Below are 55,176 nucleotides of genomic sequence, written 5' to 3'. Positions count from 1 at the left end.
AGTTCATCCGCACCGCGCAGGGCTGGCGGATGAGCCGGCGCAACGAGATCAAGTGCTTCGAGAAGCTGCCCTGAGGCGATTTCAGCTGACCGGCTCGGTTCTGGCACAATAGGCGGCTGTCCGCCGCGCGACTACGGCTGCGCGGCCGTGGCGCAACACGCGAGGCAAAACCGGATGGGAGCAAACCCGCCCCCGTCGCTGAATTGCAGCGTGCTACCTCAGGAGTAATTCATGGCTGTCAAGATCAAGCTCACCCGCCTCGGTAAGATCCGCAATCCGCAGTACCGCATCGCGATTGCCGACGCGCGCTCCCGCCGGGACGGCCGCGCCATCGAGGTCATCGGTCGCTACCACCCGAAGGAAGAGCCCAGCCTGATCGAGATCGACTCGGAGCGCGCCCAGTACTGGCTGTCGGTCGGTGCCCAGCCCACCGAGCCGGTGCTCAAGCTGCTGAAGATCACCGGTGACTGGCAGAAGTTCAAGGGCCTGCCCGGCGCCGAGGGCCGCCTGAAGGTCAAGCCGGCCAAGCCGAGCAAGCTGGAGCTGTTCAACGCCGCGCTGGCCGAGGCCGAGGGTGGCCCGACCACCGAGGCCACCACCGCCAAGAAGAAGAAGGCGCCGGCCAAGAAGACCGAAAAGGCCGACGACAAGGCTGACGCTGCCGCCGAGGACGCTGCCGCCGAGGCTCCCGCTGCTGAGGCCGCCGAGTCGGCCAGCGAGAGCTGACCGCGGCCATGAGTGCCGTGGTGGCGGACGCCGTCGAGCACTTGGTGCGCGGCATCGTCGACAACCCGGATGACGTACGAGTCGACATGGTGACCAACCGCCGTGGCCGCACCGTCGAGGTGCACGTGCACCCCGACGACCTGGGCAAGGTAATCGGTCGCGGCGGTCGCACCGCCACTGCGTTGCGCACCCTCGTCGCCGGTATCGGTGGACGTGGCATCCGCGTGGACGTGGTGGACACCGACCGGTAGTCGGCCGGCTCATGGAGCTGACGGTCGGGCGTGTGGTCAAGGCCCACGGCATCCGCGGCGAACTCGTCGTCGATGTCCGTACCGACGATCCCGAACTTCGGTTCGCGCCGGGTGCAACGCTGCACGCCCGTAAGTCCGGTGCGCCGCAACGCGACTACGTCGTCGAGGCGGCGCGCCCTCATGGGGCCCGGCTGTTGGTGCGGTTGGTCGGGGTGGTCGACCGTGACGGCGCCGACGCGGTCCGTGGCAGCGTTTTCGTCGTCGACTCCGCGGAGTTGCCCCCGATCACCGAACCGGACACCTACTACGACCATCAACTCGAGGGTCTGCGGGTGCGCACCGTGGCGGGGGAGGAGATCGGCTCCGTGACCGAGGTGCTGCACACCGCTGCCGGTGAGCTGCTGGCGATCAAGCGGACCGATGGCCGAGAACTGTTGGTGCCGTTCATCGCTGCGTTCGTGCCGTCGGTGTCGCTGGCCGAGGGCACCGTGCTGATCGAACCACCCGACGGGCTGCTGGAGCTGGACGGATAAAGCGCGGCATGCGAATCGATGTCGTCACGATCTTCCCCGACTATCTGGCCCCGATCCGGCAATCGCTGCCCGGCAAGGCGATCGAATCCGGGATGGTCGCGTTCGAGGTTCACGACCTACGGCGCTGGACCCACGATGTGCATCGCTCGGTGGACGATTCGCCCTACGGGGGAGGCCCCGGAATGGTGATGAAGGCGCCGGTCTGGGGTGAAGCGCTGGACGAAATCTGTTCGGAGCAGACCGTTCTCATCGTCCCGACCCCGGCGGGGACACTGTTCGACCAGGCCACCGCGCAGCGCTGGAGCCACGAAGAGCATCTGGTGTTCGCCTGCGGCCGTTACGAGGGCATCGATCAGCGGGTCGCCGACGACGCCGCTCGGCGGATGCGGGTCGAAGAGGTTTCGATCGGTGACTATGTGCTGGCCGGCGGGGAGCCTGCAGTTCTGGTGATGTTGGAGGCGGTGCTGCGGCTCATGCCCGGCGTGCTCGGCAATCCGGCGTCCCAACGTGACGATTCGCATTCCCCGGACCGTGACGGGCTGCTGGAGGGGCCGAGCTACACCCGTCCGCCGAGCTGGCGCGGCCTGGACGTGCCTGACGTGCTGCTCTCCGGTGACCACGCCCGGATCAACGCCTGGCGCCACGAGGCCGCCCTAGCGCGGACCCGCGAACGCCGCCCGGATCTGCTGGCCGAGTAAGCCGACAGGTTTCGGCCGCGAGTGTGCGGAATTATCGGGAGTTTCGAGGTTTTTGCCCACCAAACCGCACGCTCGGCGCCGGCTGCGAATCGCCCAGTGCCGACGATGACACTGGGCTAGATCCGGCCGCCGGGGAAGATGGTCTTCACGGCTTCGGTGATGGTGGTGCGCGCCGTGGCGTCATCGCTGGGCTGCAGCGACTCGATCACCACGATGTAGCGACGATCCGCCCCGACCACGCCGGTCGACAGGTGCATCCAGTTGTTACCGATGCAGCACATCCAGCCCTGCTTCACCGCCACCGGCTCGTCGTAGAGGCCTTCCGGGATCCCGAAGCGCTGCGGGTAGCCGTCGAGGCCGCTCGGGGTGGACTGCGCGAGGTTGTTGATGATGATGTTGGCCTGCGCCGGTGGCAGACCGCCGGAACCGTTGAGCAGCATGTCGTAGTAGCGCGCCAGGTCCGGTGCGGTGCTGATGGTGTTCCACCAGGCGCCGTTCGACGGCGGTGAGGTGTTGGCCAGGCCATAGCGGCCGGCCACCCGGGTGATGATCGCGTTGCCGCCGTTCTGGTTCCAGAACGTCTCGGCCGCCCCGTCGTCGGACGCACGCAGCATGGAATCGAGGGCAGCCCGGTCGTCAGCAGACAGGCCGCCTTCGGGCTTGCGGAGCAGCAGGTCGTCGGCGATGAACAGCTTGACGACCGATGCAGTGGCGATGGGCCGGGTGTTGCCGTTGGTGATCAGCTGGTGCGAGATCCGGTCCAGCACCGCCACCGAGATGTTGGCACCGACCTTGGCGGCATCGTCGGTGGCTTCCTGCATGCGCGCCGAGAGGCCGTCGACCACCGCGGCCGGCTGAATCGCCGGCGCGCGGGGAGCTTCGATCGCCGTGGCCACCGGTGTCACCTCGGGTGCGCGATACGGCGTCGGCCGTACCGCGTCGGCGCCATAGACCTTCTCGTCGCAGCCGAACACCACCGTGGAAATCACCATGACGATGGTCAACAGAAGCATCGATGGCCGCACGGCGGGTGGCCTCCTCAACAGGTATCAGGCGCGTGATTGCACCGACATGGGGTTCACGGGCTCGCCACAACTGCTGCCATCGGCCCGCCGGATAGGTTACCGCGTGGGCATGCGGATCGCTCAGTTCGGTCGCCTCCAGAATTATCACGGCTGCGGGGTTCGGCGTGGAACGACCAGCGGCGATTTGCGCGATTTCACTGGTTGGGCTGCGTCTGGCACAATTGAGCAGTTGTCGCCTGCGGTTGATGCTGCAGCGGAGTCCTGGCGTCCCGGTCACCGCACAGTGCGACAACATGCCCGAACCCATCGGCTCGGTAACCGTCTGCATGCTCACAACGCGTGTCGGCCGGTCCGAAGCCGCGACCCGCGAGGAAGTGTTTCCGCAATGAACACGCTGGACATCGTCGACAAGGCGTCGCTGCGCGACGACATCCCGGCCTTCGCCCCCGGCGACACGGTCAACGTGCACGTGAAGGTGATCGAGGGCTCCAAGGAGCGCATCCAGGTGTTCAAGGGTGTGGTCATCCGTCGGCAGGGTGGCGGCGTGCGCGAGACCTTCACCGTCCGCAAGGAGAGCTACGGCGTCGGCGTGGAGCGCACCTTCCCGGTGCACTCGCCCAACGTCGACCACATCGACGTCGTGGTCCGCGGTGACGTTCGGCGCGCCAAGCTGTACTACCTGCGTGAGCTGCGCGGCAAGAAGGCCAAGATCAAGGAAAAGCGCTGATCTTGCCCGCGCCGGGCTTTTTCCGATCGGTTTCCGGTGCCGCTGACGCGGTCACTACCCTGATCTCGTGACCGAAACCACGGGCTCATCACCCGAAAGTTCCCCCGAGGCGGCTGAGGCTGCCGAGGTGCCCGAGGACGGCAAGCACAGCACGCTGCGCGAGTCGGTCGTGCTGATCACGATCGCGTTGGTGCTGTACTACCTGATGCTGACGTTCGTGGCACGTCCGTACCTCATTCCGTCGGAATCGATGGAGCCGACACTGCACGGCTGCCACGGCTGCGTGGGCGACCGCATCATGGTGGATAAGGTCACCTACCGCTTCGGCACACCGCAGCCCGGTGACGTCGTGGTCTTCCGCGGCCCGCCGTCGTGGAACGTCGGCTACAAGTCGATCCGGTCGACGAACACGCCGGTGCGCTGGGTGCAAAACGCGCTGTCGTTCATCGGGTTCGTCCCGCCCGACGAGAACGACTTGGTCAAGCGGGTCATCGCGGTAGGCGGCCAGACGGTCCAGTGCCGCAACGACACCGGCCTGACCGTCGACGGCAAGTTGCTCCATGAGCCCTACCTGAACCCGGCCACCCTGATGGTCGACCCGTTGGTCTATCCCTGCCTCGGCAACGAGTTCGGTCCGGTGACCGTGCCCGAGGGGCGGCTGTGGGTGATGGGTGACAACCGCACCCATTCGTCGGACTCGCGGGCGCACTGCGACTCGGTGCAGGTCCAACCCGACCTGCAGCGCCGGATACTGTGCACCGGAGAAGATCTGGACGCCGGCACCGTGCCGGTGGCCAACGTGATCGGCAAGACGCGGTTCATCGCCTGGCCGCCGTCGCGCTGGGGGCCGGTAAAATCGGTAAATCCCCAGAAGATGGCCGAGCAGGGCCCGTAGCGATGGCTCCGGCCTGGCCGCCGCGCCCGGTGATCCGTCGTTCACCGGGGCTGCGCACTCTGGAGTCGGCGCTGTACCGCAGTGGGCTCGGCCCGGTCGCCGGTGTCGACGAGGTCGGCCGCGGCGCCTGCGCCGGACCGCTGGTGGTGGCCGCCTGTGTGCTCGGGCCGGGCAAGCCCGCGGCCCTGGCCGCGCTCGACGACTCTAAGAAGCTCACCGAGAAGATCCGCGAGGAGCTGTTTCCGCTGATCTGCCGGTACGCGCTGGCCTACCACGTGGTGTTCATCGAACCCGCCGACGTTGACGCGCGCGGCGTGCACGTGGCCAACATCGAGGGCATGCGGCGCGCGGTGGCGGGCCTGCCGCTGCGGCCGGGCTATGTGCTCTCCGACGGGTTCCGGGTCCCAGGGCTGCCGATGCCCTCGCTTCCGGTGATCGGCGGCGACGGGGCGGCGGCGTGTATTGCTGCGGCGAGCGTGCTGGCCAAGGTCAGTCGGGATCGCTACATGGCGACCCTGGACGCCGATCACCCCGGTTATGGCTTCGCGGTACACAAGGGCTACGCCACCGCGGCACACACCGCGGCCCTGTCTGCGTTAGGACCGTGCAGCCAGCATCGCTTCTCGTTTATCAACGTGCGCACCGTGGCACTGGCCTTGGCCGGGACCGGAGCGGTCGCCCCGGTTGCGGGGACAATGGGATCGACGAACCGAGCAGAAGGACGGCTGAGCAGATGAGTGCCGAAGATCTCGAGAAGTACGAAACCGAGATGGAACTCTCGCTGTACCGCGAATACAAGGACATCGTGGGGCAGTTCAGTTACGTGGTGGAGACCGAACGGCGCTTCTACCTGGCCAACAGTGTCGAGATGGTGCCCCGCAACGCCGACGGCGAGGTGTATTTCGAGCTACGGCTGGCCGATGCCTGGGTGTGGGACATGTACCGCCCGGCCCGGTTCGTCAAGCAGGTTCGGGTGGTCACCTTCAAAGACGTCAACATCGAAGAGGTCGAGAAGCCCGAGCTGCGGCTTCCGGAGTAACGCCACAGGCGCCTAGGTGCACCCACTGACCTGACACTCGCGCGGCGTCTTGGAGAACCACCGGCGACACGATCGGTTCAGCGCGCTTTGTTCGGTATAGCCGAGCAGGACCACGATCTGCCGTACCGGCAACCCGGGCTCGGCGAAGTAGCGCATCGCCTGGATGCGGCGCTGCTCGTCGATGATGTCTCGGCCGCTGACTCCTTCGGTCGCCAGTCGTCTTTGCAGGGTCCGGGGATGCAGCGCCAGCTCGGCGGCGATGACGTCGATGCTGCACTGCCCGGTCGGCAACAGTCGGCGGGCCAGCTCCGCCACGCGTGCCGCCAGTGGCGAGGTCTTCGGCAGGTAGGTCGATTCCAGGTACTGGGTGGCAATGCGACTGGTGTGGGGATCGGCGTTCTCGATGCGCCGTTCGGCCAGATGCGTGGGCAGCTCGAACCCGCACCAGCTCTGCTCGAAGCGCACCGGGCACCCCAGCGCCTCGCGGTAGGCGCTGTCGGAGGCCTGTTGCCGGTGGATGAACGAGACCGACTCCGGTCGTGCACCCGGGCCGCCGAGCAACCGCAGGATACGTACGGCGATGCCCATGCTGAGCTCATAGGACTGCAGCGGGTAGGGGATTCCTCGCTCGGTCACCTCGTAGGTGAAAGCGATGCCCCGTGGCGTTCGCCTATCGGTCAGTTCCAAAGCGGGGGAGTGGATATACAGAAACCGCGCGATCGCACCCAGGCCACTGAGCACGGTGTGGGCGTTGCGCGCGATCACCGCGATCGGCCCGAGGATATGCAGGCCCTGCAGGTGCGCGAGGCGAAGCCCGAACTCCGGGCACGAAAGCTCATCGGCGGTGGCCTCCAGCATTCGGGCAAAGGCGTCGACCGGAACGAACGCGTCCTCCTGCTGCTCCACCTCTGTCGGGATATGAAAGCGGGTCAGGAATGCCGCCGGGTCGCCGCCGAGTTCGCGAACCAGCTCGGTGTAACCCGACGTGGCCGGGGCGCGGATGAAACTGCCCGACGACATCTCGCTCACCACCTCCACCGCCCGGTTGTCGGAAAATGATAAAAAAACGTCGGAAAATGTCAAGACCGAAGCCGCTGGCGGCGGACAAGATCGGGGCATGATTTCGCAACGCTTACCCCGTTGGGCGCTAGTACTGGGCTCTTCGGGGATCCTCATCGCCCTGGCCGCAGTGCGCGGCCGCCGCCCGGTTGAACCCGACGCCCGATTCGCAGGCAAGGTCGTCGTCATCACCGGTGCGGGTTCCGGGATCGGTAAAGCGTTGGCGCTCAACCTCGCCGCCCACGGCGCCAAGCTCGCGCTGTCAGACATCGACACCGACGGGCTCGCCGACACCGTGCGCAAGGCGCAAGCGCTGGGGGCACAGGTGAAGGCCGACCAGCTCAATGTGGTCGAACGCGCGGAGGTGCTCGCGTACGCCGCCGAGGTGGCCGATCACTTCGGCGAGGTGCACCAGGTCTACAACAACGCGGGAATCGCCTACAACGGCGACGTCGAGAAGGCGTCGTTCAAGGACATCGAGCGCGTCATGGACGTCGACTTCTGGGGCGTCGTCAACGGCACCAAAGCCTTTCTGCCGCATCTCATCGCATCCGGCGACGGGCACATCATCAATGTCTCCAGCCTGTTCGGGCTGATCGCAGTGCCGGGTCAAAGTGCTTACAACGCCGCTAAATTCGCTGTTCGCGGCTTCACCGAGGCACTGCGTCAAGAGATGCTGATCAACGGTCATCCGGTCAAGGTGACGGGTGTACACCCGGGCGGGATCAAGACCGGGGTCGCCCGCAACGCGACCGTCTGCGACGGCGAAGACGCCCAGCCGCTGGCCGAGTTCTATGACCGCTACCTCCTGCTGCATTCCCCGGAGATGGCTGCACAGACCATTCTCGACGGTGTCCGCGCCGGCCGTGCCCGGGTATTGATCGGGTGGGAGGCGCACGCCCTCGACGTACTCGTGCGGGTCATCGGACCGGGATATCAACGGCTCACCGCAGCCGCAGCAGGCCGCTTCTTCCCGTGGGCGAAGGCGGGGAGCTCCCGATGAATCCCTCGTTTGATCTGTTCAAGTTGCCCGAGGAGCATGATGAGTTGCGGGCGGCGATTCGGGCGTTGGCGGAGAAGGAGATCGCTCCGTACGCCAAGGATGTCGATGGGCAGGCCCGGTTCCCTGAAGAGGCTTTGGCGGCGCTGAACGCCTCGGGTTTTAACGCGGTGCACGTCCCGGAGGAGTATGGCGGTCAGGGTGCGGATTCGGTTGCCGCCTGCATTGTGATCGAAGAGGTCGCGCGGGTGTGTGCGTCGTCGTCGTTGATTCCGGCGGTGAACAAGTTGGGCACGATGGGGTTGATCTTGTCGGGTTCTGATGAGCTCAAGGCGCAGGTGCTGCCGGGCTTGGCGGCCGGTGAGGTGATGGCCTCGTATGCGTTGAGTGAGCGGGAGGCCGGCAGTGACGCTGCGGCGATGCGCACTCGCGCTAAGGCTGATGGGGATGACTGGATTCTCAATGGCTCCAAGTGCTGGATCACCAACGGTGGCAAGTCGAGTTGGTACACGGTGATGGCGGTGACTGACCCCGACTTGGATGCCAACGGGATTTCGGCGTTCATGGTCCACATCGACGACGAGGGTTTTTCGATCGGGCCTAAGGAGCACAAGCTCGGGATTAAGGGTTCGCCGACTACTGAGTTGTATTTCGAGAATTGCCGTATTCCGGGGGATCGGATCATTGGTGAGCCCGGTACGGGGTTTAAGACGGCGTTGCGGACGTTGGATCACACGCGTCCGACGATTGGTGCGCAGGCGGTTGGTATTGCGCAGGGTGCGTTGGATGCGGCGATTGAGTACACCAAGGATCGTAAGCAGTTTGGGAAGAACATCGCCACGTTCCAGGGTGTGCAGTTCATGCTTGCCGATATGGCGATGAAGCTGGAGGCTGCGCGGTTGATGGTGTATTCGGCGGCGGCGCGTGCCGAGCGTGGGGAGACCGGGTTGGGTTTCATCTCCGCGGCCAGCAAGTGTTTTGCCTCGGATGTGGCGATGGAGGTCACCACTGATGCGGTGCAGTTGTTCGGTGGGGCGGGCTACACCACGGATTTCCCGGTGGAGCGGATGATGCGTGATGCCAAGATCACCCAGATCTATGAGGGCACCAACCAGATCCAGCGCGTCGTCATGAGCCGACACCTCCTGCGCTGACGCGGGCGCAAGGGAACACCCCCGCGTCGGCGCTTGCTTCATGCGCCCGTCCCGGCTTCGGTCTAGGCTGACACCTATGACCGCTGTAGACCGTGCAGTCTCCCGCCGTGAAATCACAAATGCCCTGCTCAAGGCCATGGAACGCCGCCACGAGGTGCTCGACGTGATCGTCGATTCCAACGACCGCGCGTCGGCCGTACAGGCGATCGCGGACCTGCTGGGCGTCTCGCCGCTGGGCTGCGAAGCGGTGATCGGAATGTCGCTGGATCAGCTCACCAAAGAGTCGCGCGACAAGATCGCCGACGAGCTCAACGACCTCAACAACGAGCTGACATTCACCCTCGGTGATCGGCCGGCCAGTTCCGGCGAGACCTTGGCGCTGCGGGTGTTCTCCGGTGAGCAGGACCGAGACATTCTGGCGGACCGGACCACGGACGTCGGCGCCAGCGCCGACGGAACCGGGCGACCGGCCGACGACATCGGTGACGAGATCCGCTCGGCGTTGGCACGCGTCGAGGACGAGGACGCGGCGCTGTTCGTCGCGATCGACGGCGGGCAGAAGGTCGGGATGGTCTTTGGCGACCTCAACCACGGTGAGGTCAATGTGCGGATCTGGATTCATCCCGCACACCGCAAGAAGGGCTATGGCACCGCCGCGTTGCGCCGTGCCCGCGCCGAGATGGCGGCCTATTTCCCCGGTGTGCCGTTGATCGTTCGCGCACCGGGTGCGCACGCCGGCTAAACGACGGATCGTCGCCCGGGACCCCCGGGTTTTCGGCTCGCCCCCTACGGGTATCCCGGCCACACAGCTGATCGCTGTTGTGCGTGGTGACGGGAGAGCAATGGTCCTCGGCGAGGCGCGCGCGGCCCCCGCAGAGGTCGTTGCATCTAGACCATTCCCGCCGCGCGGCAAGTCCCGCGGCGAGACGGTCGTCAAGCTGCTGACCATTACCGACCACAAGATGATCGGCCAGATGTATGTGGTGACGGCCTTCGGCTTCTTCCTGACCGCGGGGCTGATGGCGTTGCTGATGCGCGCCGAACTGGCTGCACCGGGCCTGCAGTTTCTGTCCAACGAGCAGTACAACCAGTTGTTCACCATCCACGGCACGATCATGTTGCTGCTGTATGCCACGCCGATCGCCTTCGGTTTCGCAAACCTGGTGTTGCCGCTGCAGATCGGTGCCCCCGATGTCGCCTTCCCGCGCCTCAACGCACTCTCGTACTGGCTGTTCCTGTTCGGTGGGCTTCTGGTCCTGTCGGGATTCATCACCCCTGGCGGCGCAGCGGAATTCGGCTGGACGGGCTACACACCGCTCAGTGACAGCGTCCACTCACCGGGCCCCGGCGCTGACCTGTGGATTGTCGGGCTCATCGTGTCGGGGCTCGGAACCATCTTGGCCGCAGTCAATATGGTCACCACGGTGGTCTGCCTGCGCGCACCCGGCATGACGATGTTCCGAATGCCGAATTTCACCTGGAACATCGTGGCGACCAGCGTATTGATCTTCTTGGCGTTTCCCGTCCTGACCGCCGCGTTGTTCGGCTTGGCCGCCGAGCGCCACTTGGGCGCCCACGTCTATGACCCGGCCAACGGCGGGCCGATCCTGTGGCAACACCTGTTCTGGTTCTTCGGCCACCCCGAGGTCTACATCGTGGCGCTACCGTTCTGGGGCATCATCGGCGAGGTCCTTCCGATTTTCAGTCGCAAGCCACTGTTCGGCTACACCACGTTGATCTACGCCTCGTGGGCCATCGTCTTTCTGTCCGCCTCGGTCTGGGCGCACCACATGTTCGCGACCGGGGCAGTTCTGCTGCCCTTCTTCTCGTTGATGTCGCTTCTGATCGCGGTGCCGACCGGCATCAAGTACGTCAATTGGATCGGCACGATGTGGCGGGGGCAGCTAACGTTTGAGACCCCGATGCTGTTCGCGATCGGCTTTATGGTGACGTTCCTGCTGGGCGGCCTGACCGGCGTGATGCTGGCCAGCCCGTCTCTGGATTTCCACGTCCACGACACGTACTTCGTGGTCGCCCACTTCCATTACGTGTTGTTCGGCACCATCGTGTTTGCCACCTTCGCGGGCATCTATCTGTGGTTTCCGAAGATGACGGGCCGACTGCTCGACGAGCGGTTGGGCAAGCTGCACTTCTGGCTGACGCTGATCGGGTTTCACACCACATTTTTGGTGCAGCATTGGCTCGGGGCGGCCGGCATGCCGCGGCGTTACGCCGACTACCTGGCCACCGACGGATTCCAAACGCTGAACATCGTGGCGACGGTCGGCGCATTCGTGCTGGGCGTCTCCATGCTCCCGTTCATCTGGAACGTCTTCCGCAGCTACCGCTACGGAGAGCCGGTCACCGTTGACGACCCGTGGGGCCATGGCAACTCGTTGGAATGGGCCACCAGCTGCCCACCGCCGCGGCACAACTTCACCGAACTGCCCCGGATCCGCTCGAACCGCCCAGCCTTCGAACTGCACTATCCCCACATGACGGAACGGTTGCATGCCGAAGCCCACGTGGGGCAGCGCCGACGGGTCCGTAGTCGCGGCGAGTGAGCCGGACCGCTCGAATCTGCGGCTGTGGACGAATGCCGGACTGGGGATAACTTCCTGCCCGGCAGCTGGTTTCGGATCTTCTCGGCTCGACGCTGTCGGAGGGTTGACCGACGCTGACGGGCATGACAACCATGTCCCGTACCGAGCTGGGCGCGCTCGGAGAACAACTGGCCGTCGACCATCTGATCGGACAGGGATGGGCCATTCTGGCTCGCAACTGGCGCTGCCGTTACGGCGAACTGGATGTGATTGCCGCGGACCTGGCGGCGCGCACCGTGGTGTTCGTCGAGGTGAAGACCCGAAGCGGTGAGGGTTTCGGCGGGCTGGCGTACGCGGTGCCACCCGAGAAGGTGCGCAGGTTGCGCCGGCTGGCCGGTACCTGGCTTGTGGGTCAGCAGGCGCACTGGGAGCAGGTACGTCTCGACGTGATCAGGGTGCGCATCGGCCGCAGCCGAACCCCGGAGATCACGCACCTACAGGGGGTGGGCTGAATGTCGCTGGGGCGGGCGTTCTCGGTGGCAGTACGCGGCCTCGACGGCTTGATCGTGGAGATCGAGGCCGACATCACCTCGGGGCTTCCCGGGGTGCATCTGGTGGGGCTGCCCGACGCCGCACTGCAGGAGTCGCGGGATCGCGTGCGCGCGGCGATCACCAACAGCGGGCAGCGTTGGCCCGCGGCCCGGCTGACCCTGGCGCTGTCACCGGCGACGCTGCCGAAGATGGGCTCGGTCTATGACATCGCGCTGGCCGCCGCGGTGCTCTCCGCCGACCGCAAAGCGCCGTGGTCTCGGTTGGAGAAGACGGTGCTGCTCGGCGAACTCGCACTCGACGGGCGGGTGCGGCCGGTCCACGGGGTGCTGCCCGCGGTGTTGGTCGCCAAGAACGGCGGATGGGCTGGCGCGGTGGTTCCCGTGGACAACCTTGCCGAGGCCAGTCTGGTGGACGGTATCGACGTGTACGGGGTGGCGACACTGGGCCAGTTGCACGGCTGGCTGGAGGGGGCCGCACGGCTGCACGACCGGATCACGACAGCGGCCCCGGTGACCGAGCCGGTCGCGGACCTGGCCGAAGTGGTCGGCCAGGCCCAGGCCCGGTTCGCCGTCGAGGTGGCTGCCGCCGGCTCCCATCATCTGATGCTGACCGGCCCGCCGGGAATCGGTAAAACCATGCTGGCCCAACGCCTTCCCGGGCTGCTACCGGCGCTCACCGAAAGCGAATCGCTGGAGGTCACCGCCATCCACTCGGTCGCGGGACTGCTGTCGGGCAGCGCGCCGTTGATCACCCGGCCGCCCTTCATCGCGCCGCATCACAGCTCGAGTGTCGCGGCTCTGGTCGGCGGCGGCTCCGGGATGGCCCGCCCCGGTGCGGTGAGCCGCGCGCACCGAGGTGTGCTGTTCCTCGATGAGTGCGCCGAGATCCGGGTCAGCGCGCTAGAGGCGCTGCGTACACCACTGGAAGACGGGGAGATCCGGCTGGCCCGGCGCGACGGGGTGGCCTGCTATCCGGCCCGCTTCCAACTGGTCATGGCGGCCAACCCGTGCCCGTGCGCGCCGGCCGATCCCCGGGACTGCACCTGTAAATCATTGGAGAAGCGGCGTTACCTGGGCCGGCTGTCCGGACCGCTGCTGGACCGGGTGGACCTGCGAGTGGAGATGCATCCCGTCCGCGCGGGTGCGTTCTCGGCGGCGGACGGGGAGTCGACTGCCGCGGTGCGCAGCCGGGTCGCGCAGGCGCGTGCCGCCGCAGCACACCGGTGGGCACCGCACGGGTTCCACACCAATGCCGAGGTCAGCGGGGCGTTGCTGCGCCGCAGGTTTCGGCTCAGTACCGCGGCGATGGCTCCGCTGCGCACTGCGCTGGATCGCGGTCTGCTATCGATTCGGGGAGCCAACCGCACCCTGCGAGTCGCGTGGACCCTTAGCGACCTGGCCGGGCGGACGTCACCGGGACTGGACGAGGTCTCCGCGGCCCTGAGCTTCCGCCAAGCCGGTGCGGCCCGATGACCGCCACAGACACCACCACGAGGCGGGCCTGGGCCTACCTGTCCCGGGTTACCGAGCCGCCGCGCCCGGAGCTGGCCGTGCTGGTCGATCGGGTCGGCCCGGTAGAGGCGGCGGAACGGATTCGGTGTGGTGCAGTCGGTCCGGAGCTGGCTCGCCACACCGAGGCCCGCCGCGAGATCGATGTCGCTGCTGACGATCTGGAGATCCTCGACCGCCGCGGAGGCCGCCTGCTCACGCCCGATGATGGCGAGTGGCCGGTGTTGGCGTTCGCCGGCTTCGGAGGCGCCGACGCCGTGGACAAACCGGACTGCCGGCCTCCACTCGTGCTCTGGGCGGTGGGTCCGGCACGACTCGACGAAATCGCCGAGCGGGCCACCGCGATCGTCGGAACCCGCGCAGCAACCACCTACGGTGAGCTGGTCGCCGCGGATCTGGCCGCCGGACTGGCCGAACGCGACGTGGCGGTGGTCTCCGGCGGCGCCTACGGAATCGACGGTGCGGCGCACCGTGCGGCACTGGCCGCCGACGGCACCACCGTGGCGGTACTGGCCGGGGGCATCGACAACGCCTACCCGGCAGGCCATTCCGCGCTGCTGCATCGCATCGGCGCCAGCGGCTTGCTGGTCACCGAGTATCCGCCCGGGATACGTCCGGCCCGCTATCGGTTCCTGACCCGCAACCGGCTGGTGGCGGCGCTGGCAGGGGTGACGGTGGTGGTCGAGGCGGGACTGCGCAGCGGAGCGGCCAACACCGCCGCCTGGGCCCGGCTGCTGGGCCGACCGGTGGCGGCGGTCCCCGGTCCCGTCACGAGCGCGGCCTCGGCAGGCTGTCACGTGCTGCTGCGCGGCGGCGCCGAGTTGGTGACCCGGGTCGAGGAAGTGATAGAGCTGGCGGGTCGAGTCGGGGAACTGGCGGACGATCCGCCGCGGCCGGCCACACCGCTGGACGGGCTCAGCGTCGCCGAGAGTCAGGTCTACGAGGCGCTGCCCGGGCGTGGCATGGTCACCGTCGATCAGATCGCGGTGGCCTCCGGGCTGGCGCCGGCGCAGGTGTTCGGGCCGCTGGCGATGTTGGAGGTCGCCGGCTTGGTGGCGCGACGCGACGGATGCTGGGGGATAGCTCGCCCGAATCGGTAGCTCGTATAGTCGGCTGGGCAGGGCGAAGAGGGGAGACAGCGTGGCGGGACGACCGGTTCACACCTTCGAAGTTGTCCGGACCGAGCAGGCTTCGGCACACATGATTCGAGTGGTGTTGGGCGGCAAAGGTTTCGACACATTCAAGCCCAGCGATTTCACCGATTCGTACGTCAAAGTGATCTTTGTGCGCTATGACGTCGATGTCGCGGCGCTCCCGCAGCCGTTGACCCTGGACAGCTTCGCAGGCCTGCCCGACGAGCAGCGTCCGGTGGTCCGCACCCTGACGGTGCGCCGCGCTGATCCGCTTGCGCGGCAGATCGCTATCGACGTCTCGGTGCACGGTGACCACGGCGTTGTCGGTCCGTGGGCGGCCAGCGCTGCGCCCGGGGATCCGGTCTACTTGATGGGTCCCGCCGGGGCATACGCGCCGGACCCCGACGCCGACTGGCACCTGCTGGCCGGTGACGAGAGCGCGTTGCCGGCGATCGCTGCGGCGCTCGAGGCCCTGCCGGATGACGCAGTGGGCAGGGCGTTCATCGAAGTCGCCGGGCCTGAAGACGAGATCGCGCTGGAGGCGCCGGACGGAATCGAGCTGAGCTGGCTGCACCGCGGGGGACGTGCGGACCTGGTGGGGCAGGAGCAGGCCGGGGACAACGCGCCGCTGATCGACGCGGTCACCACCGCCGCGTGGCTGCCAGGCCAGGTTCAGGTCTTCATCCACGGCGAGGCCCAGGCCGTCATGCACAATCTTCGGCCCTATGTCCGCAAGGAGCGCGGCGTCGACGCCAAGTGGGCGTCGATCTCGGGGTACTGGCGGCGCGGGCGCACCGAGGAAACTTTTCGGCAGTGGAAGAAAGAGCTCGCCGCCAAAGAATCAGCCGAAGAACAGGCAGGCTGAAGCCATGGCATTCGGGGATTATCAGTTCGAGATCTACCTGCAGGGCCTGGCCGGAGTGGTACCCGCGTTTCCGATGACCTACAACGAGTTGGAGGCCAAAGCCGCTGCGGCGCTTTCCCCCTCGGTGTGGTCGTATGTGGCTGGCGGTGCCGGCGACGAGCGCACTCAGCGGGCCAACGTCACCGCCTTCGACGGGTGGGGGCTCATACCGAGGATGTTCGTCGGCGCCGCCGAGCGCGACTTGTCGATCGAGATGTTCGGATTGCGGCTGCCCTCGCCGGTCTTCATGGCGCCGATCGGTGTCATCGGTATCTGCGCCCAGGACGGTCACGGCGACTTGGCCAGCGCGCGGGCTGCGGCGGCCACCGGGGTTCCGATGATGGTGTCGACCCTCACCGCCGACCCTCTCGAGGACGTCGCTGCCGAATTCGGTGACACGCCAGGGTTTTTCCAGCTGTATACGCCCAAGGACCGGGAGCTGGCCGCCAGCTTGGTACGTCGCGCGGAGGCCGCCGGTTACAAGGCGATCGTCGTCACCCTCGACACCTGGGTCCCGGGCTGGCGTCCCCGCGATCTGTCCACGTCGAACTTCCCGCAGCTGCGCGGGCACTGCCTGTCCAACTACTGGTCGGATCCGGTGTTCAGGGCGGGGCTGGCCCAGCCGCCCGAGGAGAATCCGCAAGCCGCGATCCTGTCTTGGATCCAGACCTTCGGCAATCCGCTGACCTGGGACGATCTGCCGTGGCTGCGGTCATTGACCGACCTGCCGTTGATCGTCAAGGGCATCTGTCACCCCGACGACGTGCGGCGCGCCCGCGACGGCGGGGTTGACGGCATCTACTGCTCCACGCACGGCGGCCGCCAGGCCAACGGCGGCCTGCCGGCCCTGGACTGCCTGCCGGACGTGGTGGCGGCCGCCGACGGGATGCCGGTGCTGTTCGACTCGGGCATCCGCACCGGGGCCGACATCATCAAGGCTCTTGCGTTGGGCGCCACCGCGGTGGGCATCGGCCGGCCGTATGCCTACGGCCTGGCTTTGGGCGGAACCGCCGGGATCGTGCACGTGCTGCGCTCACTGCTTGCCGAAGCCGATCTGATCATGGCCGTGGACGGCTATCCGTCACGGCTTGATCTCACCCCGGAAACGCTGCGGCGCGTCACCTGAGCGCCCCCGGGCGCCGTCTGAGACCGTGGTCGACGTGGACGCGATTCTCGACGAGTTCGACGAGTACCTCGCTTTGGAGCGGGGCCGTTCCGACCACACCCGGCGCGCCTACCTCGGTGATCTGCGATCACTGTTCGGATTCCTCGCCGATCAGGGACACACCGGCATCGAAGGCCTGAGCCTTCCGTTGCTGCGCAGCTGGCTGGCCGCGCAGGCCGGCGCCGGCGCCGCGCGCAGCACCCTGGCGCGCCGCACCTCGACGGTCAAGACCTTCACCGCGTGGGCGGCGCGGCGTGGGCTGCTGTCGTCGGATCCCGGCGCGCGCCTGCAACTGCCGAAGTCGCGCCGGACGCTGCCGGCGGTATTGCGCCGAGACCAAGCGCATGACGCGATGATTGCCGCCAAATCCGGTGCGCAGCAGAACGATCCGCTGGCGTTGCGGGACAGACTGATCGCCGAGTTGCTCTACGCCACCGCGGTGCGCGTCAGCGAACTGTGCGGACTCGACATCGACGACGTCGACAGTTCACGACGGGTGCTGCGGGTGGTGGGCAAGGGCAACAAGCAACGCACGGTGCCGTTCGGGGAGCCCGCCGCCGACGCGCTGCAGGCATGGCTGACCCGGGGGCGCCCGTCGCTGGCGACGCTGGAGTCCGGTCCGGCGCTGCTGCTCGGCGCCCGCGGCGGTCGCCTGGACCCGCGTCAGGCCCGCACTGTGGTGCACCAGACCGTTGCCGCGGTCGGGGGAGCACCGGATATGGGGCCGCACGGGTTGCGCCACACCGCGGCCACGCATCTGTTGGAAGGTGGGGCAGACCTGCGGATCGTGCAGGAGTTGCTCGGTCACTCCAGCCTGGCCACCACGCAGCTCTACACCCATGTCACCGTCGCTCGGCTGCGTGCCGTGCACGATCAGGCTCATCCGCGGGCGTGACGGTGCGGTCAACTCTCGAATTGCCGTCGGGAACGGTCTCCTACCTCGACTTTGGTCCCGATAACGCGGCTGGGACCGTGGTGCTGCTGCACGGGGGAGGCACGGACAGCGCTGAGTTGTCTTGGGGAGAGGTCGGACCACGTCTGGCTGCCGGCGGCTTCCGTGTCATCGCTCCCGATCACCCGGGCTGCGGTAAGAGCCCGTTGCCCACCTGGCGGGTGACCCAGCAGCGGCTGGTTGCCTACGTGGGGGAGTTCGTCGACGCGCTCGGACTGGATCAGTACGCCATCGGTGGGTTGTCGCTAGGCGGGGCACTGACCATCGGGCACGTGCTGGAGCGGCCCGATCGGGTCACCGGGGCACTGCTGTTGGACAGTTACGGGCTGATGCCGCGGCTGGCCGGCGGCCGACACCTGCTGGCGTGGGCGATGCAGCGCACCGGTGCGCTGGATCTCGCCACCCGCTGGATGGCCACGAACCGCGCCGCACTGACGTGGAGCCTCAAATCGCTGATCCGTGATCCAGCCCAACGCAGCCCCGAGCTGATCGCGGAGATCATCTCCGCCGCACAGCACCCCGGGTTCGCCGCGTTCGAACAATGGCAGCACGACGAGATGCTCTGGAATCGGCTGAAAACCGACTACACGGCGCAGCTGGCGTCGCTGCGGTGCCCGGCGCTGATCATCCACGGTGACCGGGATGCCGGCGTGCCTATCGCCCGCGCGCGAGCGGCCGCCGTACTGATGCCGCACGCCGAGCTGAAAGTCGTTGCCGGGGCCGGGCATTGGGTCCAACGAGACCAGCCTGATGTCGTGGTCGCCGCCATACTGGACTTCCTGCGTCGACTGCCGCCACGGTAGCCGAGGTCCCGCCCGACACCGGCTTTAGCCGGATCGGTGTCGCGGCAAGCAACCCCAACGGATCGAGGTAGTCGGCCCGCGACGCCGGGCCCCACATCGCGCCCCAGTGCAGGCAAGCCGCACAGCCCGGGTGGCCGGTCTCCAAGGTGCCGATCAGCGCTCCCGCGGTCACCAGCTGACCGATGCGGACTGCCGCCGACACCGGCTGGTAGCTGGTGCGCAACCCGCCGGGGTGGGCCAGTGACACCACCGGTTGCCCACCCGAACGTCCGGCGAACACCACCGTGCCCGCCCCGGCGGCGTACACCGGCTGGCCCGGTTCTCCGGCCAGGTCCACGCCCCGGTGGCCGCGCTGCCAATCCGGGCGCGGGGCGTCGAATGGCCGCACCACCGCCGGGCGCGGCCGCAGCGGCCAATCCAGCCGAACCGTGTCGCCATGCGCCGGCGCGGCCAGCAGAAGGCCTCCGACCAGTAACAACGCCGCGCATCGCATCTGCCCAGTTCACCTCGGCGGCCCCGAATCGGGCCAGTCACCGCTGTGGACAAAGCACCTGGTTCATCGGATGGCTCCAGCTTCGCCTCTCGTTCCTCGAGGCTTGCTAAACCACCCGCTCGGACCGTGTAAACTCATTTGCGCAGTTCGCTTATGCGGGCTGACTTCGCGTGTCTGCGCCACAACCGGATGTCGGGTGGTCCCCAGCAGGGGTCCGGCATCTCATGCAGGCACCAGGGCCCGGCCTCACCCGACGCCGGGCGGCAACCGACAAAAAAGGAATCATGGACTCATGGCTGTCGTAACCATGAAACAGCTGCTGGACAGCGGCGCCCACTTCGGGCATCAGACCCGTCGTTGGAATCCCAAGATGAAGCGGTTCATCTTCACCGACCGCAACGGCATCTACATCATCGACTTGCAGCAGACGCTGACCTTCATCGACAAGGCGTACGAGTTCGTGAAGGAGACCGTCGCGCACGGCGGCTCCATCATGTTCGTCGGCACCAAGAAGCAGGCGCAGGAGTCGGTCGCGGCCGAGGCCACCCGGGTCGGAATGCCGTACGTCAACCAGCGCTGGCTGGGCGGCATGCTCACCAACTTCTCCACCGTGCACAAGCGTCTGCAGCGCCTCAAGGAACTCGAGGCCATGGAGCAGACCGGCGGCTTCGAGGGACGCACCAAGAAGGAAATCTTGATGCTGACCCGCGAGAAGAACAAGCTGGAGCGCAGCCTCGGCGGTATCCGCGACATGGCCAAGGTGCCGTCGGCCGTCTGGGTCGTCGACACCAACAAGGAGCACATCGCCGTTGGCGAGGCTCGCAAGCTGGGTATCCCGGTCATCGCGATCCTGGACACCAACTGCGACCCCGACCTGGTCGACTACCCGATTCCGGGCAATGACGACGCGATCCGCTCGGCAGCGCTGCTGACCAAGGTCATCGCCTCCGCGGTGGCCGAGGGGCTGCAGGCCCGGGCAGGTCAGGGCAACGGCGAGGGCAAGGCTGCGGCCGAAGCGGTTGAGCCGCTGGCCGAGTGGGAGCAGGAGCTGCTGGCGGGCGCCACCACCGCGGCACCTGACGCCGACGCCGCAGCTGCCGGCACCGAAACCACCACCGACGCATCGTAGGAAAGGCACACAACAGTGGCGAACTACACCGCTGCCGACGTTAAGCGGCTTCGGGAGCTCACCGGCTCAGGCATGATGGACTGCAAGAACGCGCTGGCCGAGAGTGACGGCGACTTCGACAAGGCCGTCGAGGTGCTGCGCATCAAGGGCGCCAAGGACGTCGGCAAGCGCGCCGAGCGTGCCACCGCCGAAGGTCTGGTCGCTGCCAAGGGCGGCGCCCTCATTGAGCTGAACTCCGAGACCGACTTCGTCGCCAAGAACGACGAGTTCAAGGCCCTCGCAGAAGAGGTCGTCACCGCCGCCGCGGCGGCCAAGACCTCCGATGTCGAGGAGCTCAAGAGCGCCAAGATCGGTGACCGCACCGTCGGTGAGGCCATCGAGGCGCTGTCGGCCAAGATCGGCGAGAAGCTCGAACTGCGCCGGGTCGCCTACTTCGACGGCACCGTGGAGACCTACCTGCACAAGCGGGCCTCCGACCTGCCGCCGGCCGTGGGTGTGCTGGTCGAGTACACCGGTTCGGACACCGATGCAGCCCACGCGGTGGCGCTGCAGATCGCCGCGCTCAAGGCCAAGTACCTGAGCCGCGACGACGTGCCCGCCGACCTGGTGGCCAACGAGCGCCGCATCGCCGAAGAGACGGCCAAGGAGGAGGGCAAGCCTGAGGCTGCCCTGCCCAAGATCGTCGAAGGCCGGGTCACCGGCTTCTTCAAGGACGTGGTGCTGCTGGAGCAGTCGTCGGTCTCCGACTCGAAGAAGAGCGTCAAGGCGCTGCTCGACGAGGCCGGCGTGACCGTGACTCGTTTCGCGCGGTTCGAGGTCGGACAGGCCTAGCTCCCTTCGTACGAAAATCACCGCCAGCGCCCATCACTCGGGCCTGGCGGTGATTTTCGTTTGGGCGTCACAGACGTGACTGGTCCGTCGGATAAGGTCACCGGCATGCAACATGTGCACGCCTTCGGCGACGATGCGCTCGGTGAATCGGACACGGTTGGCCTGGTTGGACGGCTCCGATCCGGCGAGGTGTCGCCCGCCGAGCTGGTCGAGGCCGCGATCGCTCGCACCGAAGCGGTCAACCCGCAGCTGAACGCCCTGGCCTACCGGGCATTCGACCGCGCGCGGGAGACCGCCCGGCAGAGCCGCGGTGGCGACACCGGGTATTCCGGGTTCTTCCAGGGCGTGCCGACGTTCATCAAGGACAACGTCGACGTCGCGGGGATGCCTACCATGCAGGGCACCGATGCCTGGCAGCCCCACCCGGCCGCGGCCGACGGCGCCTTCGCCAAGCTCTATCGCAGCACCGGGCTGGTTCCGCTGGGCAAGACCCAGTTGAGCGAGTTCGGATTCAGCGCTTCGGCCGAGCATCCGCGGATCGGCGCAGTCCGCAACCCGTGGAACACCGACTACACCGCGGCGGCGTCGTCGTCGGGATCGGCGGCGTTCGTCGCTGCCGGGGTGGTCCCGATCGCGCACGCCAACGACGGCGGCGGGTCCATTCGCATTCCCGCGGCCTGCAACGGCCTGGTCGGGCTCAAGCCCTCGCGGGGCCGGCTGCCGTTGGACAAGGACTTGCGCGCCATGCCGGTGCGGATCGTCTTCAACGGGGTGGTGACCCGCTCGGTGCGCGATACCGCCGCCTTTTACGCAGAGGCGGAACGGATCTCGCGCAACACCAAGCTGCCGCCCATCGGTGACGTCCGGGCACCGGGTGCTCAGCGCCTGCGGATCGCGGTGATCACCCAGTCGATCGCGCGCGAGACGTCGGCGGAGATCCGCGAGCTGACGTTGAAGACGGCGGCGCTGCTCGAGGAGCTGGGGCACCGCGTCGACTATCTCGACCGGCCACCGGTGCCGGCGCACTTCGCCGACGACTTCCTGCTCTACTGGGCGTTTTTGGCGACGGCATTGGTCAAGGGGGGACGGCGGATGTTCGGCCCCACCTTCGACCGCACCCGGCTGGACAACTTGACGCTGGGGCTGGATCGCCACGCCACCCGCCACCTCTACCGGCTGCCGCTGGCGATCGCCCGGCTGTCGGCAGTGCGCCGGCGGCACACCTCGAAGTTGTACGGCGACTACGACGTCGTGCTCACGCCGACGCTGGCCCACGAGACACCGCGGGTGGGCCACCTGGACCCCACGGCCAGCTACGAGCAGGTCATCGACCGGTTGATGGACTGGGTGGCGTTCACGCCGTTGCAGAATGTCACCGGTGAGCCCGCGATCTCGCTGCCGCTGGCCGAATCTGCGGCCGGATTGCCGGTGGGCATGATGTTCAGTGCCCCCATCGGGCACGACGCCCGGCTGCTGGAGTTGGCCTACGAACTGGAGGCCGCCAAGCCCTGGCCCACGATCGCCGCCCGGGCTTAGCGGCGGCGTAGTCACTCCGCGCCGATTCGCTCCAACATCTGCCGCAGCCGGTGCTGTTCGGTGGCGCTCAGCGCGGCCAGCACCCGGCCGTCGGCGACGCGTACGGCATCTTCGGCCTGCTTCAGCAGGTCCCGACCGGCCTCGGTCAAGTTTGCCGGCAGTGCACGCCCGGACGGCACCGACTCCGGGCGGCTGACCGCGCCGCGGTTCTCCAACCGGTGCAGCACGGTGTTCATGGCTTGCGGGGTGACGCCGGTGTGGCGCGCCAGTTCGGCGCTGGACAGGCCGGGACGCAACGACAGCGCCCGCATGCAGACGAATTCGGGCAACGCCAGCCCGAGCGGCCCGAGTACCGCGGTCACCTGGGGGCGCAGCGCCGAGCTGACCCGGTACAGCAGGTAGCCCAGCGGAGCAACGTCCACGTCATCCATGTCAAATATCCTGACATACAGGGTCTCTGCGCTGAGACGCTATAGATCGTTTCCCGCGTAGGACAGGTTGAAGCTCTTGTTGGTCAGCGGGAAGTCCGGGACAATCGTGTCGGTCATCGAGACCGGCAGCGCCGGCCAGTTGAACCAGGACGGATCCACGATCTTCGCGCGGCCGATGACGCCGTCGGCTCCGATCTCCACCCGGTGCACGATGCTGCCCCGCCAGCCCTCGACGATGCCGATCCCGCTACGCGGGCCCGTCGCCGCCGAAACGGACGCTCGGATATCGAGCGGGCCGTCGTGACTGTCGATCAGGTTGCGGCACAGGGCCACCGAGGCCGCGAACTCATCGCGGCGAACGGTGTAGCGGGCCAATACATCCCCGGCGTTCGCCGTCACCTCGGTCACCGGTAGTTCGGTGGTCGGGTGGTCGAGGCGGGCGTCGGTGACAATCCCGCTGGCCCGAGCCACGTAGCCCAGCGCACCCAATGCGACCGCGTCGTCGCGGTGCAATATCGAGGTGCCGGCGAACCGGTCATAGATCACCGAGTTGCCCAACGTCAGCTCGGCGATCTCGGCGATGTCATCAGCCAGCTCTTGTAGCCGGTCCGGATCCGGAAGCGCTTGCAGCACGACACCTCCGGGGCTGATCGCCCCGCGCAAGAGTCGGTGCCCGGTCACCTGCGCGTTGATGCGCAGCGCAAGTTCGCGGACGCGTTGGGCATGTGCGTTGGCCAGGCCGAAGCCCACATCGTTGGCCAGGGCACCCAGATCGGCGGCGTGGTTGTAGAGGCGCTCGAGCTCGACGAGCAGCGCGCGCAGCCGATGCGCCGGCTCGGGCAGCTCGAGACCGAGAGCGTCCTCGACGGCCAGGCTGTGCGCGAGCGCGTGACCGGCAGACGTATCACCGCTGATCCGTTCGGCCAGGTCCACCGCCGCGAAGGCGGGCCGGCCTTGAAAGAGTCGCTCGATCCCGCGGTGGACGAACCACAGTCGCGCCTTGAGCCGCAACACCGATTCGCCGACCACCGAGAACCGGAAGTGACCCGGCTCGATCAGACCGGCGTGCACCGGGCCGACGGGGATCTCGTAGACCCCGGCACCGTCTACGGTCAGGAAGGGAAAGTGGTCCGCCGCAACGAAATCGCCGGGCGGCCCGGCATCGTTGCGCATCGGATGCCAACCCTGCGGCCAATGCGCGTGCCGTACCAGGCGGCGCGGCTGCGGATGATCGACCGGGGTGATCCCGTACAGATCGAGCATCTCGCGCTCGAATCGGCCGGCCTGAAAAGACAGCCGGGCCAGCGAGGGGATCGCTGGGGCGTCCGCCGGAACGGTCAGGGTCAGCTCCCTGCGGCGATCCGGGCGTCCGGCGAGGAACAGGTACACCACCCGCAGGGTGTCGCCGTCATCGTGAGCGGCCATCAGTGCCAGCCGGAACCCGTCGGCCAGCAGAGCCGTGGCCGCATCGATCAACTCATCGCCGGTGACCGGCTGCGTGCTGGTGATCGGCTTCATCAGCGGACTCCGAGTTGGCTTGCGGCGGCCTCGAACAAGTCGGTCAGCGGGCCGGCGGTCACTCCCAGGGCGAGCGAGAGCAGCACCCCGACCACCAGCGCGCCCGCAACCGTCAGCGGTACCCGGATCGCCGGGGTACCGGCGTCCGGGGTGCCCAGCAGCAGCCGGCCGGAGTTGCGCAGCAGGGCGGCGAACGCCACCACCAGCGCCACCAGTGCCAGACCGAGGGCCCACGCCAGACGCGCGTCGGCCAGCGAGATCGCGATCGCCACCTCGCTGGCGAACATGGCGAACGGCGGCAAACCGAGCAGGACCACCATCCCGGCGGCGAACGCGCCGCCGACCAACCGTGACCTGCCGAACACCGCGGTGATCTCGCCGATCGCGGTGGTTCCGTGGGCGGCCTGCAACTGCCCGCCGGCCAGGAACAGCACCGTCTTGCCGACACCGTGAGCCAGGACATGCAGCAGCAGCGCGGTGATCGCCAGCTGGGTGCCCGCCGCCGCGGCGACGGCGATCAGGCCCATCGTCTCCATCGATGAATAGGCCAGCATCCGTTTGAGATCCGACGTGATGGTGAGCAGCAGCGCAGCGATCAGCAGAGTCACCAAACCGGCGGCCAGCAGTGCCGTCCGCAGAAACGCCGGACCCACCGCGGCATCGATGATCGGCTTGAGCCGGATCAGCACCGAGAACGCGACGGAGAGCAGCACCCCGCTCATCAACGCCGAAACAGGAGCCGGGGCCTGGCTGTGCGCATCGGCGAGCCAGGTGTGAAACGGCGCCAGGCCCATCTTGGCTCCGTAGCCGATCAACAGCAGTGCGCCCGCCAATCGGGTCACCGCCGGGTCGAGGCCAGTGGCATGGGCGGCCAGCACGTCGAGGTCCAGCGCGTCCTCAGCGCCCGCCCCGGCATGCAGCGCGGCGAAATGCAGCAACACGGTGCCCAGGAACGCGATCGTGATGCCCACCGAACACACCATGACGTATTTCCAGGTGGCCTCCAGGGCGGCTCGGCTGCGGCGGTGCCCGACCAGAAACGCGGTGACTACCGTGGTGGCTTCCACCGCGATCCACACCACGCCGATGTTGTTGGCCGACACCGCAAGAGCCATCGCCGCCAAGAACGCCGGAGTCAGGATGCCGTACAACCGTGCGCCGCGTTCATCGGTGTGCCCACAAGCCAATTCGGCGTCGACGTAGCCGATGCTCGCCCAGGTGGCCAGGCTGCCGACGACACCGATGACGATCAGCATCGTCACCGACAGTGCATCGGCCCGCAGTAGGCCATTCAGCGCCAGAGAGGCGTCGTCACCGATCCGTACGGCCAGGGCGACACCGCATCCGAGGATGGTCAGCGCCGACATCACCGTGACGGCGGAACTGAACCGTCGCCAGCCGAGCATCACCGAGCACAGTGCTGCCAGCACCGGTGCCAGCAGTGGAAGCACAATCAGGAGTGTCATCAGTCGCGGAGCTCCCGCAACAGGTCCAGGTCCACGCCGCCAAAGGCGTTGCGCAGCTGTCCGGTCAGCACACCGAGCACGATCAGCACGAACAACACATCCAGCGAGGCGCCGAGTTCGACGATCAGCGGAACGCCGGCGGTCAGCAGGAACGCGGTCGCAGCGATTCCGTTGTCCAGCATCAGCAGCCCGACCGTCTGTGAGATGGCGTGGCGGCGGGTCGCCATGATGAACAGCGCGATCAGCACCGTCGCGATGGCCGCCGGGGCGGCGTTGGTCGAGGTACTGGGAGCCAGCGCGACCACCGGTTGGGCGATGGTGAACGCCGCGACCACCAGCGCGGTGACCATCAGCAGCGAAGCGGTCGTGCTGACCAGGGGAGCGGACTCACGGCGTTCTTGGCGTTCGGCGCCCAACGCTCGGTGCAGCAGCCACGGCAGCAGTACCGCACGTACCGCCAGCACGCCGAGGCCAACCAACAGCAGGGCTCGATCATGCTCGTGCACACCGCGAATCACCGGGATGGCGGCCAGCGCGACGCCTTGGGCGACGAGCAACCGGCGCACCACCACCGACAGGTCGCGGTGCCAGACCGCCAGTACCGCGGCCAGCAGCACGCCGCCGGCAGCCAGGTCCAGCATGTTGACGTAGCTCATCCCGCCGCTCCCGTGAAGAAGTTCGCCGCAGTCACGGCCAGCAGCGCCAGCACGAAGGAGCCAGCGAGTAGTTCAGGCACCCGAAACAGCCGCAGCTTGGCGAGGAAGACCTCCACGGTGGCCATGATTGCGGCCAACACCGCCACTTTGAGCGCGATCGCGCCGGCGCCGACGATCAGGTCGAGCGCGCTGGGGTCCGCGCCCGCGATGCCCCACGGAAAGAACAGGTTTGCCAGCAGCGCCAGCAACACCGTCAGCCGCATGCCGCTGGCCCACTCGACCATGGCCAGCTTGGGGCCGGCGTATTCGAGCACCATGGCCTCGTGCACCATGGTCAGCTCCAGGTGGGTGGACGGGTTGTCCACCGGCAGCCGGCCCGTCTCGGCCACGATCACGATGACCAGTGCGACGAACGCCAGCGCGCTCGCCAGTGAGATCACCTGACCGGGATGCGCGCTGGTGTTGGCGACGATGGCCCCCAGATTGGCCGAGTTCGCCGGGATCGAGCACGCGAACACCGCCACCAGGATCGTCGGTTCCACCAGCGCCGCGATGGTGATCTCACGGCTGGCACCCATGCCGCCGAAGGCCGTTGCGGTGTCGATGCCGGCCAAGGTCAGGGCCACGGTGCCCAGGAACAGCAGGCCCACAACGGTAATCAGGTCGGCGACCGGGTCCAGCGGCGAGCCGGTCGCCACCAGGGGCGCGGCGGCGACGATGACCAGCGTGGTGGCGGCCAACGCGGCCGGCGCCGCGGCGAACACCCAGGTGGTGCCGAGCGGCTTGAGGTTCTGCTTGCCCAGCAGTTTGCGGATGTCACGCCACGGTTGCCAGATTCCGGCCCCGGTGCGGCCCTCGGCGCGGGCTCTGACCTGGCGCATCAGGCCGATGACCAGTGGGGCGCCCGCGATGACGCCGGCGACCTGCACGACGCCCGCCAGGTATGTCAGTGCGGTCATCGCGCCACCAACATGGCGATCAGCACTCCCACCGCACCGTAGGCCAGGTAGAGGTGCACGCTGCCGGTGTGGGCGCGGCGCACCAGTTGCGCGGCGGCGGCCACGCCCCGCAGCAGCGGGGCGTACCAGCGGTCCTCGACGACGTCGGCCACCCGCGCCCGGTAGGCGATCCGGTCCACGTAGTAGCTCGACGGAGCTTGGCGGGTCACTTCGACTGCGGTGTCGGTGTGCAGCACATCGTCGAAAACCTGCTGTAGCGGTTGGGCGAACGACGTCGCGGTGTATTGCATGCGCGGGCTCAGATCGTCTGCGCCGCAGGCCCACAGCGGCACCGTGGCGGTGCTCGGCCGCTGGCGTGCCCGCCAGCGTGAACCGATCAGCACCACTACGACGGCTGCGGCCAGAACGGCGGCCAGCAGGCCGGGGGACATGGACGCGTCCAGCCCGGGAATGCGCAGGTAAGTTCCGAGCGCCGGGGCGGCCCCCGACACCGGCAGCGTGTCGAGCACCCGGTGCAACAGCGGGCCGACGGTGCCTGGGGCGACGGCCAGCACCAGACAGGCGAATGCGGCCAGCGTCATCCCGGTGAGCATCGTGGTGGGCGCTTCCCGGGCCGCCGCTGCGGCCTCCGAGCGTGGGCGGGCCAGGAACCCGATTCCGAATGCCTTGACCATGGCGGCCACCCCCAGGCCGGCGGTCAGTGCGATCGCACCCACTGCCAGTGGTGTCACCAGGGTGATCGTGACGTCATGGTCGGCTCGGGCATGCATCAGCGACTGGATCAGCAGCCATTCGCTGGCGAAACCCGCTCCCAACGGCAGGCCGGCGGCGCCGAGCGCGGCCACCCCGAACAACGCTGTGGTTCCGGGCATTCGGCGGGCTAGCCCGCCGAGTCGATCCAGGTCGCGCAGGCCGGTGGCGGCCAGCACCGACCCGGCGGCCAGGAAGCCGAGGCTCTTGAACGCACTGTGGGCGAGCAGATGCAGCAGCGCCGCCACCGCGGCAACGGTCGCGGCATCGCGCGATCCCGCGCCCGACAACAGCGTCGCCGCGCCCAGGGCCAAGGTGATCAGCCCGATGTTCTCCGTCGTCGAATACGCAAGCAGCCGTTTGAGATCGGTCGCCACCGACGCCTGCAACACTCCGTAGAGCGCCGATGCGCCCCCGGCGATCAGCAGCGTCAGGCCCCACCACCGTGGGCCGGGCCCGAGCAGCTGCACGTCGACGCGGATGATCCCGTAGATGCCGAGGTTGACCATGGCGGCGCTGAGCAACGCCGAGACCGGGCTGGGGGCTTCCGGGTGCGCCCTGGGCAGCCACGCGTGCAGGGGCATGAGTCCGGCTTTGGAGCCGAAGCCGATCAGGGTCAACACGAACACGGTGTCGCGCACGCGGTCGGGCAGCGCGCCCATCCCGGCGAAGGCGTCGCCGACGTGGGCTGCCAGCACCACCATGCCCAACAGCAGAGAAACGAAGCCCAACTGGGTCATCACCGCGTAGATCAATGCGGCCGAACGCACCTCGCTGCGCTGTTGATCCGTGAGCACCAACACCAGCGACGCCAGCGCCATCAGTTCCCACGCAAGCAGGAACGTCGTTACCGAGCCTGCCGCCGGAACCGCCAGCAATGTGGCGACGAACAGCGGCAGCGTCAGCAGCGGGACCGCACCGTAGCGCTCGTGGCGTGCATAGCCGATCCAATACAGGCCGGCGGCCACGGCCACCGCACCGGTCAGCGCCATGAAGAACCCGCCGAGCGCGTCGATGCGCAGCTGTACACCCAGCAGCGGCACCAGCCAGTCGATGCGAATCGCGGGCACCGTGCCGAACACGCCGGCCAGGCCGATGCCGACTCCGGCGGCACCGATACCGGCGGTGGCGGTACCGCTGAGGGCCGCTGGAAGCGCTTGATGGTGCGATGTGTCGGGGGTCGAAACCGTCAGCGTGCTCACCGGCCGGTCACCGACCGCAGCGCGTCGAGGATCTGCTCGGGCGTCGGCGGACAGCCGGGGATCTCGAGATCGACCGGGACCACCTCGCCGACGGCCCCCACCGTTGCGTAGGACTGCGCGAACACCCCGCGGTTGAGGGCGCAGTCCCCGCACGCGATGACTTTGCGGGGCTGCGGGGTGGCCTCCAGGGTGTTGCGTAGCGGTTCGGCCATGTTGCGGGTGACCACCCCGGTGACCAGCAGGGCGTCTGCGTGACGCGGTGAGGCGACGAGCCGGGCGCCGAATCGCTCGGCGTCGTACACCGGGCTGAAAGCCCCGGCGATCTCGATCTCGCAGCCGTTGCACGATCCGGCGTCGACGTGGCGGATCTGCAGCGAGCCCGTCACGCCTCCCGGCGGTTCGGTGGCGGCCGGTGGGCGGGCGCCGGCCGGCTCGGTGACACGGCCCAGGGCACGGATTCTGGTGAGCCAGCTCATTGCCCGGCCCGCAGGTCATCGAGGATGGCCACTTGTTCGTTGAGCAAGCCGGTCAGCGCCTTGCGTGCCACGGCGAGCAGTTCGGCGATCACCGGCGAGGCGATCGAGTAGACCACCGCATTGCCGTCCTTGGCCGCTGTCACCACGCCTGCGCGACGCAGGACACCCAGTTGTTGGGACAGATTCGATGCCTCGAGCCCGATCTCGGGGAGCAGCTCGCCGACGGTGTGGTCGCGTTCGGAGAGCAGTTCCAGGATCCGGATCCGGGCGGGGTGCCCGAGGGTCTTGAAGAACTCGGCTTTCACCTGATGGAGCGAGTTCGGCACAGCGCAGACCATAGCAGTGAAAGCATCAATTGAAAATATCTTCATATGTTGTGACGGTTGAAGGCGGCGTCGCCACCCCGGGCTCTGTTTGACCGTTCCGGTAGGGCAGGATGACAATGCCGTCGCGGACGATTGCCGCGATGGCGCTGTCATATGCGCGCAGCCCGGAGGAGCCTGATGACGGAGCCGACGAGTACCGACGGAGACCGGCCGGCCGGCCGTCCCCCTTTTTCCCGGGTATTGCTCAAGCTCGGTGGGGAGATGTTCGGCGGCGGGCAGGTCGGGCTCGACCCCGATGTGGTCGCCCAGGTGGCCCGCCAGATCGCCGAAGTGGTCCGCGACGGCGTGCAGGTGGCCGTGGTGATCGGCGGCGGCAACTTCTTCCGCGGCGCCCAGTTGCAGCAGCGCGGCATGGAACGGATGCGCTCGGACTACATGGGCATGCTCGGCACGGTGATGAACAGCCTTGCGCTGCAGGACTTCCTGGAAAAGGAAGGCATCGACACCCGGGTGCAGACCGCCATCACCATGGGACAAGTCGCCGAGCCCTACATTCCGCTGCGGGCAGCGCGGCACCTGGAGAAGGGCCGGGTCGTGATCTTCGGCGCCGGTATGGGCCTGCCGTATTTCTCCACCGACACCACGGCGGCTCAGCGCGCGCTGGAGATCGGCGCCCAGGTGGTGCTGATGGCCAAGGCGGTCGACGGTATCTTCACCGCGGACCCGCGCGTCGACCCGGACGCCGAACTGCTCACCTCGATCACCCATCGCGAGGTCATCGAGCGGGGCCTGAAGGTGGCCGATGCCACCGCGTTCAGTCTGTGCATGGACAATGGCATGCCGATCCTGGTGTTCAACCTGTTGACCGATGGAAATATCGCGCGGGCGGTCGCGGGTGAGAAGATCGGGACACTAGTCACCAGCTGAAGGGCGCGGTGCAGGTGACCACCGGCGGCGACGGCGCTACAGCGAAGCGATAACGAGGAGCGGGGCACATGATCGACGAGGCTCTCTTCGATGCCGAAGAGAAAATGGAGAAGGCCGTGTCGGTGGCCCGTGACGACCTTTCGACCATCCGCACCGGCCGGGCCAACCCGGGCATGTTCTCGCGGATCGTCATCGACTACTACGGGTCGATCACCCCGATCACCCAGCTGTGCAGCATCAATGTGCCCGAGGCGCGACTTGTCGTGATCAAGCCCTACGAGGCATCGCAGTTGGGCCCCATCGAGACCGCGATCCGCAACTCCGATCTCGGCTTGAACCCCAGCAACGACGGTTCGCTGATTCGGGTGTCGGTGCCGCAGCTCACCGAGGAACGACGCAAAGAGCTGGTCAAGCAGGCCAAGGCCAAGGGGGAGGACGCCAAGGTCTCGGTGCGCAACATCCGCCGCAAGGCGATGGAAGAACTGCACCGCATCCGCAAAGACGGCGACGCCGGCGAGGACGAGGTCGGCCGGGCGGAGAAGGACCTGGACAAGTCCACCCAGCAATACGTGACCCAGATCGACGAACTGGTCAAGCACAAAGAAGGCGAGCTGCTGGAGGTCTAACGGCCGTTCAGCAGGCACAACCGTGGCAGACCAAGACACCGGCGTAGACGCCGCGGATTCACAACCGAAACAATCGCGAGCTGGACGCAACCTTCCCGCGGCTATCGCCGTGGGCGCAGTGCTGGGCGGGACGCTGGTCTACACGCTGTTGTTCGCCCCGCGCTTCTGGGTGCTGATCCTGGCGGTGGCCGCTCCGGTTGCCACCCATGAGATCACCCGGCGGCTGCGTGAAGTCGGCTACGACGTGCCGTTCATCCCGCTGGCACTCGGCGGCCAGGCGATGCTGTGGCTGTCGTTGCCGTTCGGCGCCCGCGGAGTGCTGGGTGCCTTCGGGGCGACTGTGGTGATCGTCATGATCTGGCGGCTGGTGGGCCGGGGGCTGGACCACGCTCCGGTCAACTACCTGCGCGACATGTCGGCGACGATCCTGATCGCGGTGTGGGTGCCGCTATGCATGAGCTTCGCGGCGCTGCTGGTCTTCCGCGATGACGGCCCCGGTCGGGTGTTGTGCCTGCTGTTCCCGGTGGTCTTCTCCGACATCGGCGGCTACGCCGTCGGTGTGCTGTTCGGTAAGCACCCGATGGCGCCGGCGATCAGTCCGAAGAAGTCCTGGGAGGGTCTAGGCGGATCACTGGTGCTCGGCGTTGGCGCGGCTGTGTTCGCGGTGACGGTGTTCCTCGACCGGCCGTGGTGGGTGGGCCTGCCGCTGGGGCTGCTGCTGGTCTTCACCGGAGTCTTCGGCGACTTGATCGAATCGCAGGTCAAACGCGATCTGGGCATCAAAGACATGGGACGGCTGCTGCCCGGACACGGCGGGCTCATGGACCGGCTCGACGCGCTGCTGCCGTCGGCCGTGGTGACCTGGATCGTGCTGACCGTCCTGCCCTGAGCCACCGGCATACTGGAACGGATCATGACGCAACAGCTGGTGTTCACCGCACCGCGGCGGGCACTGCCGCCGCGGCATCTGGCCGACCTCGACTCCGAAGGCGTGGTGGCCGCGGTCGCCGAGCTGGGGCTGCCGGCATTTCGCGCCAAACAGCTGGCGAACCAGTACTACGGCCGGCTGATCGCCGATCCGCAGCAGATGACCGACCTGCCCGCCGCGGTGCGCTCCTCGGTGGCCGAAGCGCTGTTCCCCACGCTGCTGACCGCGTCCAGCGAGATCGAATGCGATGCCGGTGAGACGCGCAAGACGCTGTGGCGCGCCCACGACAACACCAAGTTCGAATCGGTGCTGATGCGCTATCCGCGCCGCAACACCGTGTGCATCTCCTCGCAGGCCGGCTGCGGCATGGCGTGCCCGTTCTGTGCGACCGGGCAGGCCGGCCTCACCCGCAATCTGTCCACCGCCGAGATTCTCGAGCAGGTGCGGGCGGCGTCGGTCGAACTCCGCGACAGAGACCACGGCAGGCTCTCCAACATCGTGTTCATGGGGATGGGGGAGCCGCTGGCCAACTACGCCCGGGTGGTGGCCGCGGTACGGCGCATCATCGAACCGGCGCCCAATGGCTTCGGCATCTCGGCGCGATCGGTGACGGTGTCCACGGTGGGACTGGCCCCGGCGATCCGCAAGCTTGCCGACGAGCGGCTCGGGGTGACACTCGCGTTGTCGCTGCACACCCCCGATGACGAGCTGCGCGACACGCTGGTTCCGGTCAACAACCGGTGGAAGGTCTCCGAAGCCCTCGATGCCGCCCGCTACTACGCCGACGTCACCGGCCGGCGCGTCTCGGTGGAATACGCATTGATCCGCGACGTCAACGATCAGCCCTGGCGGGCAGACCTTTTGGGCAAAAAGCTGCACAAGGCGCTGGGGCCGTTGGTACACGTCAACCTGATTCCGCTCAATCCCACGCCGGGCAGCGAATGGGACGCCAGCCCCAAGCCGGTGGAGCGGGAATTCGTCCGGCGAGTTCGGGCCCAAGGCGTGGAATGCACGGTCCGCGATACCCGCGGGCGCGAAATCGCTGCGGCGTGCGGCCAGTTGGCGGCTGAACGCGACTAGCCCTACGTCCCTTACTTCATCGAAACCGACGTTTTGCGGGCTTCGTCTCGAACTTTGCCTGCGAAACGTCGGTTTCGGCGCTCAGTACGGGGCTCGGCTAGCGCAGCCGGCCGCGGTTGCGGAGAACGATGTCGCGCACCACGACGAACAGCGTCAGCGCCGCGAACCCCAGCAGGAAGTAGTCCTCGACGTGGCCGATGTGGTTGCCGCGCAGCATGAGCAGCAGGAAACCGACGATGCCGAAGCCGACGATGTGCCAGGTGCGGTAGTTGATGGCGCTCCAACCCCACGCCGCAGACGGCACCTCGACAGGGTCAACCCCGGTGTGGCGCTCCACCTCGGTACTGGCCACTTCGACTCCTTAGGTTCGCAGCAGGTTCGCATCATTCTGGCATACGGCCAGTCAGTGCACCGCAGGGCGGCGATCCGCTGCGCCGCGCTTCCGATCGCCTAGATCTCGAACGTCCGGTAGGCGGCCGGTCCGACGATCGCGGCCAGGCTCTCAGGCGTCCACTGCTGGTCGCCGTCGAGCAGCATTCGCGCGGAGGACTCGCAGATCGCCAGGAACACCTCGGTGAGCGCCGCCAGGGTGTCATCGGAGTGTGGCCGGTGCGCCAGTAGCGGCCGCATCACGGTGCCGACCCGCTCGGTCAGTCGGGCCCGGCCCGAGACAACGGCAGCGGCCAGCACCGGATCCTGGTCGGCGGTGAAGATGATCCGCCATGATGCCGGCCGTTCACGCACGGCAGACAGGAACGCGCGGAACCCTGCGACGAAGCGGTCTTCGACGCTGCTGGCTCGCTGCGGCGGCAGAGCTCCGAGCAGGCTGGTCAGCATCAGCTCGGTCTCGCGGTCGAGCAGCGCGGCCAGCACCTCGCCCCGGCCGTCGTAGCAGGCGTACACCACCGGACGGGTGACGCCGATGCGCTCCGCGATCGCCTTCATGGTCACCCCGGCGACGCCGTGCTCGGCAGCGATCTGCAGGGCCGCATCGAGTACCTGCGGCCGACGTCGCTGCGGGCCGAGATGCTCGGCGCGGGACCGGTTCGCGGCGGGTTCCGGCACCGGCTCAGCGTAATTGGATGTCGGCGATGATCAGCACCGGCCAGGCCACGATCTCTCCGAGAACGGAGAACACCTTGTCCAGGCCGCGGACGTCGTGGAGGTGCTGGTAGTGGCTGCCGGCCCAGAACAGTCCGATCACCAGGTAGGCGCCCAACAGTGTCGAGGCCATGAAACCGAGGAAGACGATCTGGCGGATGCTGAGCCGGCGGTCGAGGAAGCGCTGCACACCCTCCAGATTCATCGGATGCTCCCCAGGATCGGCTGCGATTCGATGAGCCCCTCGTCACTGGGTGCCAGGCCTTCGCCGAAGACCCGATGCGACTGCTTGGCCCGGAATTCCAGATGGGCCTGCGCCGGGATGGCGTAGCCGTAGCGTTTCTGGGCTTCCCGCGGAGTCGTGGTGATCGGGTTCACCGGCCGGATCGCCCGCAGCACCCGGGTGCCGATCGGAAGCGTCATGGGTGAGATCAGCCGCAGCAGCATCAGCTGCACGCGGGGACTCAGGCTCAACACCGTGAACGCGGCGCTCAGTGGCGGCACGATCAGTGCGTCGAGCACCCGAGAGGTGTCGGTGGCTTTCAAGCCGCCGAGCTTGCGCATCCAGCGGGGCATGGTCGCCAGGGTGCCGCGGCGCAGGAACGCGGTAACGACCAGCGCGCCCGGCCACAGCAGCTTCGGCAGCGTCTGCGGCAGGATCACCTCGGCGTGCAGCAGGTGCGCCATTGCGCGCCGGGCGATATCGGAGTTGATCAGCTGCGGGCGCATCTGGTCGAAGTAGGCCTGGACGCCCGCTCGGGTGCGCGGTACATCGGCCGGGTCGAGGGTCTGCAGTTCGGCCGCCTTGGCACAGTCGGCCCAGTAGGACGCCTCTTCGTCCGCCGAAAGCGGTCCGGGTCCGTACTTCTCGTAGGCGTACAGGATCGAGTGCCAGGCGGTGAGGTGGATCCACATTTGAGAGGCCGGGTCGTTGGCGTCGTAGTGCGCGCCGGTGACCGGATCGACGCCGATGGCCTTGGAATGAATCCGGACCAGCATGTCGGCTGCCTCTGCGGTGGTGCGGCTCTCGCCGAAGGCCACCATCGCGAAGTAGCGCAGGGTGCGGTCGTAGCGGGTCCGCGGCCGGTCATAGATCGCCTGGGTGGCATCGACGGAGGCGACCAGTGCGGGGTCGAGTTCTTCGATGACAACGGCGCGCTGGAAACCGATCGACAGTGATGTCGGGTAGCTCCAGACCTTCCAGGTCGCCGAGTCCGGGCCGAAGAAGCCGTAATCCTCGGCCGGCTCGGCGTCGGGCAGGGACAGCCACGTGCGCAGAGTGCTCATTTCGTCTGCCTTTCGCCATTTTCTGGCTCGGCCCCAATTTTCTGGCTCGGCCAATTCCTACACTGTGTAGGATTCTGCATCGGTAGTGATGGACGGTCAAGGGTCAGATCGCGGGGATACGGTGGGCGCTATGGCTGATCAGCCGCGGAACTGGGATTTCGCCGTGGCCCCGCCGCGCACCGCGCCCGGCGTGACGTCGATGGTGGGCTACCGCGCACTCGATGTGCCGGACACCGTGCACCGGGGGATGCCGTCGTCGACATTGACGTTCATCGTCAGCCTCGACGAGGGCGTGGAAGCCGCCGAAACCGCCGAGGCGCTGCCGGCGGCCGCGCCGAATCCAGTCGTCCTGGGCGGCCTGCACGTGCAGGCGAGTCATGTGCGCCAGCGTCGCGGTCAGGCGGGCGTGCAGGTGGCGCTGCACCCGTTGGCCTCACGCGCGGTGTTCGGCGTGCCCGCAGCCGAGTTGAGCGTTTCCGACTTCGACGCCATGCCCGTTCTGGGCCGCGGCTCGGCGTTGCTGCATGAGCGGATCGCCGAAACTCGATCCTGGCCGGCTGCTTTTGCGTTGGTGGCGCACTATCTCGTTGAGGGGCAACGCCGACACCACACCACCGTGCGACCCGAGGTGGTCTACGCCTGGCAGCTGCTGGGGCGCAGCCGGGGGAGGGCGCCAATCGCAGGCATTGCCGACCAGATTGGGGTGAGCCAGCGGCATCTGACCACGTTGTTTCGTCGCGAGGTCGGCCACACTCCGAAAGCCGTGGCCATGCTGATGCGCTTCGAATACGCGACCGCCCGGATGGCCGACGATGCTCGCCGGCATCGGCAGGTCGACCTGGCGGGTGTGGCGGTTGCCGCCGGATACGCCGATCAGGCTCATCTGACTCGTGAGTTCGTGCGCTACGCCGGGGTCTCGCCGGCGGCATGGCTGGCCGAGGAGTTCCAAAACATTCAAGACGGCGGTCATGCCCCGCGGTCAGAGTGGGTGCATGACGCATCAGAATCCGACCGTCTGGTTGACCCTGCAAGCGCATGACGCGCGCAAACTGATCGACTACTACGTCGACACCTTCGGCTTTGTCGTGACGGCCCGCCACGGTGATGATGGGCAGACCGTCAAACACGCCGAGCTGATCTGGCCGGAAGGCGTCGGCGGCATCATGCTCGGCAGCCACAAACCCGGTAATGACTGGTGCCGCGAGCCGGGTACCGCTGGCGGTTATGTCTTCACCAGCGATCCGGACGGCCTCTACCAACGGGTCTTGGATCGCCGGGCCGAGGTGATCCGACCGCTGACGGACACCGACTACGGCGCCCGCGAGTTCGCCGTCCGTGACCCGGAAGGCAACCTGTGGAGCTTCGGGGATTACGCGGGAGCACAATAGGTGGGTGAGCACGGGCCGCCGGATCAAAGTTCTGCTGTTGGGCTCCACCGGCTCGATCGGAACCCAGGCGTTGCAGGTCGTCGCGGCGAACCCGGACCGTTTCGAGATCGTCGGGCTGGCCGCCGGAGGCGGTAACCCGCAGCTGCTGGCCGACCAGCGCGCCGAGACCGGGGTCGCCAACATCGCGGTGGCCGACACCCAGGTCGGCGAGGCGCTCGAGGCCCCCTACCGCGGCCCCGACGCCGTGACTCGGCTGGTGTACGACACCGAGGCCGACGTGGTGCTCAACGCCCTGGTCGGCGCGCTCGGGCTACGGCCCACGCTGGCCGCGCTGGAGACCGGTGCACGGCTGGCCCTGGCCAACAAGGAATCCCTGATCGCCGGCGGTCCGCTGGTCCTGGCGGCCGCCGAGCCGGGGCAGATCGTGCCGGTGGACTCCGAGCACTCCGCGCTGGCGCAGTGCCTTCGCGGCGGCACGCCCGACGAGGTCGCCAGGCTGGTGCTGACCGCTTCGGGTGGGCCGTTCCGAGGCTGGAGCGCGGCCGAGCTGGAGTACGTCACTCCCGAGCAGGCCGGGGCGCATCCGACCTGGTCGATGGGTCCGATGAACACCCTGAACTCGGCCTCGCTGGTGAACAAGGGCCTCGAGCTCATCGAAACCCATCTGCTGTTCGGCGTTCCCTACGACCGCATCGACGTCGTCGTACACCCGCAGTCGATCGTGCATTCCATGGTCACCTTCACCGACGGATCGACCATCGCCCAGGCCAGCCCGCCGGACATGCGCCTACCGATCGCGCTGGCCCTGGGCTGGCCGGCGCGGGTCCCCGGTGCGGCCGCGGCCTGCGACTTCACCACCGCGTCGACCTGGGAGTTCGAGCCGCTCGATAGCGAGGTGTTCCCCGCGGTGGACTTGGCCCGCCGCGCCGGTCAGACCGGCGGCTGTATGACCGCGGTCTACAACGCCGCCAACGAGGAGGCAGCGGAAGCCTTCCTGGCGGGCCGGATCAGTTTCCCGGCGATCGTGGCCACCATCGCCGAGGTGCTGGGCGCCGCCGACCAGTGGGCCGCACAACCCGCTACCGTGGATGAGGTACTCGATGCGCAGCGCTGGGCCAAGCAGCGAGCGGCTCGCGCCGTCGAGGCGATAGCTACAAGAAAGGTCGGAATCACCCGATGATGTTCGCGGTCGGCATCGCGCTGTTCGCGCTGGCCATCCTGGTTTCGGTGGCCCTGCATGAATGCGGCCACATGTGGGTGGCGCGCGCCACCGGCATGAAGGTGCGCCGCTACTTCGTCGGCTTCGGAACCACGCTGTGGTCGACGCGCCGCGGCGAGACCGAATACGGCCTCAAGGCGATCCCGGCCGGCGGCTTCTGCGACATCGCGGGCATGACCTCGGTGGAGGAATTGGAGCCCGACGAGATCGACCGCGCCATGTACAAGCAGAAGACGTGGAAGCGGGTGGCTGTGCTGGCGGCCGGCCCCGCCATGAATTTCGTCATCGGCCTGGTACTGGTCTACGCCATCGCGGTGATCTGGGGCCTGCCCAACCTGCATGCCCCCACCACCGCTGTCATCGGCGAAACAGCTTGTGTGGCACCCGAACTCGTCAAGGGGGAACTGGGTACCTGCTCGGGTCCCGGCCCGGCGGCGCTGGCCGGCATCGAGTCCGGTGACGTGGTGGTCAAGGTCGGTGACACGCCGGTGTCGACTTTCGAGGAGATGGCCACGGCCGTGCGCAAGCAGCACGGCACGACGCCGATCGTGATCGAGCGCGACGGCGCCACCCTCACCAAGTACGTCGACGTGACTCCTACCCAGCGTTGGATCGCCGACGGCCCCGACCGCGAGGCCGTCCCCAGCACCGTCGGCGCCATCGGGGTGGGCGCCGCCCAATTCGGGCCGACCCAGTACAACCCGGTCACCGCGGTTCCGGCCACCTTCGGATTCAGCGGGGACCTCTCGGTCCTGCTGGGCAAGTCGCTGGCCAACATCCCCTCCAAGGTCGGCGCGTTGGTGCACGCCATTGGCAACCCGCACGGGCAGCGTGACCCCGAAACCCCGATCAGTGTGGTGGGTGCCTCGATCATCGGCGGCGACACCGTCGATCACGGACTGTGGGTGGCGTTCTGGTTCTTCCTCGCGCAGCTGAACTTCATCCTGGGCGTGCTGAACTTGGTGCCGTTGCTGCCGTTCGATGGCGGCCACATCGCGATCGCGCTGTTCGAAAAGCTTCGCAACATGCTCAGGTCGGCCCGCGGGAAGGTCGCGGCAGCACCGGTGAACTATCTCAAGCTGATGCCGGCCACTTACGTAGTCTTGGTGGTGGTGGTCGGCTACATGCTGCTCACCGTGACCGCCGACTTGGTCAATCCGATCAGGCTGTTTTGATAGGAGCCCCCTCATGAGCGTCGGCCTAGGCATGCCGGCAGCCCCTCCGCCCACCCTGGCGCCACGTCGTACGACTCGCCAACTGAAGGTCGGCGGGGTCGGGGTGGGTAGCGACCATCCGATCGCGGTGCAATCGATGTGCACCACCAAGACCCACGACGTCAACGCGACCTTGCAACAGATCGCGGAGTTGACCGCCTCGGGTTGCGACATCGTGCGGGTGGCCTGCCCCCGCCAAGAGGACGCCGACGCGCTGGCCGAGATCGCCCGGCACAGCCAGATCCCGGTGATCGCTGACATCCACTTCCAGCCCAAGTACATCTTCGCCGCGATCGACGCCGGCTGTGCCGCGGTCCGGGTGAACCCGGGCAACATCAAGGAGTTCGACGGTCGGGTCGGTGAGGTGGCCAAGGCCGCCGGCGCCGCCGGCATCCCGATCCGGATCGGTGTCAACGCCGGTTCGTTGGATCAGCGGTTCTTGGCCAAGTACGGCAAAGCCACCCCCGAGGCCTTGGTGGAGTCCGCGCTGTGGGAAGCGTCGCTGTTCGAGGAACACGGCTTCGGTGACATCAAGATCAGCGTCAAGCACAACGACCCGGTCGTGATGGTGGCCGCCTACGAGCTGCTGGCCGAGCGCTGCGACTACCCGCTGCACCTGGGCGTCACCGAGGCCGGCCCGGCCTTCCAGGGCACCATCAAATCCGCCGTGGCGTTCGGCGCGCTGCTGTCGCGCGGCATCGGTGACACCATCCGGGTGTCGCTGTCAGCGCCGCCGGTGGAAGAAGTCAAGGTCGGCAACCAGATTCTGGAGTCGCTCAACCTGCGGCCGCGCGGTCTGGAGATCGTGTCGTGCCCGTCGTGCGGCCGCGCTCAGGTGGATGTCTACCGGTTGGCCAACGAGGTCACCGCCGGACTGGAGGGGATCGACGTCCCACTGCGGGTGGCGGTGATGGGCTGTGTGGTCAATGGTCCCGGTGAGGCGCGCGAGGCGGATCTGGGCGTGGCGTCCGGCAACGGCAAGGGCCAGATCTTCGTCAAGGGCGAGGTGATCAAGACCGTTCCCGAGGCGCAGATCGTGGAGACCCTGATCGAGGAGGCCATGCGCCTGGCCGCCGAGATGGAGGATGGATCTCCCGGCGGTTCTCCCACCGTCGCCGTAAGCTGATCCCAGCCGGATCGCCATAGGCGCGCGGCAGTTGAGTTCGCCAGAAAGAGTCACTATGTCGGCTCCGCCCGAGTTCCGTCTCGACCAGCGACGGGTGTCCGTAGCGCGTGACGCCGCCGCGGTCTGGCGGGTGCTCGAAGAGGATCCGATCGGTTCCTGCATGGTCGCCGCGCGAGTCGCCGATCACGGTGTCGACCCCCGGTCGATCGGCGGGGAATTGTGGACGCGCGGTGGTGTGGACGAATCCCTGTGTTACGCAGGCGCGAACCTGATCCCACTGCGCGGCGCCCCGGCCGACCTCACCGCGTTCGCCGACAAGGCGGTCGGTGCGATTCGGCGCTGTTCGTCGTTGGTGGGCCGGGCCGAATTGGTGTTGCCGATGTGGCAGCGTCTCGCCGATTCCTGGGGCCCGGCTCGTGACGTGCGCGAGAGCCAACCACTGATGGCGCTGCACACCATGCCCGCCTGCCCCATGGATGTCGAAGTGCGCCAGGTGCGCCCCGACGAGCTCGACGCATACCTGGTGGCCGCCGTCGACATGTTCATCGGCGAGGTCGGTGTGGATCCGCGGGCCGGTGACGGCGGCCGCGCCTATCGCCGTCGGGTGTCGAACCTGATCGCGTCGGGCCGGGCCTGGGCACGCTTTGAGCGCGGCGAGGTCGTCTTCAAGGCCGAGGTGGGTTCCCAGTCGCCGGCGGTGGGGCAGATCCAGGGTGTCTGGGTGCACCCCGATCGACGCGGCCGCGGGCTGGGCGCCGGCGGCACCGCGATGCTGGCCGCGGTCATCGTCGGCACCGGGCGCATCGCCAGCCTTTACGTCAATGATTTCAACGAGGTGGCGCGGTCCACCTATGAGCGGGTGGGTTTCACCCAGGTCGGCACCTTCGCGACCGTGTTGCTCGACTGATCCTCAAGGGCAGTCTCGGTGCGCCTCCGCCTGGCGACCGTGTCTATTTCGTAACATCAGCCCCAATGACAACTGCAAGCTCATTCGTCACACGCGTCACGGGTCTGGTCACCGTCATGCTGACCGCGGCCGGCATGGCGGCCTGCACGCCCCGCCCCGACGGTCCAGGGCCCGTCGCCGAGCGGTTCTTTGCCGCCCTGGCCACCGGCGACACCGCGACGGCCGCCGAGCTCAGCGACGACCCGTCTGCGGCACGCAGCGCACTCAACGCCGCCTGGGCGGGCTTGCAGGCCGAACATCTGGATGCCCAACTGCTCAGCGCCCGCTACAACGACGACACCGGCACCGTGGCCTACCGCTACACTTGGAAGCTGCCCAAGAACCGGACCTGGGCCTACGACGGCCAGCTCAAGATGGTCCGCAACGAAGGCCACTGGACGGTGCGCTGGACGGCCACCGGCCTGCACCCCAAACTGGGCGAGCACCAGACCTTCGCGCTGCGGGCCGACCCGCCGCGCCGCGCCGCGGTGAACGAGGTGGGCGGCACCGACGTGCTGGTGCCGGGCTACGTCTACCACTACATGTTGGACGCCACCCGGGCCGGACGAAACCTGATGGGCACCGCACGGGCGGTGGTCGACGCCTTGCGGCCCTTTGACGACGCATTGGGCGACCCGCAGCGGCTGGCCGAACAGGCCAGTTCCTCGAGGTCTCCTCTCGACCTGATCACCTTGCGCAAGGCCGACCACGACCGCGTCGAACCCGCTATCGGCGCCCTCCCGGGAGTCGTGGTCACCCCGCGCCCCGATCTGTTGCCCACCGACGACCACTTCGCGCCGATGCTCGTCAGCGAGGTCAAAAAGGCGGTCGCGACCCAACTCGAAGGTGCCGCGGGATGGCGTGTCGTCAGCGAGAACCAGAACGGCGTCGACGTCGCGGTCCTGCACGAGGTCGATCCAGCACCGGCGCCCTCGCTGACCATCAGCTTGGACCGAGCGGTGCAGCGCGCCGCCCAGAACGCGGTCAACACCCGCGGCGACAAGGCGATGATGGTGGTGATCAAGCCGTCGACCGGTGAACTGCTCGCCGTTGCCCAGAATGCGGCTGCCGATGCCGACGGCCTGGTCGCGACCAGCGGTCTGTATCCGCCCGGATCGACGTTCAAGATGGTCACCGCGGGCGCGGCTATCGAACGCGACATGGCGACGCCGAACTCCATGGTGGGTTGTCCCGGTGAACTCGACATCGGCCAGCGCACCATTCCCAACTACGGCGGATTCGACCTGGGCCTGGTGTCGATGTCGCGGGCCTTCGCCAATTCGTGCAACACCACCTTCGCCGAGCTGGCCAGCCGGATGCCGCCGCGGGCGCTGTCGCAGGCGGCCAGTCGCTACGGGATCGGGGTGGACTACCTGGTGGACGGGATCACCACGGTCACCGGCTCCGTTCCGCCCACAGTCGACCTGGCCGAACGCACCGAGGACGGCTTCGGTCAGGGCAAGGTACTGGCCAGCCCCTTCGGCGTCGCGTTGGCTGCGGCGACGGTTGCCGCGGGACGCACACCGGTACCCCGATTGATCGAAGGCCGGCCGACGGCGGTCAACGGTCCGGCGGCGGCCCCGGTGAGCGCGGAGATGCTCGACGGCCTGCGCGAGATGATGCGGTTGGTGGTGACCGACGGCACCGCACGCGACATCGCCGGCTGCGGCCCGGTCTACGGCAAGACCGGAGAGGCTGAATTCGCCGGTGGCTCGCACTCATGGTTCGCCGGATACCGGGGTGACATGGCCTTCGCGTCGCTGATCGTCGGCGGTGGCAGCTCGCAGTACGCGGTCCGGATGACCAAGGTGATGTTCGACTCGCTGCCCGACAACTTCCTGCTGTAGCGGCGTAAATTGAGAACCCATGACGGGTCTCAGCGACGACATGGCCGAGCTGGCCCTGCGTATCTCGGATGCGGACCGCAACGGCACATTGCGCCGCCTGCACAATGCCGTCTCCCTCGGGCTGATCGACATAGGGGAGTTCGAGGAGCGCGCGGCGCAGGTGTCGCAGGCACGGATGCGCTCGGAGCTCGACACCCTGATCGGTGACCTGCCCGGCCCTCGCGCCATCGTCACCTCGGCGGCCGACCGGGTGGAGCTGCGTGGCTGGGCCGGGTCTCTCAAGCGCCATGGGGAGTGGATCGTGCCGACCCGGCTGGCATTGGTGCGACGTCTGGGCTCGGTTGACCTCGACCTCACCAAGGCCCGGTTCGCTGGGCCGGTCGTCGTGATCGAGCTCGATATGCGATTCGGCTCGGTCGACATCCGGCTGCCCGACGGTGCCAGCGCCTCGATCGACGATGTCGAGGTCTACGGCGGGAGCGCCCGCGATCGCCGCACCGACCCGCCCGCCGAAGGAGCTCCGCACCTGGTGCTGACCGGCCGCGTGGTGTGCGGCTCGGTGGATATCAGGGGTCCTCGACGCAAGCTTCGCTGGCGGCGCTGACCAGCTCCGTTAAGCTGGCGTAATGCCAGTTCGTGCCCCGCTTTCTCCCGGCGTGCTGTCTCCGACGCTGCCGGTGCCCCGCTTGATCCCGCGTCCGGAATACGTCGGCCGCGCTACGGCTGCCGAGGGCTCCGAGCCGTGGGTGCAGACACCCGAGGTGATCGAGAAGATGCGGGTGGCGAGCCGGATTGCGGCGGGTGCACTTGCCGAGGCGGGCAAGGCCGTGGCGCCGGGCGTGACCACCGATGAGCTGGATCGCATCGCCCACGAGTTCATGGTCGACCACGGTGCCTACCCCTCGACGTTGGGCTACAAGGGCTTTCCCAAGTCGTGCTGTACGTCGCTCAACGAAGTCATCTGTCACGGCATACCGGACTCGACGGTGATCGCCGACGGTGACATCGTCAACATCGATGTCACCGCGTACATCGATGGCGTGCACGGCGACACCAACGCCACCTACCTGGCCGGGGACGTCTCGCAGGAACATCGGCTGCTGGTCGAGCGCACCCACGAGGCCACCATGCGTGCCATCAAGGCGGTCAAACCCGGCCGCGCGCTGTCGGTGATCGGCCGGGTGATCGAGTCCTACGCGAACCGGTTCGGCTACAACGTGGTCCGTGACTTCACCGGTCACGGGATCGGCCCGACCTTCCACAACGGTCTGGTGATCCTGCACTACGACCAGCCCGAGGTCGAGACCGTCATCGAGCCCGGGATGACCTTCACCATCGAGCCGATGATCAACCTCGGCAGCCTGGACTACGACATCTGGGATGACGACTGGACGGTGGTCACCAGTGATGGGCAGTGGAGCGCCCAGTTCGAACACACCCTGGTCGTAACGGACGACGGCGCCGAGATATTGACGCTGCCGTGACTTTTGGCTGTTGTCTGTTGAGCCGCTAAGGGGGCCGTCAAAATCGCCCCGTGCCGTCGTGGGGGCTGTAGCGTGGCGCAGATGCCGGGCACGATGATGACCATCGACGGGTTCCCGATCCCGATCGATGTGGCAGGCCCGCAGAACGGGCCGGTCGTGGTCGTGCTTGCCGCGGCCCAGCATCCCCTCACCGCGTACGACGCGGTCTGCCAGCGACTGCACACCGCCTCCCTGCGCACCATCGTGATCGGCGCAGACCCGCGTCTGACACCCAAGTCGGTGATCGGCATCCTCGATTCGCTGGGCGTGCAGTGCGGCGTGTTGGTGGGCGATCGGACCGGCGCCGACAACGCCTGGGAACTTGCCGCGACGCGCCCGGACCGCTTCACCGGGCTGGTGGCGCTCGACCGGGGACATCCCCGCGCGCCGGATCTGAGCGGCGCGATACGCGACGAGCGCTGCCCTCCGGTGGAGATCAACACCACCGTGCTGGTCAGTTCCCGAGCCACGGCGTCGGTTGCCAACGCCAGCCAACGGTTCGTCTACGGCGAACACCGATTGGTGATGCTGCCCGGGCGGCGCAGTGCGAGCGAGTTCACCGCACAGTTCGCCATGGAGATCGTGTTACGCGCCAGTACCTGGTAATACGCGGCGGGGGAGAGTAGGTTCCGGCGTAGCCGGCGATCGAGGGCGCGTCGGCGAAAAATAATGGAATACGTATCTGGGGGGATACAGCATGCGGTCATGGGGGCAATCAATACCGGCGTTGCTGCGCGAACGAGCTGAGCAGTGGCCTGATCGGCCGGCGTTCACATACATCGATTACGAGGTGGATCCGGCCGGGTACGCCGAGACCCTGACGTGGGCGCAAATTCTGGGGCGCACCGAGGCCGTCGCGGCGGAGGTGGCGGCAGTCGCTGCGCCGGGTGACCGCGTTGCGTTGCTCGCGCCGCAAGGCCTGGAGTACATCGCCGGGTTCTTCGGTGCGATGGAAGCCGGGTGCATCGTGGTGCCGTTGCCGGTACCGGCCTTCGGCAGCCACGACGAACGAGTCACCGCCGCGCTGAAGGACTGCGCACCGGCCGCGGTGCTCACCACATCGGCAGTCGCCGGCGACATCCACGGGTGCGTCGGCGCGGTCGCGGGTAGCGCACCCGAGGTCATCGAGGTGGATCTGATCGATCTCGATGCTTCGGTGTCCTGGCAGGGAACCGGGGCGCTGCCGACGAAAACGGCGTTGCTGCAATACACGTCCGGTTCGACCGGCTCGCCGAGGGGCGTCGTGGTCTCACACCGCAACGTTTTCGCCAACATGGAGCAGGTGATGGCGGACTACTTCGGCGAGGACGGGGGAGCACCGCCGCCGGACACCACGCTGGTGTCCTGGCTGCCCTTCTACCACGACATGGGCCTGCTATTGGGCGTGATGGGAGCCGTCTTGCTGGGCCGCCATTCGGTGGTGATGAGCCCGATCGCGTTCCTGCAGAAGCCCTCTCGATGGATCCAGCAGCTGGCCATCAATTCCTGCACGTTCACCGCCGGGCCGAACTTCGCGTTCGAGCTGGCGGCGCGCCGGACGACCGACGAGGACATGACCGGCCTCGACTTGAGCAGAGTGCACACCATCTTGAGCGGCAGCGAGCGCATCCATGCCGCGACGATCCGCCGCTTCACCGACCGCTTCGCCCGCTTCGGCCTGCCGGCCAACGCGTTGTCACCGTCATACGGGCTGGCAGAAGCAATGGTCTATGTCGCCTCGGCGCCGCGCTCGAACCGTCCGGTGATGGTTCGGCTCGACTACGAGAACCTGGTCGGCGGCACCGCACAGGCGGGTCCGGGCGGGGCGGAGCTGGTCAGCATCGGCGCCCCGCGGGCGTGCACTGTGCGGATCGTCGACCCCGACAACCACACCGAGAGCCGAGACGGGTGCGTCGGTGAGATCTGGGTGCACGGACCCAACGTCGCCAGCGGCTACTGGCACAACCCGGAGGCCACCGAGCGCACATTCGGCGGGCACCTCGAATCCCCGTCCGCCGGCACACCGGTGGGGCCGTGGCTGCGCACCGGAGACCTCGGTGTCATCTACGAGGGCGAGATGCTGGTGGTCGGTCGCATCAAAGACCTATTGATCGTCGACGGCCGAAACCACTATCCCGACGACATCGAGGCCACCGTGCAGGAACTCACCGGCGGCCGCGTCGCAGCGGTGCCGGTCAGCGGTGAGGGCGGTGAGCAGCTGGTGGTCATCGCCGAGCTCAAGAACCGGGGCAACACCGTGGAAGAGCAATTGGCGCGGATAGCGGCCCTGAAAAAAGATGTGGCGGCATCGGTTTCCCGGACCCACGGGGTCCGGGTCGCCGACCTCGTGCTGGTCGCTCCCGGATCGCTGCCGATCACTACCAGCGGGAAGATCCGTCGCTCCACATGCGCCGACTGCTATCGCACGGCCCAATTTCGTCGGCTGGAGCCCGTCGACTGACCGCGGGCGGGTAGCCTGACAGCACTCAAATGTCAGGGAAGACCGTCGTCGGCGAAGGAGCACAATGACCCGGCCCGCGATGCTCTCCCAGACCGAGCTGCAACTACTGGTCAGCTCCGGCGAGATCGACACCGTCGTGGTGGCATTCGCCGACATGCAGGGCCGGCTGGTCGGTAAGAGGGTCGCCGCCGAGCACTTTCTTGCCGAGGTCGCCGGACACGGCGTGGAAGCCTGCAGCTACCTGCTGGCCGTCGACGTGGAGATGAACACCGTACCCGGCTACTCGATTGCCGACTGGGGAACCGGCTACGGCGACCTGGTGCTCAAACCGGACTTCGCGACGCTGCGGCGCATTCCGTGGCTGCCCGGCACCGCCCACGTGCTGGCCGACGCACACTGGCCGGACGGCGACCCGGTCGCGGTGGCTCCCCGCCAGATTCTGGCCGCCCAAGTTGCCCGGCTGACCGAGCGCGGGCTGGTTGCCTACGCCGCAACGGAACTGGAATTCCTGGTCTTCGAGGACAGCTACCGGCAGGCGTGGGCCGGCGGATATCGCGGCCTGACACCGGGAACGGACTACAACGCCGACTACGGTCTGGTCGCCGGCACCCGGCTGGAACCGCTGCTGCGCGACATCCGGCTGGGGATGACCGGCGCGGGCCTGCGCTGCGAGGGCGTCAAAGGGGAGTGCAACACCGGCCAGCAGGAGATCACCTTCCGCTATGAAGAGGCGCTGAGAACCTGCGACAACCACAGCGTCTACAAGAGTGGCGCCAAGGAGATCGCCGACCAGCACGGTAAGAGCCTGACGTTCATGGCGAAGTTCGACCAACGCGAAGGCAATAGCTGCCATGTGCACCTGTCGCTGCGCAGCACCGAGGGCGCCGCGGTGTTCGCCGATTCGGCTGCCCCGCACGGTATGTCGGCGTTGTTCCGCGCCTTCCTGGCCGGGGTGCTGGCCACGCTGCCCGAGCTGACCTTGTGCTACGCGCCGAACATCAACTCCTACAAGCGATTCGTCGGGGGCAGCTTCGCGCCCACGGCGATTGCATGGGGCCTGGACAATCGCACGTGTGCGCTGCGAGTTCTCGGCAGCGGCGACTCGATGCGGGTGGAGTGCCGGGTGCCCGGTGGCGATGTGAACCCTTATCTGGCGGTGGCAGCGCTGATCGCGGCGGGGCTGCACGGCATCGACAACGATCTTTCGCTGCCCGAGCCGGTCGGCGGTGACGCCTATCGGGCCGGGCTGCCGCAGCTGCCCACGACGCTGGGCGGAGCCATGGAGCTGTTTGCCGAATCAGCGGTCGCGCGCAAGGCATTCGGCGACGAAGTCGTTGAGCATTATCTGCACAGCGCCCGAGTCGAATTGGACGCATTCAACGCCGCGGTGACCGACTGGGAGAGGGTTCGGGGTTTTGAACGCTTCTGAGCCCGACTGCCCGGTGGTCGGGCTGACGACCTATCTGGACCGGGCGAAGTTCGGGGTCTGGGATGCGCGGGCAGGACTGCTGCCCGCCCAGTACATCCAGGGCATCACCGCCGCCGGCGGCATCGCGGTGCTGTTGCCGCCGCAGCCGGTGACGCCCGAGATCGCGGCGCGCGTGCTCGACGGTGTCGATGCGCTGGTGATCACCGGCGGGCGCGATCTCGACCCCGCCGGGTACGGCCAGACGCCGCACGACGAGACCGATCGACCCGACACCACCCGGGACGCATGGGAATTCGCCCTATTGGCCGAGGCGATGCGGCGCGGCATGCCGGTGTTGGGGATCTGTCGTGGCGCCCAAGTGCTCAACGTGGCGCTTGGTGGGACGCTGCACCAGCACCTGCCGGATGTCATCGGTAACACCGGGCACCGAGCGGGCAACGGCGTCTTTACCCCGATGCCGGTCCGCACCGTGGCCGGCACCCGGGCGGCCGAACTCCTCGGCGAGAGCTGCCAGGTGCAGTGCTACCACCATCAGGCGATCGCCGAGGTGGGTGCGAAACTTGTGGTCAGTGCGCGCGATGACGACGGGGTCATCGAGGCGATCGAACTTCCCGGGGAGGACTTCGTGCTCGCGGTTCAGTGGCATCCCGAGGAATCCCCGGACGATCTGCGGCTGTTCGCCGCGATCGTGGCGGAGGCGGGCAAGTTTGAGCGGGCGCGGGTAAGCGAATGAAGCACGAACTGATCAACCCGGCCACCGGGGCGGTCTTCGCGACCGTCGACCACGTCGAAGCCGCCGCCGTCGACGACGCCGTGCGCCGGGCACAGGCCGCCCAGAAGCGGTGGTCCAAACGCGCTCCGGCCGAGCGGGCCGCCGCGCTGCGAGACTTCGCCGCGATCGTCGACACCCACATCGACGAACTCGCCGCCCTCGAGGTCACCAACTCCGGCCATCCGGTGTCCGCCGCCGAATGGGAAGCCGGGCACGTCCGTGACGTGCTGCAGTTCTATGCTGCCAGCCCGGAACGGTTGTCCGGCAAACAGATTCCGGTCGCCGGTGGACTCGACGTCACCTTCCACGAGCCGCTGGGCGTGGTCGGGATCATCACCCCGTGGAATTTTCCGATGCCGATCGCCGCGTGGGGTTTCGCGCCGGCGCTGGCCGCCGGCAACGCGGTGTTGATCAAGCCCGCCGAATGGACGCCGCTGACCACGCTGCGCTTGGCCGAACTGGCCGCGGAGTCGGGGCTGGACTCCGATCTGCTGCAGGTACTGCCCGGCCGAGGCGCGGAGGTGGGGGAGCGTCTGGTCACCCACCCGGACGTGGCCAAGATCGTGTTCACCGGTTCCACCACCACCGGCACCCGGGTGCTGCAGGCCGGGGCGGCCGGGGTCAAGCGGGTCACGCTGGAACTCGGCGGCAAGAGCGCCAACATCGTGTTCGGCGACTGCGACCTGGAGCAGGCGGCGGCGACGGCGCCCTACGGTGTGTTCGACAACGCCGGGCAGGACTGCTGCGCCCGGAGCCGTATCCTGGTGCAGCGCAGCGTCTACGACCGCTTCATGGAGTTGCTGGAACCCGCGGTCACCGGCGTCGTCGTCGGCGACCCGACGTCCCGCGACACCGAGATGGGTCCGCTGGTGTCGCGCCCGCACTGGGAGAAGGTGGCCTCCTACGTGCCCGACGACGCGCCGGTCGCTTTCCGCGGTCAGGCGCCCACCGGCCCAGGTTTCTGGTTCCCGCCCACCGTCCTGACTCCCGCGGCCACCGACCGATGCGTGACCGAGGAGATCTTCGGCCCGGTGGTGACGGTACTGCCGTTCGACGACGAGGCCGACGCCATCGCGATGGCCAACAACACCGTCTACGGATTATCGGGCTCGATCTGGACTAACGACCTATCCCGGGCGCTGCGCGTCTCGCGGGCGGTGGAAGCCGGGAACCTGTCGGTGAACTCGCACTCCTCGGTGCGCTTCACCACTCCGTTCGGGGGTTTCAAACAGTCGGGGTTGGGCCGGGAGCTGGGCGCGGATGCCCCGTTGGCGTTCACCGAGACCAAAAACGTATTCATCGCAGTGAAGGAGACGCAGTGACCGACCTGACCCAACGCCTGGCCGGACGGGTGGCCGTGGTGACCGGCGCCGGTGGCGGAATCGGCTTGGCATCCGCGCGGCGGATGCGCGCCGAGGGCGCCCAGATCGTGGTCGGCGACCTCGACCAGGCGGCGGGCACCGCGGTCGCCGATGAGCTCGACGGCCTGTTTGTTCAGGTCGACGTCTCCGATCAGGACCAGGTTGATGCGCTGTTCGACACCGCGGCCCAGACGTTCGGCTCGGTGGACATCGCGTTCAACAACGCCGGTATCTCGCCGCCCGACGATGACCTGATCGAAACCACCGAACTGCCTGCCTGGCAACGGGTTCAGGACGTCAACCTGAAGTCGGTATACCTGTGCTGCCGGGCGGCGCTGCGGCACATGGCGCCCGCCGGGCGGGGTTCGATCATCAACACCGCATCGTTCGTGGCGGTGATGGGTTCGGCCACCTCCCAGATCTCCTACACCGCCTCCAAGGGCGGCGTGTTGGCCATGTCGCGTGAGCTAGGGGTGCAGTACGCCCGGCAGGGCATCCGGGTCAACGCGCTGTGCCCCGGCCCGGTGAACACCCCGCTGCTGCAAGAGCTGTTCGCCGCCGACCCGGAGCGTGCCGCGCGCCGACTGGTGCACGTGCCGGTGGGCCGGTTCGCCGAGCCGGAGGAGATCGCTGCCGCGGTCGCGTTCCTGGCCAGCGATGACGCTTCGTTCATCACCGGCTCGACATTCCTGGTGGACGGCGGGATCAGCTCGGCGTACGTCACACCGCTGTAGGGTCTGGCCGGCGGCCAGCTAGGGTCCGTCGTCATCCTCATCGTCAGAACCGTTGTCGCCCAGCAGCTTTTCTCCGGTGGTGGTAATGGTTGACCCGAGGTTGACCGTGGTCCAGGTGTGGCGGCGGCAGGGTTTGGCTGGTGCCGTCGTGGCGCTTGCGCGTTTTCCAGCCGCCTGACGTGATCAGTTGGTGGTGGGGCCCGCAGCGCGGGGTCAGGTCGGTGATGTCGGTGCGCTTGGTTTTCGCGTAGTCGTCGTCGTGGTGGACTTCGCAGTAGTAGCCGGCGACGGGGCAGTTGGGGTGGCTGCATCCGCGCGTTCTTTGGCGTAGAGCACGATGCGTTGGCCCGGTGAGGCCAGGCGTTTGGTGTGAAACAGGGCCAGTTCTTTGGCGCCGTCGTAGATCCGCAGGTAGTGGTGGGCGTGGCTGGAGCTCCGGGGGCCGACAGGTCGCAGAAAGTATCCACAGCCAAAACTGCTGTGACGCAAGTGAATATGGTGACTTTCGGCGCCTGGTCAGTCGAGTCTGGTTGCGGCCACGGACCACATTGGCAGATGAAGCCGGTGGTTATCGAGTTCCGGCTGCAACGCCGCCAGTTGGTCCGGCAGGGTCTTCATCTGCGGTGCGACACCATCGTTGGAATCCAACTGCGAAAGAAAATCCAACGCCCGTGGGCCGAAGGTGCCGACGTATGTGGAGGTGCCCAAGTAGTCCAAGCGCCAGCCGTTGGTGTCGAGCATCCGGCTGAAATTGTTCGCCGGTAGGCCGTCGAACTGCAAGCCGTTGAGATTGTGTCGCCCGAGTTCGAACATGAACAATCGCGCGCCGGGGGCGGTAGCAAGGTGCAATGCCTGGATGTAGCGCGCCTGCAGTCGCTCGTCATGGGCGAACACGTGCAAGAAGGCGCTGTCGACAACGGTGTCGAACCGGCCCTCGAAGTCGGCCAGGCGTGTCGCGTCGGCGACCCGAAAGTCCACTGTCACTCCGGCGCGCTGTGCGTTGTGTCGGGCGTGCTCGATCGCCGCCGGCGACGCGTCAATCCCGGTGACCGAATGCCCCTGCGAGGCAAAGTAGATCGCGTGGTGGCCGGGACCGGTTCCTGGATCCAGGACTTCGCCGCGCAACGCACCGTGGGCGACGAGTTCTTGCACCACCGGCTGCGGACCGCCGATATCCCACGGAACCACGCCGGCGATCGTCTGCTCGCCGCGGTACATCGTGTCAAAGGTCGGGTCGGCCTGCATCGATCTCTCCTCTCTATCACTGACCAAGAAGGACGTCTGTTTATTTGTATACTTGGTCAGTGACCAAGAATCAAGCTGTTGTGCGGGCGCGGGTCGGCCTTGGTGTCGAGGATGTCGTGCGTGCTGCGTTCGACGTTCTTGACCGTCATGGCATCGCGAAGCTCTCTACGCGCGCAATAGCAACGGAACTCAGCGTCAGCATGAACACCGTGATGTGGCACATCGGCGCCAAAGGACGACTACTCGAGCTGATGGCGGACGCCATTGTCGCCGAGGTTGAGGTGGACTCGTTGCACGGTGACTGGCGCCACCGGGCGACCCAGTTGCTAGTCGGGTTGCGGCAGGCGATGCTGCGCCACCGTGATGGTGCGCTCGTCGTCGCCGGAACCTTCCCGGTGCTGCCGTCGACCCTGGCCTTCAGTGACCGGCTGATCGCCGTGTTGTTAAGCGGCGGGGCTGCGTCCAAGCAAGCGGCTTGGACCGCTTGGAACCTCTTCTACTTCACCCTGGGTCTGGTCCAGGAGGAGCAGCGCGCGCCCGATGCTTTGCCGGGCAGTCTGCAGGATGTCGTCGACGCGGCGGTATTCCCCAGTTTGCATGCGGTACTGGACGATTTCCTCTCGGCCGACTACGGGGCCCGGTTCAGATTCGGCGTCGATCAGATTCTGGGATCCGTCGGCTAGGGCGTCAGAACCACTCCGGGCGCATCTCCAGGGTCGTACGGTCCAGGCTCTCCAACAGGTCGAGCTGTGGACCGGTCTTCGGCAGTTCGTAGCGGAAGAAGTAGCGGGCCGCCTGACGTTTGCCGTCAAAGAAGTCCCCAGCGCGCCCCGCTACGGCCAACAACTGCTCCAGCCAGATCCAGGCGATCACCACATGGCCGAAGGCCTCCAGATAGATCGCACTGTTGGCCAGGGCGGCATCAATGTCACCGGCGGCGAACATGCCCGCGGTGACCGCCACCAGCCGCTGGACCACCGCCTCGAGTCGCGCCGCCATCTCGGCCAGTTCGCCGCCGGCCTGATGCGCGGCCGCGGCACTCTCGGACATCGCGCCATGTAGTGCGGCCAGGCTGGCGCCGTTGCGCTGTACTACCTTGCGGCCCAACAGGTCCAGACTCTGGATGCCGTGGGTGCCCTCGTGGATCGGGTTGAGCCGGTTGTCCCGGTAGTGCTGTTCCACGTCGTACTCGCGGGTGTAGCCATAGCCGCCGTGCACCTGGATCGCCAGATCGTTGGCGGCCAGGCACCACTGCGACGGCCAGCTCTTGGCGATCGGGGTGAGGATGTCCAGCAGGGCGGTGGCGTGCTCGCGTTCCTCCTCGGATTCAGCGGTGTTCTGAACGTCGACGAGCCGCGAGCAGTACAGTGCCAACGCGAGCGCCCCCTCGACATAGGATTTCTGCGCCAGCAGCATTCGCTTGACGTCCGCGTGCTCGATGATCGCAATCTGCGGAGAGGCAGGGTCTTTCGCTGTCGCCGGTCGGCCCTGCGGCCGGCTTCGGGCGTACTCCAGTGACTTCAGATAGCCGGTGTAGCCGAGC

59 protein-coding genes and 2 pseudogenes (2 of these 61 cut by a window edge) are annotated in these 55,176 nt (G+C 67.5%); 43 read left to right on the top strand and 18 right to left on the bottom strand.

Going from position 1 to position 55,176, the window contains the following annotated elements; translation table 11 throughout:
- The 5 genes from ACKY0X_RS14340 to trmD all read left to right on the top strand — a co-directional run.
- Positions 1–74: the 3' end of a nuclear transport factor 2 family protein gene (locus tag ACKY0X_RS14340; protein WP_409429641.1), read on the top strand. The gene continues 346 nt to the left of window position 1, outside the view; the window shows 74 of its 420 coding nt (coding positions 347–420); its start codon lies beyond the left edge, outside the window; its stop codon occupies positions 72–74.
- Positions 75–231: 157 nt separating this feature from the next.
- Positions 232–726, top strand: a complete 495-nt coding sequence (rpsP, locus tag ACKY0X_RS14335; protein ID WP_409426569.1) for a 30S ribosomal protein S16 — start codon at positions 232–234, stop codon at positions 724–726.
- Positions 727–734: 8 nt separating this feature from the next.
- A complete protein-coding gene (locus tag ACKY0X_RS14330) occupies positions 735–977 on the top strand; it encodes an RNA-binding protein (RefSeq protein WP_019736217.1) in 243 nt (80 codons plus the stop codon).
- A gap of 11 nt (positions 978–988) precedes the next feature.
- Positions 989–1,510: a ribosome maturation factor RimM gene (gene rimM / locus ACKY0X_RS14325; protein ID WP_409426568.1), complete on the top strand. Its 522-nt coding sequence runs from the start codon at positions 989–991 to the stop codon at positions 1,508–1,510.
- 8 nt (positions 1,511–1,518) lie between these two features.
- Positions 1,519–2,208 carry a tRNA (guanosine(37)-N1)-methyltransferase TrmD gene (gene trmD / locus ACKY0X_RS14320; protein ID WP_409426567.1) on the top strand — a complete coding sequence of 230 codons (690 nt, stop codon included), beginning with the start codon at positions 1,519–1,521 and terminating at the stop codon, positions 2,206–2,208.
- Positions 2,209–2,324: 116 nt separating this feature from the next.
- Here the strand turns inward: trmD and ACKY0X_RS14315 are convergent, their stop codons facing one another.
- On the bottom strand, positions 2,325–3,221 hold the full coding sequence (locus ACKY0X_RS14315) for a hypothetical protein (RefSeq protein WP_065040124.1): 897 nt from the start codon (positions 3,219–3,221) through the stop codon (positions 2,325–2,327).
- A gap of 397 nt (positions 3,222–3,618) precedes the next feature.
- Between ACKY0X_RS14315 and rplS the strand changes: the two genes are divergently transcribed.
- The 4 genes from rplS to ACKY0X_RS14295 all read left to right on the top strand — a co-directional run bounded on the left by rplS (position 3,619) and on the right by ACKY0X_RS14295 (position 5,894).
- The gene (gene rplS, locus ACKY0X_RS14310; RefSeq protein WP_024443224.1) at positions 3,619–3,960 is read left to right on the top strand and encodes a 50S ribosomal protein L19; all 342 of its coding nucleotides are present in this window, start codon (positions 3,619–3,621) and stop codon (positions 3,958–3,960) included.
- Positions 3,961–4,087: 127 nt separating this feature from the next.
- Positions 4,088–4,855 (top strand): signal peptidase I, encoded by a 768-nt coding sequence (lepB, locus tag ACKY0X_RS14305; protein WP_234784706.1) that lies wholly within the window; start codon positions 4,088–4,090, stop codon positions 4,853–4,855.
- Between the two features lie 2 nt (positions 4,856–4,857).
- Positions 4,858–5,592, top strand: a complete 735-nt coding sequence (locus ACKY0X_RS14300) for a ribonuclease HII (protein ID WP_409426566.1) — start codon at positions 4,858–4,860, stop codon at positions 5,590–5,592.
- Positions 5,589–5,894, top strand: coding sequence for a DUF2469 domain-containing protein (locus tag ACKY0X_RS14295; RefSeq protein ID WP_012393608.1), 306 nt, complete (start codon positions 5,589–5,591; stop codon positions 5,892–5,894). The genes ACKY0X_RS14300 and ACKY0X_RS14295 overlap by 4 nt, the downstream gene beginning before the upstream one ends.
- Positions 5,895–5,906: 12 nt before the next feature.
- On the opposite strand, the gene ACKY0X_RS14290 is transcribed toward ACKY0X_RS14295, so the two are convergent.
- Entirely contained in the window at positions 5,907–6,914 is a 1,008-nt protein-coding gene (locus ACKY0X_RS14290; RefSeq protein ID WP_409429640.1) for an AraC family transcriptional regulator ligand-binding domain-containing protein, read from the bottom strand.
- 169 nt (positions 6,915–7,083) lie between these two features.
- Between ACKY0X_RS14290 and ACKY0X_RS14285 the strand changes: the two genes are divergently transcribed.
- The 11 genes from ACKY0X_RS14285 (at position 7,084) to ACKY0X_RS14235 (ending at position 18,667) form a co-directional block, all read left to right on the top strand.
- Positions 7,084–7,956, top strand: a complete 873-nt coding sequence (locus ACKY0X_RS14285; RefSeq protein WP_409429639.1) for an SDR family NAD(P)-dependent oxidoreductase — start codon at positions 7,084–7,086, stop codon at positions 7,954–7,956.
- On the top strand, positions 7,953–9,107 hold the full coding sequence (locus ACKY0X_RS14280) for an acyl-CoA dehydrogenase (RefSeq protein WP_409426565.1): 1,155 nt from the start codon (positions 7,953–7,955) through the stop codon (positions 9,105–9,107). Before ACKY0X_RS14285 ends, ACKY0X_RS14280 begins: the two co-directional genes overlap by 4 nt.
- Positions 9,108–9,183: 76 nt before the next feature.
- The gene (locus tag ACKY0X_RS14275) at positions 9,184–9,849 is read left to right on the top strand and encodes a GNAT family N-acetyltransferase (protein ID WP_409426564.1); all 666 of its coding nucleotides are present in this window, start codon (positions 9,184–9,186) and stop codon (positions 9,847–9,849) included.
- Positions 9,850–9,949: 100 nt separating this feature from the next.
- The gene (gene ctaD, locus ACKY0X_RS14270; RefSeq protein ID WP_409426563.1) at positions 9,950–11,671 is read left to right on the top strand and encodes a cytochrome c oxidase subunit I; all 1,722 of its coding nucleotides are present in this window, start codon (positions 9,950–9,952) and stop codon (positions 11,669–11,671) included.
- A 122-nt stretch (positions 11,672–11,793) separates the two neighbouring features.
- Positions 11,794–12,162 carry a YraN family protein gene (locus tag ACKY0X_RS14265; RefSeq protein WP_409426562.1) on the top strand — a complete coding sequence of 123 codons (369 nt, stop codon included), beginning with the start codon at positions 11,794–11,796 and terminating at the stop codon, positions 12,160–12,162.
- Positions 12,163–13,674, top strand: a complete 1,512-nt coding sequence (locus tag ACKY0X_RS14260; protein ID WP_409426561.1) for a YifB family Mg chelatase-like AAA ATPase — start codon at positions 12,163–12,165, stop codon at positions 13,672–13,674.
- Positions 13,671–14,810, top strand: a complete 1,140-nt coding sequence (gene dprA / locus ACKY0X_RS14255) for a DNA-processing protein DprA (RefSeq protein ID WP_409426560.1) — start codon at positions 13,671–13,673, stop codon at positions 14,808–14,810. Before ACKY0X_RS14260 ends, dprA begins: the two co-directional genes overlap by 4 nt.
- 40 nt (positions 14,811–14,850) lie before the next feature.
- The gene (locus ACKY0X_RS14250) at positions 14,851–15,708 is read left to right on the top strand and encodes a siderophore-interacting protein (protein WP_409426559.1); all 858 of its coding nucleotides are present in this window, start codon (positions 14,851–14,853) and stop codon (positions 15,706–15,708) included.
- Between the two features lie 4 nt (positions 15,709–15,712).
- Positions 15,713–16,873 (top strand): alpha-hydroxy-acid oxidizing protein, encoded by a 1,161-nt coding sequence (locus ACKY0X_RS14245; protein WP_409426558.1) that lies wholly within the window; start codon positions 15,713–15,715, stop codon positions 16,871–16,873.
- Positions 16,874–16,907: 34 nt separating this feature from the next.
- Positions 16,908–17,807 (top strand): tyrosine recombinase XerC, encoded by a 900-nt coding sequence (locus ACKY0X_RS14240; protein WP_409426557.1) that lies wholly within the window; start codon positions 16,908–16,910, stop codon positions 17,805–17,807.
- 2 nt (positions 17,808–17,809) lie between these two features.
- Complete coding sequence (locus ACKY0X_RS14235) at positions 17,810–18,667, top strand: alpha/beta fold hydrolase (RefSeq protein WP_409426556.1); 858 nt, start codon at positions 17,810–17,812, stop codon at positions 18,665–18,667.
- Positions 18,668–18,677: 10 nt separating this feature from the next.
- Here the strand turns inward: ACKY0X_RS14235 and ACKY0X_RS14230 are convergent.
- Positions 18,678–19,160 (bottom strand): annotated as a pseudogene (locus ACKY0X_RS14230) (M23 family metallopeptidase); the annotation flags it as partial.
- A gap of 292 nt (positions 19,161–19,452) precedes the next feature.
- Between ACKY0X_RS14230 and rpsB the strand changes: the two are divergent.
- The 3 genes from rpsB to ACKY0X_RS14215 all read left to right on the top strand — a co-directional run bounded on the left by rpsB (position 19,453) and on the right by ACKY0X_RS14215 (position 22,656).
- Entirely contained in the window at positions 19,453–20,289 is an 837-nt protein-coding gene (rpsB, locus tag ACKY0X_RS14225) for a 30S ribosomal protein S2 (protein WP_046284427.1), read from the top strand.
- A 15-nt stretch (positions 20,290–20,304) separates the two neighbouring features.
- A complete protein-coding gene (tsf, locus tag ACKY0X_RS14220) occupies positions 20,305–21,120 on the top strand; it encodes a translation elongation factor Ts (protein ID WP_065039614.1) in 816 nt (271 codons plus the stop codon).
- 105 nt (positions 21,121–21,225) lie between these two features.
- Positions 21,226–22,656 carry an amidase gene (locus ACKY0X_RS14215; RefSeq protein ID WP_409426555.1) on the top strand — a complete coding sequence of 477 codons (1,431 nt, stop codon included), beginning with the start codon at positions 21,226–21,228 and terminating at the stop codon, positions 22,654–22,656.
- Positions 22,657–22,667: 11 nt separating this feature from the next.
- On the opposite strand, the gene ACKY0X_RS14210 is transcribed toward ACKY0X_RS14215, so the two are convergent.
- The 8 genes from ACKY0X_RS14210 to ACKY0X_RS14175 are packed head-to-tail and all read right to left on the bottom strand — an operon-like array spanning position 22,668 to position 30,452.
- Positions 22,668–23,087: a MarR family winged helix-turn-helix transcriptional regulator gene (locus tag ACKY0X_RS14210; RefSeq protein WP_409426554.1), complete on the bottom strand. Its 420-nt coding sequence runs from the start codon at positions 23,085–23,087 to the stop codon at positions 22,668–22,670.
- 39 nt (positions 23,088–23,126) lie between these two features.
- A complete protein-coding gene (locus ACKY0X_RS14205) occupies positions 23,127–24,605 on the bottom strand; it encodes an NADH-quinone oxidoreductase subunit C (protein ID WP_409426553.1) in 1,479 nt (492 codons plus the stop codon).
- Entirely contained in the window at positions 24,605–26,071 is a 1,467-nt protein-coding gene (locus ACKY0X_RS14200; RefSeq protein WP_409426552.1) for a proton-conducting transporter membrane subunit, read from the bottom strand. Before ACKY0X_RS14200 ends, ACKY0X_RS14205 begins: the two co-directional genes overlap by 1 nt.
- Positions 26,071–26,727, bottom strand: coding sequence for a hypothetical protein (locus ACKY0X_RS14195; protein ID WP_409426551.1), 657 nt, complete (start codon positions 26,725–26,727; stop codon positions 26,071–26,073). The genes ACKY0X_RS14200 and ACKY0X_RS14195 overlap by 1 nt, the downstream gene beginning before the upstream one ends.
- Positions 26,724–27,677 (bottom strand): respiratory chain complex I subunit 1 family protein, encoded by a 954-nt coding sequence (locus ACKY0X_RS14190; RefSeq protein ID WP_409429638.1) that lies wholly within the window; start codon positions 27,675–27,677, stop codon positions 26,724–26,726. The genes ACKY0X_RS14195 and ACKY0X_RS14190 overlap by 4 nt, the downstream gene beginning before the upstream one ends.
- A gap of 5 nt (positions 27,678–27,682) precedes the next feature.
- Positions 27,683–29,638 (bottom strand): proton-conducting transporter membrane subunit, encoded by a 1,956-nt coding sequence (locus tag ACKY0X_RS14185; protein WP_409426550.1) that lies wholly within the window; start codon positions 29,636–29,638, stop codon positions 27,683–27,685.
- On the bottom strand, positions 29,635–30,114 hold the full coding sequence (locus tag ACKY0X_RS14180) for an NADH-quinone oxidoreductase subunit B family protein (protein ID WP_409426549.1): 480 nt from the start codon (positions 30,112–30,114) through the stop codon (positions 29,635–29,637). The genes ACKY0X_RS14185 and ACKY0X_RS14180 overlap by 4 nt, the downstream gene beginning before the upstream one ends.
- Positions 30,111–30,452, bottom strand: a complete 342-nt coding sequence (locus ACKY0X_RS14175; RefSeq protein WP_409426548.1) for an ArsR/SmtB family transcription factor — start codon at positions 30,450–30,452, stop codon at positions 30,111–30,113. The genes ACKY0X_RS14180 and ACKY0X_RS14175 overlap by 4 nt, the downstream gene beginning before the upstream one ends.
- A 165-nt stretch (positions 30,453–30,617) precedes the next feature.
- Here ACKY0X_RS14175 and pyrH point away from each other — a divergent pair, with 165 nt between their 5' ends.
- The 4 genes from pyrH (at position 30,618) to rlmN (ending at position 34,001) form a co-directional block, all read left to right on the top strand.
- Positions 30,618–31,367, top strand: a complete 750-nt coding sequence (gene pyrH / locus ACKY0X_RS14170) for a UMP kinase (RefSeq protein ID WP_409426547.1) — start codon at positions 30,618–30,620, stop codon at positions 31,365–31,367.
- A 68-nt stretch (positions 31,368–31,435) separates the two neighbouring features.
- A complete protein-coding gene (gene frr / locus ACKY0X_RS14165) occupies positions 31,436–31,993 on the top strand; it encodes a ribosome recycling factor (protein ID WP_046284439.1) in 558 nt (185 codons plus the stop codon).
- Between the two features lie 22 nt (positions 31,994–32,015).
- Positions 32,016–32,882 (top strand): phosphatidate cytidylyltransferase, encoded by an 867-nt coding sequence (locus ACKY0X_RS14160; protein ID WP_046284440.1) that lies wholly within the window; start codon positions 32,016–32,018, stop codon positions 32,880–32,882.
- A 24-nt stretch (positions 32,883–32,906) separates the two neighbouring features.
- Entirely contained in the window at positions 32,907–34,001 is a 1,095-nt protein-coding gene (gene rlmN, locus ACKY0X_RS14155; protein WP_409426546.1) for a 23S rRNA (adenine(2503)-C(2))-methyltransferase RlmN, read from the top strand.
- A gap of 97 nt (positions 34,002–34,098) precedes the next feature.
- Here rlmN and ACKY0X_RS14150 read toward each other — a convergent pair whose 3' ends face one another.
- The 4 genes from ACKY0X_RS14150 to ACKY0X_RS14135 form a co-directional block, all read right to left on the bottom strand.
- A complete protein-coding gene (locus ACKY0X_RS14150) occupies positions 34,099–34,353 on the bottom strand; it encodes a DUF2631 domain-containing protein (protein WP_046284442.1) in 255 nt (84 codons plus the stop codon).
- 98 nt (positions 34,354–34,451) lie between these two features.
- Positions 34,452–35,066: a TetR/AcrR family transcriptional regulator gene (locus ACKY0X_RS14145; RefSeq protein ID WP_409426545.1), complete on the bottom strand. Its 615-nt coding sequence runs from the start codon at positions 35,064–35,066 to the stop codon at positions 34,452–34,454.
- Between the two features lie 4 nt (positions 35,067–35,070).
- Positions 35,071–35,307 (bottom strand): hypothetical protein, encoded by a 237-nt coding sequence (locus ACKY0X_RS14140; protein ID WP_409426544.1) that lies wholly within the window; start codon positions 35,305–35,307, stop codon positions 35,071–35,073.
- Complete coding sequence (locus ACKY0X_RS14135; RefSeq protein ID WP_409426543.1) at positions 35,304–36,389, bottom strand: oxygenase MpaB family protein; 1,086 nt, start codon at positions 36,387–36,389, stop codon at positions 35,304–35,306. The genes ACKY0X_RS14140 and ACKY0X_RS14135 overlap by 4 nt, the downstream gene beginning before the upstream one ends.
- 199 nt (positions 36,390–36,588) lie before the next feature.
- Between ACKY0X_RS14135 and ACKY0X_RS14130 the strand changes: the two genes are divergently transcribed.
- The 15 genes from ACKY0X_RS14130 to ACKY0X_RS14060 all read left to right on the top strand — a co-directional run bounded on the left by ACKY0X_RS14130 (position 36,589) and on the right by ACKY0X_RS14060 (position 52,388).
- Positions 36,589–37,428 (top strand): helix-turn-helix domain-containing protein, encoded by an 840-nt coding sequence (locus ACKY0X_RS14130; RefSeq protein ID WP_409429637.1) that lies wholly within the window; start codon positions 36,589–36,591, stop codon positions 37,426–37,428.
- A complete protein-coding gene (locus ACKY0X_RS14125) occupies positions 37,382–37,777 on the top strand; it encodes a VOC family protein (protein WP_409426542.1) in 396 nt (131 codons plus the stop codon). The genes ACKY0X_RS14130 and ACKY0X_RS14125 overlap by 47 nt, the downstream gene beginning before the upstream one ends.
- A 4-nt stretch (positions 37,778–37,781) precedes the next feature.
- Positions 37,782–38,957, top strand: a complete 1,176-nt coding sequence (gene dxr, locus ACKY0X_RS14120) for a 1-deoxy-D-xylulose-5-phosphate reductoisomerase (protein WP_409426541.1) — start codon at positions 37,782–37,784, stop codon at positions 38,955–38,957.
- A complete protein-coding gene (locus ACKY0X_RS14115; protein WP_409426540.1) occupies positions 38,954–40,171 on the top strand; it encodes a M50 family metallopeptidase in 1,218 nt (405 codons plus the stop codon). The genes dxr and ACKY0X_RS14115 overlap by 4 nt, the downstream gene beginning before the upstream one ends.
- A 13-nt stretch (positions 40,172–40,184) precedes the next feature.
- Positions 40,185–41,336 carry a flavodoxin-dependent (E)-4-hydroxy-3-methylbut-2-enyl-diphosphate synthase gene (gene ispG / locus ACKY0X_RS14110; protein ID WP_409426539.1) on the top strand — a complete coding sequence of 384 codons (1,152 nt, stop codon included), beginning with the start codon at positions 40,185–40,187 and terminating at the stop codon, positions 41,334–41,336.
- A 55-nt stretch (positions 41,337–41,391) separates the two neighbouring features.
- Positions 41,392–42,243, top strand: coding sequence for a GNAT family N-acetyltransferase (locus tag ACKY0X_RS14105; RefSeq protein ID WP_409426538.1), 852 nt, complete (start codon positions 41,392–41,394; stop codon positions 42,241–42,243).
- A gap of 116 nt (positions 42,244–42,359) precedes the next feature.
- Positions 42,360–44,129, top strand: a complete 1,770-nt coding sequence (locus ACKY0X_RS14100; protein WP_409429636.1) for a penicillin-binding transpeptidase domain-containing protein — start codon at positions 42,360–42,362, stop codon at positions 44,127–44,129.
- A gap of 40 nt (positions 44,130–44,169) precedes the next feature.
- Entirely contained in the window at positions 44,170–44,733 is a 564-nt protein-coding gene (locus ACKY0X_RS14095; protein WP_409429635.1) for a DUF1707 domain-containing protein, read from the top strand.
- A 22-nt stretch (positions 44,734–44,755) separates the two neighbouring features.
- Positions 44,756–45,613, top strand: coding sequence for a type I methionyl aminopeptidase (gene map / locus ACKY0X_RS14090; RefSeq protein ID WP_409426537.1), 858 nt, complete (start codon positions 44,756–44,758; stop codon positions 45,611–45,613).
- Positions 45,614–45,694: 81 nt separating this feature from the next.
- Positions 45,695–46,258 (top strand): alpha/beta fold hydrolase, encoded by a 564-nt coding sequence (locus ACKY0X_RS14085; protein WP_065042252.1) that lies wholly within the window; start codon positions 45,695–45,697, stop codon positions 46,256–46,258.
- Between the two features lie 91 nt (positions 46,259–46,349).
- Positions 46,350–48,092: an AMP-binding protein gene (locus ACKY0X_RS14080; protein WP_409426536.1), complete on the top strand. Its 1,743-nt coding sequence runs from the start codon at positions 46,350–46,352 to the stop codon at positions 48,090–48,092.
- Between the two features lie 64 nt (positions 48,093–48,156).
- The gene (locus tag ACKY0X_RS14075; protein WP_409426535.1) at positions 48,157–49,521 is read left to right on the top strand and encodes a glutamine synthetase family protein; all 1,365 of its coding nucleotides are present in this window, start codon (positions 48,157–48,159) and stop codon (positions 49,519–49,521) included.
- Positions 49,508–50,254: a gamma-glutamyl-gamma-aminobutyrate hydrolase family protein gene (locus ACKY0X_RS14070; RefSeq protein WP_409426534.1), complete on the top strand. Its 747-nt coding sequence runs from the start codon at positions 49,508–49,510 to the stop codon at positions 50,252–50,254. The genes ACKY0X_RS14075 and ACKY0X_RS14070 overlap by 14 nt, the downstream gene beginning before the upstream one ends.
- On the top strand, positions 50,251–51,615 hold the full coding sequence (locus ACKY0X_RS14065; protein ID WP_409426533.1) for an aldehyde dehydrogenase family protein: 1,365 nt from the start codon (positions 50,251–50,253) through the stop codon (positions 51,613–51,615). The genes ACKY0X_RS14070 and ACKY0X_RS14065 overlap by 4 nt, the downstream gene beginning before the upstream one ends.
- Positions 51,612–52,388, top strand: coding sequence for a 3-oxoacyl-ACP reductase (locus ACKY0X_RS14060; protein ID WP_046287003.1), 777 nt, complete (start codon positions 51,612–51,614; stop codon positions 52,386–52,388). The genes ACKY0X_RS14065 and ACKY0X_RS14060 overlap by 4 nt, the downstream gene beginning before the upstream one ends.
- An 18-nt stretch (positions 52,389–52,406) precedes the next feature.
- Here ACKY0X_RS14060 and ACKY0X_RS14055 read toward each other — a convergent pair.
- Both ACKY0X_RS14055 and ACKY0X_RS14050 read right to left on the bottom strand, forming a co-directional pair.
- Positions 52,407–52,826, bottom strand: a pseudogene (locus ACKY0X_RS14055) (hypothetical protein); the annotation flags it as partial.
- Positions 52,827–52,904: 78 nt separating this feature from the next.
- Positions 52,905–53,633 (bottom strand): class I SAM-dependent methyltransferase, encoded by a 729-nt coding sequence (locus tag ACKY0X_RS14050; RefSeq protein ID WP_409426532.1) that lies wholly within the window; start codon positions 53,631–53,633, stop codon positions 52,905–52,907.
- A 59-nt stretch (positions 53,634–53,692) separates the two neighbouring features.
- Here ACKY0X_RS14050 and ACKY0X_RS14045 point away from each other — a divergent pair, with 59 nt between their 5' ends.
- A complete protein-coding gene (locus tag ACKY0X_RS14045; RefSeq protein ID WP_409426531.1) occupies positions 53,693–54,316 on the top strand; it encodes a TetR/AcrR family transcriptional regulator C-terminal domain-containing protein in 624 nt (207 codons plus the stop codon).
- A gap of 4 nt (positions 54,317–54,320) precedes the next feature.
- Here ACKY0X_RS14045 and ACKY0X_RS14040 read toward each other — a convergent pair whose 3' ends face one another.
- Positions 54,321–55,176, bottom strand: the final stretch of a protein-coding gene (locus ACKY0X_RS14040) for an acyl-CoA dehydrogenase (protein ID WP_409426530.1). Its footprint extends 941 nt past the window's final position; only the last 856 of its 1,797 coding nucleotides appear in the window; its start codon lies beyond the right edge, outside the window; it ends in the stop codon at positions 54,321–54,323.

It is taken from the genome of Mycobacterium sp. SMC-11, from assembly GCF_046250095.1.
Classification (GTDB): domain Bacteria; phylum Actinomycetota; class Actinomycetes; order Mycobacteriales; family Mycobacteriaceae; genus Mycobacterium; species Mycobacterium heraklionense_A.
Note: the sequence above shows the minus strand (reverse complement) of the source record. Positions and strands in the feature narration are given on the sequence as shown.

Excerpts from the sequence above, each read along its gene's own strand:
- rpsP (WP_409426569.1), top strand. The coding sequence starts at position 232 with ATGGCTGTCAAGATCAAGCTCACCCGCCTCGGTAAGATCCGCAATCCG.
- ACKY0X_RS14330 (WP_019736217.1), top strand. The coding sequence starts at position 735 with ATGAGTGCCGTGGTGGCGGACGCCGTCGAGCACTTGGTGCGCGGCATC.
- rimM (WP_409426568.1), top strand. The coding sequence starts at position 989 with ATGGAGCTGACGGTCGGGCGTGTGGTCAAGGCCCACGGCATCCGCGGC.
- trmD (WP_409426567.1), top strand. The coding sequence starts at position 1,519 with ATGCGAATCGATGTCGTCACGATCTTCCCCGACTATCTGGCCCCGATC.
- ACKY0X_RS14315 (WP_065040124.1), bottom strand. The coding sequence starts at position 3,221 with ATGCTTCTGTTGACCATCGTCATGGTGATTTCCACGGTGGTGTTCGGC.
- rplS (WP_024443224.1), top strand. The coding sequence starts at position 3,619 with ATGAACACGCTGGACATCGTCGACAAGGCGTCGCTGCGCGACGACATC.
- ACKY0X_RS14300 (WP_409426566.1), top strand. The coding sequence starts at position 4,858 with ATGGCTCCGGCCTGGCCGCCGCGCCCGGTGATCCGTCGTTCACCGGGG.
- ACKY0X_RS14295 (WP_012393608.1), top strand. The coding sequence starts at position 5,589 with ATGAGTGCCGAAGATCTCGAGAAGTACGAAACCGAGATGGAACTCTCG.
- ACKY0X_RS14290 (WP_409429640.1), bottom strand. The coding sequence starts at position 6,914 with ATGTCGTCGGGCAGTTTCATCCGCGCCCCGGCCACGTCGGGTTACACC.
- ACKY0X_RS14280 (WP_409426565.1), top strand. The coding sequence starts at position 7,953 with ATGAATCCCTCGTTTGATCTGTTCAAGTTGCCCGAGGAGCATGATGAG.
- ACKY0X_RS14275 (WP_409426564.1), top strand. The coding sequence starts at position 9,184 with ATGACCGCTGTAGACCGTGCAGTCTCCCGCCGTGAAATCACAAATGCC.
- ctaD (WP_409426563.1), top strand. The coding sequence starts at position 9,950 with ATGGTCCTCGGCGAGGCGCGCGCGGCCCCCGCAGAGGTCGTTGCATCT.
- ACKY0X_RS14265 (WP_409426562.1), top strand. The coding sequence starts at position 11,794 with ATGACAACCATGTCCCGTACCGAGCTGGGCGCGCTCGGAGAACAACTG.
- ACKY0X_RS14260 (WP_409426561.1), top strand. The coding sequence starts at position 12,163 with ATGTCGCTGGGGCGGGCGTTCTCGGTGGCAGTACGCGGCCTCGACGGC.
- dprA (WP_409426560.1), top strand. The coding sequence starts at position 13,671 with ATGACCGCCACAGACACCACCACGAGGCGGGCCTGGGCCTACCTGTCC.
- ACKY0X_RS14245 (WP_409426558.1), top strand. The coding sequence starts at position 15,713 with ATGGCATTCGGGGATTATCAGTTCGAGATCTACCTGCAGGGCCTGGCC.
- rpsB (WP_046284427.1), top strand. The coding sequence starts at position 19,453 with ATGGCTGTCGTAACCATGAAACAGCTGCTGGACAGCGGCGCCCACTTC.
- ACKY0X_RS14215 (WP_409426555.1), top strand. The coding sequence starts at position 21,226 with ATGCAACATGTGCACGCCTTCGGCGACGATGCGCTCGGTGAATCGGAC.
- ACKY0X_RS14210 (WP_409426554.1), bottom strand. The coding sequence starts at position 23,087 with ATGGATGACGTGGACGTTGCTCCGCTGGGCTACCTGCTGTACCGGGTC.
- ACKY0X_RS14205 (WP_409426553.1), bottom strand. The coding sequence starts at position 24,605 with ATGAAGCCGATCACCAGCACGCAGCCGGTCACCGGCGATGAGTTGATC.
- ACKY0X_RS14200 (WP_409426552.1), bottom strand. The coding sequence starts at position 26,071 with ATGACACTCCTGATTGTGCTTCCACTGCTGGCACCGGTGCTGGCAGCA.
- ACKY0X_RS14195 (WP_409426551.1), bottom strand. The coding sequence starts at position 26,727 with ATGAGCTACGTCAACATGCTGGACCTGGCTGCCGGCGGCGTGCTGCTG.
- ACKY0X_RS14180 (WP_409426549.1), bottom strand. The coding sequence starts at position 30,114 with ATGAGCTGGCTCACCAGAATCCGTGCCCTGGGCCGTGTCACCGAGCCG.
- ACKY0X_RS14175 (WP_409426548.1), bottom strand. The coding sequence starts at position 30,452 with ATGGTCTGCGCTGTGCCGAACTCGCTCCATCAGGTGAAAGCCGAGTTC.
- pyrH (WP_409426547.1), top strand. The coding sequence starts at position 30,618 with ATGACGGAGCCGACGAGTACCGACGGAGACCGGCCGGCCGGCCGTCCC.
- frr (WP_046284439.1), top strand. The coding sequence starts at position 31,436 with ATGATCGACGAGGCTCTCTTCGATGCCGAAGAGAAAATGGAGAAGGCC.
- rlmN (WP_409426546.1), top strand. The coding sequence starts at position 32,907 with ATGACGCAACAGCTGGTGTTCACCGCACCGCGGCGGGCACTGCCGCCG.
- ACKY0X_RS14140 (WP_409426544.1), bottom strand. The coding sequence starts at position 35,307 with ATGAATCTGGAGGGTGTGCAGCGCTTCCTCGACCGCCGGCTCAGCATC.
- ACKY0X_RS14135 (WP_409426543.1), bottom strand. The coding sequence starts at position 36,389 with ATGAGCACTCTGCGCACGTGGCTGTCCCTGCCCGACGCCGAGCCGGCC.
- ACKY0X_RS14130 (WP_409429637.1), top strand. The coding sequence starts at position 36,589 with ATGGTGGGCTACCGCGCACTCGATGTGCCGGACACCGTGCACCGGGGG.
- ACKY0X_RS14125 (WP_409426542.1), top strand. The coding sequence starts at position 37,382 with ATGACGCATCAGAATCCGACCGTCTGGTTGACCCTGCAAGCGCATGAC.
- ACKY0X_RS14115 (WP_409426540.1), top strand. The coding sequence starts at position 38,954 with ATGATGTTCGCGGTCGGCATCGCGCTGTTCGCGCTGGCCATCCTGGTT.
- ispG (WP_409426539.1), top strand. The coding sequence starts at position 40,185 with ATGAGCGTCGGCCTAGGCATGCCGGCAGCCCCTCCGCCCACCCTGGCG.
- ACKY0X_RS14105 (WP_409426538.1), top strand. The coding sequence starts at position 41,392 with ATGTCGGCTCCGCCCGAGTTCCGTCTCGACCAGCGACGGGTGTCCGTA.
- ACKY0X_RS14100 (WP_409429636.1), top strand. The coding sequence starts at position 42,360 with ATGCTGACCGCGGCCGGCATGGCGGCCTGCACGCCCCGCCCCGACGGT.
- ACKY0X_RS14095 (WP_409429635.1), top strand. The coding sequence starts at position 44,170 with ATGGCCGAGCTGGCCCTGCGTATCTCGGATGCGGACCGCAACGGCACA.
- map (WP_409426537.1), top strand. The coding sequence starts at position 44,756 with ATGCCAGTTCGTGCCCCGCTTTCTCCCGGCGTGCTGTCTCCGACGCTG.
- ACKY0X_RS14085 (WP_065042252.1), top strand. The coding sequence starts at position 45,695 with ATGCCGGGCACGATGATGACCATCGACGGGTTCCCGATCCCGATCGAT.
- ACKY0X_RS14080 (WP_409426536.1), top strand. The coding sequence starts at position 46,350 with ATGCGGTCATGGGGGCAATCAATACCGGCGTTGCTGCGCGAACGAGCT.
- ACKY0X_RS14075 (WP_409426535.1), top strand. The coding sequence starts at position 48,157 with ATGACCCGGCCCGCGATGCTCTCCCAGACCGAGCTGCAACTACTGGTC.
- ACKY0X_RS14065 (WP_409426533.1), top strand. The coding sequence starts at position 50,251 with ATGAAGCACGAACTGATCAACCCGGCCACCGGGGCGGTCTTCGCGACC.
- ACKY0X_RS14050 (WP_409426532.1), bottom strand. The coding sequence starts at position 53,633 with ATGCAGGCCGACCCGACCTTTGACACGATGTACCGCGGCGAGCAGACG.